General features: G+C 70.2%; 58 protein-coding genes (1 of these 58 running past the window's edge). 28 read left to right on the top strand and 30 right to left on the bottom strand.

Going from position 1 to position 54,677, the window contains the following annotated elements:
• The 4 genes in view from NLX83_RS30250 to NLX83_RS30235 are tightly spaced (at most 54 nt apart) and all read right to left on the bottom strand, a layout consistent with a single transcriptional unit that may run on beyond the window.
• A protein-coding gene (locus NLX83_RS30250; protein ID WP_254238625.1) for a nucleotidyltransferase domain-containing protein crosses the window boundary here: on the bottom strand, positions 1–166 show its start. It extends 542 nt beyond the left edge of the window; the window shows 166 of its 708 coding nt (coding positions 1–166); the start codon lies at positions 164–166; the stop codon falls past the left edge of the window.
• Positions 163–645, bottom strand: a complete 483-nt coding sequence (locus tag NLX83_RS30245) for a GbsR/MarR family transcriptional regulator (RefSeq protein ID WP_254238624.1) — start codon at positions 643–645, stop codon at positions 163–165. The genes NLX83_RS30250 and NLX83_RS30245 overlap by 4 nt, the downstream gene beginning before the upstream one ends.
• A gap of 54 nt (positions 646–699) precedes the next feature.
• Positions 700–1,569, bottom strand: coding sequence for an ATP-grasp domain-containing protein (locus tag NLX83_RS30240; protein WP_254238623.1), 870 nt, complete (start codon positions 1,567–1,569; stop codon positions 700–702).
• Positions 1,566–1,874, bottom strand: a complete 309-nt coding sequence (locus NLX83_RS30235; protein WP_254238622.1) for a hypothetical protein — start codon at positions 1,872–1,874, stop codon at positions 1,566–1,568. Before NLX83_RS30235 ends, NLX83_RS30240 begins: the two co-directional genes overlap by 4 nt.
• Before the next feature lie 127 nt (positions 1,875–2,001).
• Here NLX83_RS30235 and NLX83_RS30230 point away from each other — a divergent pair, with 127 nt between their 5' ends.
• On the top strand, positions 2,002–3,621 hold the full coding sequence (locus NLX83_RS30230) for a DUF885 domain-containing protein (RefSeq protein ID WP_254238621.1): 1,620 nt from the start codon (positions 2,002–2,004) through the stop codon (positions 3,619–3,621).
• 39 nt (positions 3,622–3,660) lie between these two features.
• Here NLX83_RS30230 and NLX83_RS30225 read toward each other — a convergent pair whose 3' ends face one another.
• From NLX83_RS30225 to NLX83_RS30215, 3 genes are all read right to left on the bottom strand, one after another.
• A complete protein-coding gene (locus NLX83_RS30225) occupies positions 3,661–4,611 on the bottom strand; it encodes an amidinotransferase (protein WP_254238620.1) in 951 nt (316 codons plus the stop codon).
• Positions 4,608–5,357: a phosphatidylserine decarboxylase gene (locus NLX83_RS30220; protein WP_256564680.1), complete on the bottom strand. Its 750-nt coding sequence runs from the start codon at positions 5,355–5,357 to the stop codon at positions 4,608–4,610. The genes NLX83_RS30225 and NLX83_RS30220 overlap by 4 nt, the downstream gene beginning before the upstream one ends.
• Before the next feature lie 118 nt (positions 5,358–5,475).
• Positions 5,476–6,054 (bottom strand): TetR/AcrR family transcriptional regulator, encoded by a 579-nt coding sequence (locus NLX83_RS30215; protein ID WP_254238618.1) that lies wholly within the window; start codon positions 6,052–6,054, stop codon positions 5,476–5,478.
• A gap of 103 nt (positions 6,055–6,157) precedes the next feature.
• Here NLX83_RS30215 and NLX83_RS30210 point away from each other — a divergent pair, with 103 nt between their 5' ends.
• Both NLX83_RS30210 and NLX83_RS30205 read left to right on the top strand, forming a co-directional pair.
• Positions 6,158–7,087 (top strand): acyl-CoA desaturase, encoded by a 930-nt coding sequence (locus tag NLX83_RS30210; RefSeq protein ID WP_254238617.1) that lies wholly within the window; start codon positions 6,158–6,160, stop codon positions 7,085–7,087.
• A gap of 63 nt (positions 7,088–7,150) precedes the next feature.
• The gene (locus tag NLX83_RS30205) at positions 7,151–8,122 is read left to right on the top strand and encodes a quinone oxidoreductase family protein (RefSeq protein ID WP_254238616.1); all 972 of its coding nucleotides are present in this window, start codon (positions 7,151–7,153) and stop codon (positions 8,120–8,122) included.
• Here NLX83_RS30205 and NLX83_RS30200 read toward each other — a convergent pair.
• On the bottom strand, positions 8,109–9,089 hold the full coding sequence (locus NLX83_RS30200) for an ArsR/SmtB family transcription factor (protein ID WP_254238615.1): 981 nt from the start codon (positions 9,087–9,089) through the stop codon (positions 8,109–8,111). The two genes, NLX83_RS30205 and NLX83_RS30200, sit on opposite strands and share 14 nt — an antisense overlap.
• A gap of 9 nt (positions 9,090–9,098) precedes the next feature.
• Entirely contained in the window at positions 9,099–9,908 is an 810-nt protein-coding gene (locus NLX83_RS30195) for a manganese catalase family protein (RefSeq protein WP_254238614.1), read from the bottom strand.
• Between the two features lie 122 nt (positions 9,909–10,030).
• On the opposite strand from NLX83_RS30195, the gene NLX83_RS30190 reads away from it, so the two are divergent.
• Positions 10,031–10,654: a response regulator transcription factor gene (locus NLX83_RS30190; RefSeq protein WP_254238613.1), complete on the top strand. Its 624-nt coding sequence runs from the start codon at positions 10,031–10,033 to the stop codon at positions 10,652–10,654.
• Between the two features lie 141 nt (positions 10,655–10,795).
• Here the strand turns inward: NLX83_RS30190 and trxA are convergent, their stop codons facing one another.
• Positions 10,796–11,170 (bottom strand): thioredoxin, encoded by a 375-nt coding sequence (gene trxA, locus NLX83_RS30185; protein ID WP_254238612.1) that lies wholly within the window; start codon positions 11,168–11,170, stop codon positions 10,796–10,798.
• A 111-nt stretch (positions 11,171–11,281) separates the two neighbouring features.
• Here trxA and NLX83_RS30180 point away from each other — a divergent pair, with 111 nt between their 5' ends.
• Positions 11,282–11,722, top strand: coding sequence for a MarR family winged helix-turn-helix transcriptional regulator (locus tag NLX83_RS30180; RefSeq protein WP_254238611.1), 441 nt, complete (start codon positions 11,282–11,284; stop codon positions 11,720–11,722).
• Between the two features lie 115 nt (positions 11,723–11,837).
• A complete protein-coding gene (locus NLX83_RS30175) occupies positions 11,838–12,629 on the top strand; it encodes a polysaccharide lyase (protein WP_254238610.1) in 792 nt (263 codons plus the stop codon).
• A gap of 3 nt (positions 12,630–12,632) precedes the next feature.
• Here NLX83_RS30175 and NLX83_RS30170 read toward each other — a convergent pair whose 3' ends face one another.
• The 5 genes from NLX83_RS30170 to NLX83_RS30150 form a co-directional block, all read right to left on the bottom strand.
• Positions 12,633–13,217: a GNAT family N-acetyltransferase gene (locus NLX83_RS30170; protein WP_254238609.1), complete on the bottom strand. Its 585-nt coding sequence runs from the start codon at positions 13,215–13,217 to the stop codon at positions 12,633–12,635.
• Positions 13,214–13,948 (bottom strand): class I SAM-dependent methyltransferase, encoded by a 735-nt coding sequence (locus tag NLX83_RS30165; RefSeq protein WP_254238608.1) that lies wholly within the window; start codon positions 13,946–13,948, stop codon positions 13,214–13,216. The genes NLX83_RS30170 and NLX83_RS30165 overlap by 4 nt, the downstream gene beginning before the upstream one ends.
• A 63-nt stretch (positions 13,949–14,011) precedes the next feature.
• Positions 14,012–14,557: a TlpA family protein disulfide reductase gene (locus NLX83_RS30160; protein ID WP_254238607.1), complete on the bottom strand. Its 546-nt coding sequence runs from the start codon at positions 14,555–14,557 to the stop codon at positions 14,012–14,014.
• The gene (locus NLX83_RS30155; protein WP_254238606.1) at positions 14,554–14,922 is read right to left on the bottom strand and encodes a hypothetical protein; all 369 of its coding nucleotides are present in this window, start codon (positions 14,920–14,922) and stop codon (positions 14,554–14,556) included. The genes NLX83_RS30160 and NLX83_RS30155 overlap by 4 nt, the downstream gene beginning before the upstream one ends.
• Before the next feature lie 11 nt (positions 14,923–14,933).
• Entirely contained in the window at positions 14,934–16,925 is a 1,992-nt protein-coding gene (locus NLX83_RS30150; RefSeq protein ID WP_254238794.1) for a M6 family metalloprotease domain-containing protein, read from the bottom strand.
• Positions 16,926–17,081: 156 nt separating this feature from the next.
• On the opposite strand from NLX83_RS30150, the gene NLX83_RS30145 reads away from it, so the two are divergent.
• Both NLX83_RS30145 and NLX83_RS30140 read left to right on the top strand, forming a co-directional pair.
• A complete protein-coding gene (locus tag NLX83_RS30145) occupies positions 17,082–17,648 on the top strand; it encodes a TetR/AcrR family transcriptional regulator (protein ID WP_254238605.1) in 567 nt (188 codons plus the stop codon).
• Between the two features lie 444 nt (positions 17,649–18,092).
• Complete coding sequence (locus NLX83_RS30140; protein WP_254238604.1) at positions 18,093–19,286, top strand: HNH endonuclease signature motif containing protein; 1,194 nt, start codon at positions 18,093–18,095, stop codon at positions 19,284–19,286.
• A 190-nt stretch (positions 19,287–19,476) separates the two neighbouring features.
• On the opposite strand, the gene NLX83_RS30135 is transcribed toward NLX83_RS30140, so the two are convergent.
• Genes NLX83_RS30135 through NLX83_RS30120 form a run of 4 tightly spaced genes read right to left on the bottom strand, consistent with a single transcriptional unit; the run spans position 19,477 to position 23,273 of the window.
• Positions 19,477–20,022 carry an FKBP-type peptidyl-prolyl cis-trans isomerase gene (locus NLX83_RS30135; RefSeq protein ID WP_254238603.1) on the bottom strand — a complete coding sequence of 182 codons (546 nt, stop codon included), beginning with the start codon at positions 20,020–20,022 and terminating at the stop codon, positions 19,477–19,479.
• Positions 20,023–20,074: 52 nt separating this feature from the next.
• The gene (locus tag NLX83_RS30130) at positions 20,075–20,653 is read right to left on the bottom strand and encodes an FKBP-type peptidyl-prolyl cis-trans isomerase (protein WP_254238602.1); all 579 of its coding nucleotides are present in this window, start codon (positions 20,651–20,653) and stop codon (positions 20,075–20,077) included.
• Positions 20,654–20,688: 35 nt separating this feature from the next.
• A complete protein-coding gene (locus NLX83_RS30125; protein WP_254238601.1) occupies positions 20,689–22,911 on the bottom strand; it encodes a helix-turn-helix domain-containing protein in 2,223 nt (740 codons plus the stop codon).
• Between the two features lie 14 nt (positions 22,912–22,925).
• Positions 22,926–23,273 carry an RNA polymerase-binding protein RbpA gene (locus tag NLX83_RS30120; protein WP_254238600.1) on the bottom strand — a complete coding sequence of 116 codons (348 nt, stop codon included), beginning with the start codon at positions 23,271–23,273 and terminating at the stop codon, positions 22,926–22,928.
• Positions 23,274–23,466: 193 nt separating this feature from the next.
• On the opposite strand from NLX83_RS30120, the gene NLX83_RS30115 reads away from it, so the two are divergent.
• Positions 23,467–24,327, top strand: coding sequence for a helix-turn-helix domain-containing protein (locus tag NLX83_RS30115; protein WP_254238599.1), 861 nt, complete (start codon positions 23,467–23,469; stop codon positions 24,325–24,327).
• Positions 24,324–24,506, top strand: a complete 183-nt coding sequence (locus tag NLX83_RS30110; RefSeq protein WP_254238598.1) for a DUF397 domain-containing protein — start codon at positions 24,324–24,326, stop codon at positions 24,504–24,506. Before NLX83_RS30115 ends, NLX83_RS30110 begins: the two co-directional genes overlap by 4 nt.
• Here the strand turns inward: NLX83_RS30110 and NLX83_RS30105 are convergent.
• Complete coding sequence (locus NLX83_RS30105; RefSeq protein ID WP_254238597.1) at positions 24,503–25,498, bottom strand: LacI family DNA-binding transcriptional regulator; 996 nt, start codon at positions 25,496–25,498, stop codon at positions 24,503–24,505. The two genes, NLX83_RS30110 and NLX83_RS30105, sit on opposite strands and share 4 nt — an antisense overlap.
• Positions 25,499–25,582: 84 nt before the next feature.
• On the opposite strand from NLX83_RS30105, the gene NLX83_RS30100 reads away from it, so the two are divergent.
• The 3 genes from NLX83_RS30100 to NLX83_RS30090 all read left to right on the top strand — a co-directional run bounded on the left by NLX83_RS30100 (position 25,583) and on the right by NLX83_RS30090 (position 28,757).
• On the top strand, positions 25,583–26,650 hold the full coding sequence (locus NLX83_RS30100) for a methyltransferase domain-containing protein (RefSeq protein WP_254238596.1): 1,068 nt from the start codon (positions 25,583–25,585) through the stop codon (positions 26,648–26,650).
• A gap of 10 nt (positions 26,651–26,660) precedes the next feature.
• On the top strand, positions 26,661–27,524 hold the full coding sequence (locus tag NLX83_RS30095) for an alpha/beta fold hydrolase (RefSeq protein WP_254238595.1): 864 nt from the start codon (positions 26,661–26,663) through the stop codon (positions 27,522–27,524).
• A 279-nt stretch (positions 27,525–27,803) separates the two neighbouring features.
• On the top strand, positions 27,804–28,757 hold the full coding sequence (locus NLX83_RS30090; protein ID WP_254238594.1) for an asparaginase: 954 nt from the start codon (positions 27,804–27,806) through the stop codon (positions 28,755–28,757).
• On the opposite strand, the gene NLX83_RS30085 is transcribed toward NLX83_RS30090, so the two are convergent.
• Positions 28,743–29,705, bottom strand: coding sequence for a helix-turn-helix transcriptional regulator (locus tag NLX83_RS30085; protein ID WP_254238593.1), 963 nt, complete (start codon positions 29,703–29,705; stop codon positions 28,743–28,745). The genes NLX83_RS30090 and NLX83_RS30085 overlap by 15 nt on opposite strands.
• A gap of 117 nt (positions 29,706–29,822) precedes the next feature.
• On the opposite strand from NLX83_RS30085, the gene NLX83_RS30080 reads away from it, so the two are divergent.
• Positions 29,823–30,239 (top strand): hypothetical protein, encoded by a 417-nt coding sequence (locus NLX83_RS30080; RefSeq protein WP_254238592.1) that lies wholly within the window; start codon positions 29,823–29,825, stop codon positions 30,237–30,239.
• On the top strand, positions 30,236–30,424 hold the full coding sequence (locus tag NLX83_RS30075) for a hypothetical protein (RefSeq protein WP_254238591.1): 189 nt from the start codon (positions 30,236–30,238) through the stop codon (positions 30,422–30,424). The genes NLX83_RS30080 and NLX83_RS30075 overlap by 4 nt, the downstream gene beginning before the upstream one ends.
• Here the strand turns inward: NLX83_RS30075 and otsB are convergent, their stop codons facing one another.
• Together otsB and NLX83_RS30065 are read right to left on the bottom strand one after the other, a co-directional pair.
• Complete coding sequence (gene otsB, locus NLX83_RS30070; RefSeq protein ID WP_254238590.1) at positions 30,425–32,986, bottom strand: trehalose-phosphatase; 2,562 nt, start codon at positions 32,984–32,986, stop codon at positions 30,425–30,427.
• A 143-nt stretch (positions 32,987–33,129) separates the two neighbouring features.
• Positions 33,130–33,576 carry a hypothetical protein gene (locus tag NLX83_RS30065; protein ID WP_254238589.1) on the bottom strand — a complete coding sequence of 149 codons (447 nt, stop codon included), beginning with the start codon at positions 33,574–33,576 and terminating at the stop codon, positions 33,130–33,132.
• Positions 33,577–33,878: 302 nt separating this feature from the next.
• Here NLX83_RS30065 and NLX83_RS30060 point away from each other — a divergent pair, with 302 nt between their 5' ends.
• On the top strand, positions 33,879–35,696 hold the full coding sequence (locus NLX83_RS30060; RefSeq protein ID WP_254238588.1) for an AMP-dependent synthetase/ligase: 1,818 nt from the start codon (positions 33,879–33,881) through the stop codon (positions 35,694–35,696).
• A gap of 644 nt (positions 35,697–36,340) precedes the next feature.
• On the opposite strand, the gene NLX83_RS30055 is transcribed toward NLX83_RS30060, so the two are convergent.
• Entirely contained in the window at positions 36,341–36,841 is a 501-nt protein-coding gene (locus tag NLX83_RS30055) for a helix-turn-helix domain-containing protein (RefSeq protein WP_254238587.1), read from the bottom strand.
• A gap of 323 nt (positions 36,842–37,164) precedes the next feature.
• Between NLX83_RS30055 and NLX83_RS30050 the strand changes: the two genes are divergently transcribed.
• Both NLX83_RS30050 and NLX83_RS30045 read left to right on the top strand, forming a co-directional pair.
• On the top strand, positions 37,165–37,437 hold the full coding sequence (locus NLX83_RS30050; protein WP_254238586.1) for a DUF397 domain-containing protein: 273 nt from the start codon (positions 37,165–37,167) through the stop codon (positions 37,435–37,437).
• Complete coding sequence (locus NLX83_RS30045) at positions 37,350–38,171, top strand: DUF5753 domain-containing protein (RefSeq protein ID WP_254238585.1); 822 nt, start codon at positions 37,350–37,352, stop codon at positions 38,169–38,171. The genes NLX83_RS30050 and NLX83_RS30045 overlap by 88 nt, the downstream gene beginning before the upstream one ends.
• Positions 38,172–38,180: 9 nt before the next feature.
• On the opposite strand, the gene NLX83_RS30040 is transcribed toward NLX83_RS30045, so the two are convergent.
• Positions 38,181–38,873 carry an RraA family protein gene (locus tag NLX83_RS30040; protein ID WP_254238584.1) on the bottom strand — a complete coding sequence of 231 codons (693 nt, stop codon included), beginning with the start codon at positions 38,871–38,873 and terminating at the stop codon, positions 38,181–38,183.
• On the opposite strand from NLX83_RS30040, the gene NLX83_RS30035 reads away from it, so the two are divergent.
• From NLX83_RS30035 to NLX83_RS30020, 4 genes are read left to right on the top strand one after another with little or no spacing between them, the layout of a single operon-like run.
• A complete protein-coding gene (locus NLX83_RS30035; protein WP_254238583.1) occupies positions 38,872–39,807 on the top strand; it encodes a hypothetical protein in 936 nt (311 codons plus the stop codon). The genes NLX83_RS30040 and NLX83_RS30035 overlap by 2 nt on opposite strands.
• Positions 39,808–39,849: 42 nt before the next feature.
• A complete protein-coding gene (locus NLX83_RS30030) occupies positions 39,850–40,602 on the top strand; it encodes an alpha/beta fold hydrolase (protein WP_254238582.1) in 753 nt (250 codons plus the stop codon).
• Positions 40,603–40,609: 7 nt separating this feature from the next.
• Positions 40,610–41,836 (top strand): glycosyltransferase 87 family protein, encoded by a 1,227-nt coding sequence (locus NLX83_RS30025; RefSeq protein ID WP_254238581.1) that lies wholly within the window; start codon positions 40,610–40,612, stop codon positions 41,834–41,836.
• Position 41,837: 1 nt separating this feature from the next.
• On the top strand, positions 41,838–42,395 hold the full coding sequence (locus tag NLX83_RS30020; protein ID WP_254238580.1) for a GNAT family N-acetyltransferase: 558 nt from the start codon (positions 41,838–41,840) through the stop codon (positions 42,393–42,395).
• Between the two features lie 263 nt (positions 42,396–42,658).
• Here the strand turns inward: NLX83_RS30020 and NLX83_RS30015 are convergent, their stop codons facing one another.
• Positions 42,659–44,695 (bottom strand): beta-galactosidase, encoded by a 2,037-nt coding sequence (locus tag NLX83_RS30015; protein ID WP_254238579.1) that lies wholly within the window; start codon positions 44,693–44,695, stop codon positions 42,659–42,661.
• A gap of 124 nt (positions 44,696–44,819) precedes the next feature.
• Complete coding sequence (locus NLX83_RS30010; RefSeq protein WP_254238578.1) at positions 44,820–45,089, bottom strand: hypothetical protein; 270 nt, start codon at positions 45,087–45,089, stop codon at positions 44,820–44,822.
• Positions 45,090–45,353: 264 nt separating this feature from the next.
• On the opposite strand from NLX83_RS30010, the gene NLX83_RS30005 reads away from it, so the two are divergent.
• The 3 genes from NLX83_RS30005 (at position 45,354) to NLX83_RS29995 (ending at position 47,283) form a co-directional block, all read left to right on the top strand.
• Positions 45,354–46,085 (top strand): ATP-binding protein, encoded by a 732-nt coding sequence (locus tag NLX83_RS30005; protein WP_254238577.1) that lies wholly within the window; start codon positions 45,354–45,356, stop codon positions 46,083–46,085.
• Positions 46,086–46,194: 109 nt separating this feature from the next.
• Positions 46,195–47,061: a helix-turn-helix domain-containing protein gene (locus tag NLX83_RS30000; RefSeq protein WP_254238576.1), complete on the top strand. Its 867-nt coding sequence runs from the start codon at positions 46,195–46,197 to the stop codon at positions 47,059–47,061.
• A gap of 12 nt (positions 47,062–47,073) precedes the next feature.
• Positions 47,074–47,283 (top strand): DUF397 domain-containing protein, encoded by a 210-nt coding sequence (locus NLX83_RS29995; RefSeq protein WP_254238575.1) that lies wholly within the window; start codon positions 47,074–47,076, stop codon positions 47,281–47,283.
• Positions 47,284–47,333: 50 nt separating this feature from the next.
• Here NLX83_RS29995 and NLX83_RS29990 read toward each other — a convergent pair whose 3' ends face one another.
• Positions 47,334–47,816, bottom strand: coding sequence for a DUF1360 domain-containing protein (locus tag NLX83_RS29990; protein WP_254238574.1), 483 nt, complete (start codon positions 47,814–47,816; stop codon positions 47,334–47,336).
• A gap of 320 nt (positions 47,817–48,136) precedes the next feature.
• Between NLX83_RS29990 and NLX83_RS29985 the strand changes: the two genes are divergently transcribed.
• Entirely contained in the window at positions 48,137–48,667 is a 531-nt protein-coding gene (locus NLX83_RS29985) for a hypothetical protein (protein WP_254238573.1), read from the top strand.
• A gap of 39 nt (positions 48,668–48,706) precedes the next feature.
• Here the strand turns inward: NLX83_RS29985 and NLX83_RS29980 are convergent, their stop codons facing one another.
• Both NLX83_RS29980 and NLX83_RS29975 read right to left on the bottom strand, forming a co-directional pair.
• The gene (locus NLX83_RS29980; protein WP_254238572.1) at positions 48,707–50,089 is read right to left on the bottom strand and encodes an ankyrin repeat domain-containing protein; all 1,383 of its coding nucleotides are present in this window, start codon (positions 50,087–50,089) and stop codon (positions 48,707–48,709) included.
• 148 nt (positions 50,090–50,237) lie between these two features.
• Entirely contained in the window at positions 50,238–51,218 is a 981-nt protein-coding gene (locus NLX83_RS29975; protein WP_254238571.1) for an ABC transporter substrate-binding protein, read from the bottom strand.
• A 569-nt stretch (positions 51,219–51,787) separates the two neighbouring features.
• On the opposite strand from NLX83_RS29975, the gene NLX83_RS42075 reads away from it, so the two are divergent.
• On the top strand, positions 51,788–53,086 hold the full coding sequence (locus NLX83_RS42075) for a beta-ketoacyl-[acyl-carrier-protein] synthase family protein (RefSeq protein ID WP_254238570.1): 1,299 nt from the start codon (positions 51,788–51,790) through the stop codon (positions 53,084–53,086).
• Positions 53,087–53,105: 19 nt separating this feature from the next.
• Positions 53,106–54,512, top strand: a complete 1,407-nt coding sequence (locus tag NLX83_RS29965; RefSeq protein WP_254238569.1) for an FAD-dependent oxidoreductase — start codon at positions 53,106–53,108, stop codon at positions 54,510–54,512.
• The last annotated feature ends 165 nt before the right edge of the window (positions 54,513–54,677 follow it).

Here is a 54,677-nt window from a genome sequence, read left to right as displayed (position 1 = left end):
CGGTCTCGCGGAACGGGGGCGGTGGGTCGGTCAGGAACACCACGATGTCCAGGTCCGAGGTGGCCGTCCGAAGACCCGAGGTCGCGCCGCCGCCCAGGATCGCCGCGACAGCCGTGGGGTGATGGGCCGCGACGAAGGAGCGGGCCGAATCCTGCGGAGTGCTCATCGGCGGCGGGAATGGGCTTCCCAACGGCCCCGCAGCTGGGAGAGCTCCCCGGAGAGCCACGAGTAGAACTCGTCCACTTTGCGCATGCGGTCGGCGCGGTCGCCCTGGCCGCTGAGCATGCGCAGGCCGCCCGTGGTCAGCTCACTGACTTCGGCGACCGATTCCAGGCGGCGCAGCATCACGTTCGCCCACGCGTCCTCGCGGACCTGGTAGACCGCCGCCTCGCGACCGCGGCGCGTGGTCTTGCTGATCAGGCCGCGCGCCAGCAGCAGGCGGACGTTCGTGCTGATCGATCCGCTGCTCGCGGACAGCGCCGCGCCCAGCTCGGCCGCCGTGCGCTCCACGGGATCGCAGATCAGCAGGAACGCCAGGATGCGACCGGCGATCAGCGGCATCCCTTCCTGCGCCTCGAACCGCGCCGCGAACGACTCGATCCAGTCCGACGGCTGCCGCCCGCCGACTCGGCTCGTGTCTGACACCGCTTCCCCCTAGCTTCAGTCTGCACTGAAGCCACGATGGTATCGGAAGCGGGTTCAGCGGCGCGCGAGCTCCGCCCGCACGGCGGAGGCGAAGCGCAACAGCGCGCCCGGATCGGCCTGCCGGAACCCGAGCGAAGGCTCCGCCAGCTCCAGTTCGAGCAGCACCGGGGCACCCTCCGTGCCGGTCAGCACGTCCACTCGCGCGTACAGCAGCTCCGAGCGCTCGATGCCGTGGACGCCGCACGCGGCGTCCAACGCGTCCTCGGCGAGCACGCGCCGGGCAGCGTCCGGGATGACCGGCTTGAGCCGCTCGTCCACGAACAACGTGGACATCTCGACTTCACCGCGCGGCAGCATCGGCCCCTTCACGAACCCGTGCGAGTACCGGCCGCCGAAGAAGACGAGCGCCGTCTCCCCCTCCTGATCCACCGCGGGCTGATAGGGCTGGAGGACCACGGTGCGGCCCTGAGCGTGCAGTGCGGCGACGTGTGCCACCGCGCGTTCACGCTCCTCCGGCAAGAACCGGCCCGCGCCCTGCGAACCCGCGCCCACGGCAGGCTTCAGCGCGATCTCGGTGTCGTATGGCTCCAGCTCCGCACCGGGCGGCAGCAAGCGCGTCGGCACCACGGGAAGGCCCGTCGCGGCGAGGTCCGCCATGTACGCCTTGTCGGTGTTCCACCGCACCAAATCTGCACTGTTGGACAGAGCGGGAATGCTGTCGCACCACGTCAGGAACTCGTCGCGGCGCAGTGGGTAGTCCCAAGTGGAACGGAGTACCACGAGGTTCGCAGGCTCACGGATGGCATCCCACGGCATCCACTCGGCCTTGATGCCGACCTCGGCGAGCACCGCGGGGAGCGGCGTGTCATCGCCGTCGCTTTCCGGGAGTTCCGCACACGAGGCCAGCAGGACGCGAGGGCTCACCGGCGGGCTCTGGAACCGGCCATCTTGCGGCGGTGCTCGGGGCCGATCACGGTGGCTGCGACGGTCTCGCGGTCCCACTCCGAGACCCGGACCCCGTCGACAGCGGCGCAGACCGCCTCGGCGGTGGCCACGTCGGCGACGACCACGTCACCGAGCGCGCCGTCGGAGCCGACGAGGGTCAGCCGGACCCCCGCGTTGCCCATGTACTGGATGACGGCACGGGTGGGGTCACCGTGCTCGGCGACGAAGGCGTTGACCACCGCGACCGTCTTGGAAGGGGCGGCGGTGACAGTCTGCTCGCTCATCTCGAAGAGCCTAAGGCCGTGATCGCCGCAGCAGATGTGTCTTGAAGTACAACAAAACCGGGCTGGCGTTGTGCTCTTCAGCAGAGCGGCCGAGACATAACTCGTTAGAGAAGCTAAATTCCCGGGGGTGACCGAACTCCGAACCCTCCTTGACTCCTTCGTCGAGTGGCACCTGGACGCCTACCCGGTCCGCGCCACGCTGCTGGGCGCCACCGGTCGCGAGGACACCCTCGGCGACCAGTCGGCGGCCGCGTGGAACCGCCGCGACGCCGAGACCCGGGCGTGGCTGGACCGCTTCGCCGCGGTGGACGCCGCCGGACTGTCCCTGGACGACTCCGTTGACCGCGACCTGGTGCTCGCGACGCTGCGCGGCGAGGTGATCCTGTCCGACGAACCCGACTGGCGCCGCGACCCGGCCGTCTACGTCGGGCCGATCCTGTCCGGGCTGTTCACCCTGTTCCTGCACCGGCTGCGGCCCGAGGCGGAGCTGGTCTCCTCCGCCGTGGCGCGGCTGCGCGAGGTCCCGGGCGCGCTGGCCGCGGCCAAGGCGAACCTGGACGCCTCGATCTCCCCCGCGCTGGTGGTGAAGCGGGCGCTCGGGCAGGCGCGCAGCGCGCGGACCTTCCTCACCACGGCGCTGCCGGGCGAGGTCTCCGACGAGTCGCTGCGCGGGAGGCTCGTTGAGGCCGCCGGGCCCGCCGCCGACGCGTTCGACGAGTTCGCGACCTGGCTGGCGGAGTTCGCCGAGCGCGCCGGGGGCGACTGGCGGCTGGGCGAGCGGAAGTACTCGGCGCTGCTGCGGGAGCGGGAGCTGCTGGGCTACGGCGCGACCGAGCTGCACGAGCGCGGCAAGGCCGTCTACGCCGACCTGGACGCCGAGATGCGCCAGCTGGCCACCAAGGTGCCCGGTGGTTCCGAGGACTGGCACGCCGTGATGACCGCGTTGCAGAACGATCACCCGCCGACGCTGGAGGCGATGCGGGAGGAGTACGCGGCCGAGACCGAGCGCGCGCGGCGGTTCCTGATCGACAACGACCTGGTGCCCTTCGCCGAGGGCGAGGACTGCCGCGTGGTGCCCTCCCCCGGTTTCCAGCGGCCGATCCTGTCGGTGGCCTTCTACATCGCCCCGCCGCCGCTGACCACCTCGCGGCTGGGCCACTTCTTCGTGCCCTTCACACCGGAGGACTTCACCGAGGAGCAGGTGCGGCAGCGGCTGGCCACCAACGCGCGGGCGCAGATGCCGACCATCGCCGTGCACGAGGCGTACCCCGGGCACCACTGGCACCTGTCGTGGATGGCGGGCGGCGAGCGCACCGTGCGCAAGCTGTTCCGCACCCCGTACTTCTCCGAGGGCTGGGCCCTCTACGCGGAGCGGCTGCTCAACGAGAACGGGTACTTCGCCGACCCGGCGCACGAGCTGGCGCACCTGGACGCGCGGATCTTCCGGGCCGCGCGGATCGTGGTCGACACCGCGCTGCACTGCGGTGACATGAGCATCGAGGAGGCCGAGCGGCACATGGCCACGAAGGCCTCGCTCACGCCGGGCACCGCGGTCGGCGAGGTCAACCGGTACTGCGCGTGGCCGACGCAGGCCCCGTCCTACCTCACCGGCAGCCTGGAGATCGAGAAGATCCGCGCCGACTACCTCGCCGCGGGGCGGGGCGACGTGCGGTCCTTCAACGCCACGATCGCGGGATCGGGTGCGCTGCCGCTCGGGCTGGCGCGCAGGGTCGCGCTCGGGAGCTAGAGCCGCGTGGGGGCGTCGGCGCCGACGCCCCCACCACGCTCACAGCAGCTGGAACGCGTACGAGAACCGGTTGAGGTGCAGCAGCAGCGCCGAGAGCTGCGCGCCGTGGTCGCGGTACTCGGAGAGGTTCACGTAGTTCACCTCGAAGGCCAGCGTGGCCGCGATGTCCTCGATGCGCCGGTTCTTGGCGACTTCCCGTTGGTACTCCTCGGTTCCCGCCCGCAGGTCGTGCACGTGCGAGGAGTTCAGCCAGACGTTGTGCAGCCGGACCGAGCCGCACGCCCCCGCTCGACAGTCCTCAATGGACACTTGAACGATCTCGGTGTGCCGCTCCAGCGCGGCGAGCTCCGCCCGCTCGAAGAGCTCGGTGCACACCAGCGTCTTCTCCTTGGTCAGCGGGAAGAGCACCTGGTCGAGGCGGGACAGCCCGGGATCGGTGAGCGCGAGCCGGACCACCTCCATCTCGAAGGCGCCTTCCATCCAGTCGTAGGTCTCGGGCTCCGAGAACCGGCCGTGACCACCGGCGTAGACGTTGCCGCGCAGGTGTTTCAGGTCCGCCTCGCCGCCGAAGCGCCCCTCCGGCACGTGCGTGCGGTAACCCATCGCGCGGAAGAAGTCGGCCCCCACGGCCGCCTCCGCGCGCCGGACCTCGTCTGCCTGGTTGGAGATCACCACCGTGTCGCGCTCATTGAGGTGTTCGAGCACCACACCGAGGTTCGCGGTGAAGACCAGGTCGGGCACGCCGGTCAGGCCCGGCGTCGGCAGGACCGTCACCAGCGCCTCGGCCGCGACCAGGTGGTAGAGGTCGAAGAACTGCGCGAACGCCCGCCGCGGCCGGGGCACCCGCTCCGCGGGCTGCGCCCTCGGCACCGGCCAGGAGAACGGCGCGTTCATCAGGAACGCGGGCCGCGTCAGCTGGCTGGGGTTGGCGGGCAGCAGCGCGGGCTCCCACGGGTCCAGGGAGGGCTGCGGTGGGACAACGGCGATCATGCCGCTGTGCCTCCTTCCTGCTCGTGGTCGGGGAAGCGCACGCGGACCAGGGGGTCGACCCCGGCCTGCACGTGCGTCCCGGTCCGCTGCAGCGGCACGAACTCCACGTGCTCCGACAGCGGGATGACCAGCTCCACCTGGGAGCCGTAGCGGATCTGGGAGAACCGCCGCCCCTGGAACACCGGCCGGTGCTGGCGCAGGCCGAACGGGGTGATGGCGTCGACGTCGTGGTCGGCGATCTGCAGGACGTAGTAGGACTGGCGCAGCGCGGGCACGTCGATCCGGTTCACCATGCGCTGGTTGTGATGCAGGTATCCGGCCCGGTCCGGATCGATGCGCAACTCCGTCAACAGGTCCTGCTCCATCGCCAGCATCGGATGGTTGAGCGTGTCGATCGGCTCGACCGCCCGCCAGGACAGCCTTCCAGAATAAGGAATTCTGTTGACGTGGACGTCGAAAAACGTCATGAAGATCCCGATGACGAGGCTGAGCCGGTCGAAATCCGGCTCACGTAACGCCACGCGGGGCGTGTACGGCACGCCCTTGATCTCCATGACCGGCTCGTCCGGCTTGACGACGCCCTGGTAGAGCAGGATGCCATCGGCCGGGGAGAAGAACACGCCGGGGTCGCTGGACACCGGCCTTGTCGGATCCCGAAAGAAATGATATTGAGACAAATACGACAGCGATTTGTCCTCGAAGGGCCGGACGTCGGATTCGATCCACGACTCCAGGGATTGGGCCATCACACGCAGCTTCCGGTTTTCACAGGGATGATCAACGTGGTGCAGGGGGTCACTGAAGGAATCGTCAAATACGGGCGTGGGAAACGCAAGAATCCGGGTTTCCACTAACCCGTTCGAGTTAATTGCCGGGGCTCCCGGGCCCCAGAGCGGCACCCGAGAGAATCGTTCGTTCGGCCGCGGCCACCAACCCGCTCGCCTCCGGTAGCGCCGAAGCGATCACCACGAGGCCGTCCGCCACCGTCAGGAACGCCAATGCCAGCGCTTCGGGGTCGGCCGGAGGGTTCGGCGTCACCCGGAACCGCTGGGCCAGCGCGCCGACCACGTCCCGGTACTTCGCGGTGGCCAGCGGCGCCAGCTCCGGGCTGCGCATCACCGCGATCGTGAGCTGGAGCTGCCCGAGCAGCACCCCGGAGCGCCGCACGGCGCGCGCCAGCAGGTCGCGCACGCAGTCCTCGAGGCTGCTGCCCTCGGCGGAGGTGGTGCGCACCGCCTCCACCAGCGCGCCGGTCGACCGGGCGAGCACCTCGGCGAACAGCTCGTCCTTGGTGGCGAAGTGGTAGTGGATCAGCCCGACGGTGACCCCGGCCTCCGCCGCGATGCGCCTGGTGGTCGCGGCCGGCACGCCCTGCTCGACGAGCACCTGGTGCGCCGCGGCCACGATCTGCTCGCGTCGTCGCGAAGCCTCCAACCGCGTCACGCCGCGACTCTATCGCCCGTGGGCCAAAGGGGTGCGTTCCCGAGGCCTGGTCCGGGGGCGTGCACCAATGCGGTCGCGGCCCGGCCCCGGCAGGGTCGTCGGTATGACGATGACCTCGACCGAGAACGGTCCGAAGCCGCTGCTGGAGGGCACCCCGGCCGCCCACCTCGCGGTGCGGCTGTTCGTGCTGATCCCGCCGACGCTGGCCTTCCTGGTCGCCGCGCCGCTGGCCTGGGGCTGGGGCCTCGGCTGGGTGGACGTCGCGCTGTTCGTGCTGTTCTGGGTGGTCGCCGGGCTCGGCATCACCATCGGCTACCACCGCCACTTCACCCACGGCTCGTTCAAGGCCAAGCGCGGCCTCAAGATCGCACTGGCGCTGTGCGGCCACCTCGCGGTGCAGGGCGAGGTCACCGCGTGGGTCGCCGACCACCGCAGGCACCACGCGTTCTCCGACAAGGAGGGCGACCCGCACTCGCCGTGGGCTTACGGCACCACTCCGGCCGCGCTGGCGAAGGGCTTCTGGCACGCGCACATGGGCTGGATGTTCAACAACGAGGTCACCAACGCGGAGCGGTTCGCCCCGGACCTGGTGGCGGACAAGGACATTCAGCGCATCGACCGGCTGCTGCCGTTCCTGACCGCCGCGAGTTTCCTGCTGCCCGCGCTGCTCGGCGGCCTGCTGACGTGGTCGTGGTGGGGCGCGCTCACCGCGTTCTTCTGGGCGGGCCTGGTCCGGGTCGCGTTCCTGCACCACGTGACGTGGTCGGTGAACTCGATCTGCCACCTGATCGGCGAGCGGCCGTTCAAGTCCAAGGACAAGGCCGCCAACGTGTGGCCGCTGGCGATCTTCTCCTTCGGCGAGTCCTGGCACAACCTGCACCACTCCGACCCGACCTGCGCCCGGCACGGCGTGCTGCGCGGGCAGATCGACATCTCCGCGCGGACGATCTGGATCTTCGAGAAGCTGGGCTGGGTGTGGGACGCGCGCTGGCCGACCGAGCGCAGGCTGGCCAAGCTGCGGACCGCTCCCTGAGCCGGGAACACCGCGCGGGGCGGGAGTGTTGGCCCTGGTGACGTGTCCTATCGAGGAGGCAGCATGCGGGCGGTAGTCGTTCGATCGCACGGTGGACCGGAGGTTCTCGTCGCCGAGGAGCTGGACCGGCCGGAGCCGGGACCGGGCGCGGTGCTGGTGGACGTGGCCGCGGCCGGGGTGAACTACATCGACACCTACCACCGCACCGGCGCGTACCCGATCCCGACGCCGTTCACCCTCGGCCTTGAGGGCGCGGGCACCGTGGCCGCGCTCGGCGAGGGCGTCACCGAGTTCGCCGTGGGCGACAGGGTCGCGTGGGCCTCGGCGATCGGCAGCTACGCCCAGCAGGTCGTCGCCCCAGCGGCGCAGCTCGTCCCCGTTCCGTCCACTGTGGACCTGGAGACGGCGGCGGGCGCGATGCTCCAGGGCATGACGGCCCACTACCTGACCGCCTCAACGCACCCGGTCGCCGAGGGCGACGTCGCGCTGGTGCACGCGGCCGCGGGCGGCATGGGCCTGCTGCTCACCCAGATGATCAAGGCCCGCGGCGGACGGGTGATCGGCACGGTCTCCACCGAGGACAAGGAGAAGCTGGCCCGCGAGGCCGGGGCGGACGAGATCATCCGCTACACCGAGCAGGACGTCGCGGAGCGGGTGCGCGAGCTGACCGACGGCGTCGGCGTGCACGTGGTCTACGACGGCGTCGGCAAGGACACCTTCGACGCGAGCCTGGCCAGCCTCCGCCCGCGCGGCCTGCTGGCCCTCTACGGCGCGGCCAGCGGCGCGGTCCCGGCCTTCGACGCGCAGCGCCTCAACTCCGGCGGTTCGCTGTTCCTGACCCGTCCTTCGCTCGGGCACCACACCGCGACGCGCGAAGAGCTGCTGTGGCGGGCCGGTGAGGTCTTCGACGCGATCCAGGCGGGCAAGCTGGACATCGCCATCGGCGGGCGCTACGCCCTCGACGACGCACGGCGGGCCCACGAGGACCTCCAGGGCCGCAAGACCACCGGCAAGCTGCTGCTCACGACGAGCTGAGCCCGGGGACCCCGGCCCCGAGCAGGACATCGGCGGCCGGGGTCCGCTGGTAGAGCACGAAACGCCCGGTCCGGTGCGAGGTGACCAGCCCGGCCTCGCGCAACAGGGTCAGCTGCTGCGACACCCCGCCCGCGGTGATCCCCGTGCGGCGGGCCAGCTCCGAGGTCGAGGCGGGCGCGTCCAGCTCGGCGAGCAGCTGGGCGCGAGAAGGCCCGAGCACCGCCGCGAGCGCGTCCGGAACGGGATCGCGGCCCCGCTCCCAGAGCGTGGCGATCCCGCGCGGCGGATAGCGCAGCACCGGCTGCCAGGAGTCGGTGATCTTGGAGAACACCTTGGGCCAGACGAAAACCGAGGGGACGAGCACCAGACCGCGCCCCTCCAGTCGCAGTCGCTCGGACGTTTTTCGTTGCACCACAAGGGTGTCACCGGCCCAGCTGACCGCGGGGTCCAGATCCGCGAACAGCCGTTGCGCCCCGCCCTCCGCGAGCCGCCGGGAGCGGTGCAGCACTTCTCCCTCCAGCAGCGCGCGAATCCGCGGCCAGTGCGGGAGCAACGCGGTTTCCCAATACACCGCAACGGTTTCAGCCAGCTTCGCCAATCCCGTTGGCGGATCGTCGTAGAGCTCGTCGAGCACGGGCGGGCGGTTGAGCAGCTCGACGCCCGCCCTGACCTCGTCGGCGGCCACGGCGCGCAAGGCGTCGAGCTCGTCGGCGATGTCCGGGACGGGCGTCGTCGGCGTGGGCGCGAGGAAGGCGGGCAACCGCCGCGCGGGCACCGGGATCAGCGCGTCGAGCAGGCTCAGGTCGAGCGCCCGGACCCGCTCCGCGGCGGTGGAGATCCACGGCAGGTGCAGCGCGTGCGCGGCGGGTTCCTTCAGCACCCGGACGCTCGCCACGACCTCCCACAGCGGGGAGAACGCGAAGCGCGTCCGCGCCAGGTCCTGCGCCGTGAAGCCGAGTTCGAGCACACGAGGAGACTACGACTTCTCCGGCGGCGGGGTGCCGTACAGCCTCGGGTCACCGAGCGGCAGCACCGGCGCCTGCCCGTGCGCGGTGGGCTTGTCGACGTCGAGCGCGGACGTCCAGCCGCCGTCGCCGAGCGCCGTCCCGTCGGTGAAGTTGATGATCTGCTTGTTGAAGGCGCCGTTCTCCTCCTCGACCGGGAAGGCCTCGGGCACCGGCATCCCGTCGAGCCCGTCCGCCTTCAGCTCCTCCACCGCGGCCAGCCACTGCTTCTGGTGCACGTGGTCGCGGGCGAGCAGGAACTTGATCATCTTCCGCACTCCGGTGTCGTCGGTCATCTCGTAGAGCCGGGCGACCTGGACGCGGCCCTGCATCTCGGCGGTGGCGTTGAGGTGGAAGTCGGCCATCAGGTTGCCGCTGGCCGTGATGTACGCGCCGGTCCACGGAACGCCCTGGCTGTCGTGCGGATAGGCGCCGCCGCCGTTGACGATCGCGTGCTGCGGGTTGGCCGCGCCGTACACGGCCGCCAGCATCGGGTTCTCCGTCTGCGCCGCCTCCCGGACGCTGAGCGGGGCACCCTCCTGCAACCGCGCGATCATCGTGCAGATCATCTCGACGTGGGCCAGCTCCTCGGTGCCGGTGGCCAGCAGCAGGTCCTTGTACTTGCCCGGCAGGCGGCAGTTCCACCCCTGGTAGAGGTACTGCATCGCCACCGTCATCTCGCCCCACTTGCCACCGAGCACCTCCTGCAACCGCGCGGCGAACGCGGCGTCCGGTGCGTCGGGACGGGCTTCGAACTGGAGGTCCTGGGCGTGGTAGAACACGAGCGCTCCCGAGGTCGGGGGTTCAGGGCCCCTCCGGGATACCCGTGCCGGTGACCCCGGTGTGCCAAGGAAGACCTCGCGGGGCCACGCGTATCCGTTGCCGGGACGGGCATTCCTGGGCCATGACGAGGGCGCGGGTACGACTGGCAGTGATCGACACCGAGCCGACTTTCGCCAAGGGGCTGGAGATGCTGTCCTCCGCTCCGGACGCGCCGATCGACCTCGTCGCGAGCACGGACGCGGCGTCGGCGGCGGTGTGGCTGGTGCGCGAGGCCCGCCCGGACGTCGTGGTCGTGGATCTCGGGCTGGCGCCGCCCGGGGCGCTGTCGGCGATCACCGCGATCCGGCGCAGGGCGCCGTCGCTGGCGGTCGCCGCCACCACCGCGCGCAACGACCGCGGCCTTGTGACGCAGGCTTTGCGGGCGGGCGCCAGCGGCGTGCTCCCCCGCAGCTGCGCGCCGGACGTCCTGGTTCAGGGACTGCTCGCGCTCGCGCACGGATGGCTTTTGCTACCAAGGGAAATCGCCCCGTTGCCCGCGCCGGGGACTCCCCGGCTGAACACCTCGGAGCTGCGACTGTGGCGGTACCTCGCGGAGGACCGCAGCACCACGGAGATCGCCGTCGCGCTCAGCGTCTCCCCGCGCACGGTGAAGCGCATGACCGCGGCGCTGTTGCGGCGACTCGGTGTGCGCAGCAGGACCCAGGCCGCCGCGCTCGCGGGGCGCGACGGCCTGCTCGACGGCTAAACTCGCCCCCATGCCGCACTCCGCCCCCGCCCTCCACATCGGCCGGGCTGGCTAGAGAACTCCCGTTTCGTACTCTTAACGGGAAAGAGAGCGCTCCCAAAGACGGCCAAGAGTACGAAACGGGCGAAATGTGGGGCTGGGTCAGGACTCCTGCTTGGCCTGGTGGTCGGCGACCTTGCGGTGCACGTCGGCCATGTCGACGGCGCGCGCCTGGGAGATCAGCTCCTCCAGGCTCGCCTCCGGCAGCGCGCCGGGCTGCGCGTAGAGCACGACGCCCTCGCGGAAGACCATGAGCGTGGGGATCGAGGAGATGTTGAACGCGGAGGCGATCTGCACCTGCTCCTCGGTGTTCACCGAGCCGAACACGATGTCATCGTGCCGTTCCGACGCGGCCTCGTAGACCGGCGCGAACATCCGGCACGGCCCGCACCACGACGCCCAGAAATCGACGAGCACCGTGCCGTCCCCGCTGACTACCTGCTCGAAGTTCTCGGTGGTCAGTTCGACAGTTGCCATGTGTCCGGCTCCTCGCTCGTCGGTCCCCCTGGGGTAACCCGCGACCGGGGGTCGCTATTCCTCACGTTTAGCTCGCCCGCGATCTGATCGCCGTCGCACTAAACTCGGGTCATGACCGAGCCCTCACTGCGCCTCGACGACCAGGTCTGCTTCGCGCTCTACGCGGCGTCCAGGGCGGTCACCGGCTTCTACCGGCCGGTGCTGGACAAGCTCGGGCTGACCTACCCGCAGTACCTGGTGCTGCTGGCGCTGTGGGAGAACGGCGCGTGCCCGGTGAAGGACCTCGGCGCGGCGCTCCAGCTGGACTACGGCACCCTCTCCCCGCTGCTCAAGCGGCTGGAGAAGGCCGGGCTGGTGCGCAGGGAGCGCAGGCGGGACGACGAGCGCTCGGTGCTGGTGACGGTCACCGAGGAGGGCGCCGCCCTGCGCGAGCGGGCGCTGGAGCTGCCGCCCGCGATCGGCGCGGCAATGGGGCTGGAGGACGCCGAGTTCGACCAGCTGCGGTCGTTGTTGCGGAAGCTGACCACCTCGGTCGCCGAGCATTCCGGATAACGCCGATATTCACATTCATGAATTCCGAAGACATTCTTGAACAATTCGCGCAGGACCCCTACCGTTCATTTCGGACCGCCGCGGCAGTGACGCTCGTCGACCGAAGGGAACGACCATGTCTCTGGGTTCTCGGCTGCGCGGAGGTCTTCTCGCTTTCGCGGTGCTCGCCGGAATGACGACGGGAACACCCGCCACCGCGGCACCCGCACCGTGGAGCGGCGGGTTCTCCGGCTTCCCCTCGACCTCGTGGTCGGCGGGCTGGGGCATCGACCACCGCGGCAAATGGGGCTTCAACGACATGAAAGCCTCCGGGAGCACCCTCGACGTCACCTACGGCAAGGGGTCCTCGGCGCCCTCGTGCAAGAACTGCCCGACCACCGGCGGCGGGCAGTTCTACCAGGACCTCAACCGCGTCGGGCGGGCCGACCTGCAACGCGCGAACACGCTGTACCTGCGTTACCAGGTGCGCTTCCCGACCGGCTACGACTTCGGCAAGGGCGGCAAGCTGCCCGGCTTCTACGGCGGTGACCCGGGCAGCCAGAGCGGCGGCAACCACGGCGGCTGGTCGACCAGGTTCATGTGGCGCGGCGGCGGCAAGGGCGAGGTCTACGTGTACACGCCCAAGGGCAACGGCTACGGCAAGGACGTCGGGCTGGGCAGCTGGAGCTTCGCCGCGGACGGCCGGACGCACACCATCGAGCAGGCGATCACGCGCTCGACCGGCAACGTGACCGTCTGGTACGACGGCCGCCAGGTGCTCTCCGCCAACGAGGTGGACGGAATCGGCTCGATTCCCTTCCGCGGCGTTTTCTTCTCCACCTTCTTCGGCGGCCACGACACCAGTTGGGGACCGAAGTCGACGGTGCACGCCCATTTCTCGAACTTCACCGTCTCGGCCTCGCGATAAGGCTCAGCCGAGCCCGTCGCGGCGCGCGAGCCATTCCTCGCGCAACACCCCGAAAACGAGTCCGTCGTAGGCCACCCCGTCCAGCACGCGGCCGTTGCGGAACCGCGCCTCCTCCGTGAACCCGAGCTTGCGCCCGACCGCGGCCATGCCCGGGTTCCCGGAGTAGGTGGCGAAGTCCAGCCGCAGCGCGTCGGTGGTCTCGAAGAGGTAGCCGGTCCACAGCCGCAGCGCGTCGGTGCCGTAGCCGCCGCCCCAGTAGACCTCGTCGAAGATCACCACACCCATCCGGCGCCAGCTGGCGGGCTCGGCCTCCCAGTACCAGCTGACCTCGCCGATCAGCCGGTTGGAGCCGGTGTCCAGCACGGCGAGCGAGGTCCGGGGCTCGGGCAGGTCCTCGGGCAGCGAGCGGGCCCGCTCGGCGATCCGCCGGACCTTGGCGGCCAGCTGCTCCTCGGTCGGCCTGCCCAGGTACGGGCCGTTGGTGTCGTGCCACGGCCGGTGCGGGGCGAGCAGGTCCGGCAGCACGGCCTCGTCCTCGGGCGCCCAGTCGCGCAGCGTGGCGCGGTCCCCGGTGATGCGCAGGCTCATGCCGGACGCACCGCCCTCGTCCAGAGGTGGTAAGGGATCAGGTCGTCCCGCCTGCCCTTCATCTCGAAGACCGGCTCCCGCATCGCCTCGATCACCAGCCCCGCCGTCTCCAGCGCCCGCGTGTAGGCGCTGAGCGGATTGGTCCAGCCGTGGAAGGTCATCAGCATCCCGTCCCGCTCGATGGTGTCCTCGACGCGCTTGCGGGCGAAGTAGGACTCCTCGATCACGAAGCGCCGCCGCCCGTCCGGACCGGTCTCGAAGCGCCCGGCGTCGTTGAGCGGATGCGTGGTGGCGACGCACATCCGGCCGCCTGGCGCGAGCACGCGGGCCGCCTCGGCCATCGATCCGGCGAGGTCGTCCACGTCCATCAGCGTGTTGTAGGCGATCACGATGTCGAAGGCGCCGTCGGCGAAGGGCAGCTCTCGCGCGTCGCAGACCCGGTAGTCGCCGTCAGGGTCGGCCTCGGCCGCGAAATCGATCATCGTCTGCGAGACGTCGACCCCGGTCACCCGGTGCCCGCGCGCCCGCAGGTCCCGGCTGACCCGGCCCTCGCCGCAGCCGAGGTCGAGGGTGGCCGCGCCGGGCTCGCCGACCAGGTCGAAGAAGCCGTCGCGGTAGTACCAGTAGGAGTCGAAGTCCGGCTTGCGCACCCAGGCCACCCAGTTGCGGGCCTGCTCCTCCCACCCGGCGGCCGCCGTGGTCCCGCTGCTGACTGTCGCGTCACTGCCCACGGGCGCGACAGTAGCCAGGTGGGCGGGGCGCGGCACTCGATTTCACCGATCGGGCAATCCACTTCACCGCCGCTGGACCAGATTGGACAGCTCCGACGAGAGCGCGTCCGCGTTCGTCCCGCCCGGCCAGCCCCTGACCAGGGCACCGCCCTTGGCCACCAGGGCGACCAGCGGCGGTTCCCGCAACGCGAACGCGCGCCCGGCGCTCTGCCCCTCGTCGTCGCGGGCCACCGGGTAGTTCACCCGGTGCTCGTCGAGGTAGCGGCGCAGGTCCGCCTCGGAGTCCCGACCGGCGACGCCGAGGAAGGTGACCGCATCCCGGTGTTTCTCGGCGAGCGCGGTGAACTCCGCCTGCGTCTGTCCGCACTGGCCGCACCAGGAGCTGAAGAACACCAGCACCAGCGGGCGGTCCCGCCACAGGTCCTCTGTGGACACTCGGGTTCCGTCCACAAGGGACAGCGTGAGCTTCGGCGCGGCCGCTCCGGTCGCGTCGCGGTAGCTCACCCCGGCGGGCACCGGGCCGGGCAACGCCTGCTTCCCGCCGCGCGGCGGCTCCGACGAGCAGGCCACCAGGACGAGCGCGAGGAGCGCCACCGCGGCGCGCTTCACGGCACCATCCCCACGAGCTGGTTGTCCTTGCGCTGCAAGCGAATCGGCTCTCCCTCAACGACGAGGTCATAGGTGTCGGCCACAGGCAGTGAAACCGCGAAGGTCAGCTCGCAGAACGTCGGCACGCGCGGCACCTTGAGATCCTCCTCAAGCGCCGCAACGGCTTTACCCGCGGGCAGCACGCCCTCGGCGACCTGTTTGCCCTCCGCACCGCGCACCGTGAACTTCGCCGATCGGTGCAGCGCGGCGTAGGCGCCGGTTCCGGAGCACTCCGAGCCCACAGCCCGCACCGTGCCGTCCCGCACGAGCAACTTCACCTCCGCGCTGGCGTTGCCGCACCCCGCCGCCAGGACCAGCGCGAGCACGCCTGCGAGCTTTACCGAGCGGGGATGAGGCATTTGGCGGTCGCGGTCTTGGTGGGGTCGCTCTCCGACGTGGCCGTGAGCGTGGCCTCGGCGAGCACGCCCGCCGGGTTGCCGGTGCGGACAACGTTGAGCGGGATGTCGACCTTCTTGCCCACCTTGACCGCGGCGAGCTCGTTGGGCAGCTGCACCTCGTACCCGGCGGGAGCGGTCGCGCGCAGCCGGTACACGTCACCGTCCACATAGGACGACACGTCCTGCGGCTGGCCGGTCACCGGCAGCGTTCGCCCGGTGTTGGAGAGCGGGAACGTGCACTGCGCGACGCCCGCGCGATCCGGGCGCGAGGCCCCCGAGGGACCGAGTACCAGTCCGCGGGTGTGTGGCCCGGCTCCGTCGAGCGAGCGCACCGCGACGGTGTAGGACAACACGCCCTGCTGGTCGCGGTGGATGTCGGTGACGTAGAGGTGCAGCCGGTTCGCGGTGTCCACGTACTCGTACTTGCTGCCGGAACCGGTGCCCGCGCGGAACGGCGCGTCGGCGAGCTGGCGCGGGTCGCCGATGGTGACCTTCACCGGGGTGCCGTCCGGGCGGTAGAAGTCCACCAGGTCGATGTCGGCCGGGTTCGCGTCGATGATCCACTCGAACGGCGCGGCGTCGGTGTTCTTGGTCTTGGTGAACAGCACGCCGCTGTCCGGGGTGAACGAGTCCGCGCCCATCCGGTCGACGACCTCGACGGTGTAGTTGTTGTACCCGCCGCCGTCGCAGAACGGATCGGTGCTCTGGCTGCACCTCGGCGACTTGTCCCCGGTCTTCAACGCGACGTTGAGGCCCATCAGCCCGTTCTTGCCCGGCTGCACCTCGCGGGCGGTGACCCGGGCGGTGATGATCCCGGACTTGGCCAGCGCGTCGCGCTCCAGCTGCAGGACGTGCGCCGGGTCGATCATGCCGAGCTTCGCCTTGGTGCGCAGCATGTGGTGCGAGCCCATCGCGCCGCCCGCGTCCGGCGGGATCTTCCAGCGGGTGTGCGTGCCACCGGGACCGTTGAACGTGCCGCGGCTCATCATCTCCCACGGACCGGTGTAGGCCCGCACGGGCGGTTTGCCGAAGGGGTTGTTGTAGTTGTCACCGATGCCCAGGATGTGGCTCAGCTCGTGCGCGAACGTGCCGTGCCCCGAGCTCTCCGCCTGCGTCGAGGACCCGCCGCCCGCGTTCGGCCAGATCGCCGACGCCGCCTTCCAGGAGGTCCACTCGACGTAGCGCGTCTTCGCCCAGTTCGGCAGCTTCGGGTCCGGCGGGCCGAACGAGTCCGGCACGTCCTCCTTGCGCTGGAACAACATCTCGCCGAACTCCTGCCAGGTCGACGACTCGTCCTGGCCCGCGCTGAGGAAGAACACGAAGTCGAACTGCTTGGGCACCTCGTTGCCGACCTCGGCCCGCCACGCGTTGCCCGCGTCCGTGCGCAGGTTGCGGTTGCAGGTCGAGCCCTCCGGGCACGCCCCGGCGCCCTGGAACTCCATGCCGTACTCGTAGGACTTGCCCGGCAGCCGGTAGGCGCCGAACGCGGTCAGCTCGACCCCGATCCGGCCACCGGAGGCTTCCATCCAGTACTCGTGCAGCGTGTGCCCGCGGTTCACCGCGTTCGGCTTGTTCAGGAAGTCCTGGTAGAACTTCCCGACCTGCGCGCGCGGGATGTTGTTGGCCAGCTGCGACGGGTTGCCGAAGACGTCCGAGCGCGGCGGCTTGGTGACCACGAAGTCCTGGTCGGGGTAGTCCGCGAGCACCAGCGCGCCCTTGAACGTCCGCTTCGTCGGTTTCCCTGCGGGGTCGGACCAGTTGGTACCGGGTACCTTCCGGTAGTCCGACCACGTCATGTCCTGGGGGTTCTCCCAGTTCTTCGGGTCGATCGGCGCCAGCCGGTTCCCAGGGGCCGCGGCCGCGGGCGGGACCGTGAAGGCCACCACCGTGGCAGCGGCGAGGACCAGCAGCCTCGACAACGACGAGCGCACTCGCACCACCCACTCCCACCGGGGACCTTCCCCAGCGGAATCTATTGAGCGGCAAGGCATTTCGACCATCCGCCGAAAGCCGGACAAGTTTCACAAACAGCGGGGCGCGCTAGGCCGTTCGGCCCCGGCCCGTTGCTCGCGGAATACCATGTGCGGGTGACCTCAACCGGGCGAACCGCACGCGGACGGATCGACAAGCGCAAGGCGATCCTCGACGCCGCGTTCACCGTCTTCGCGCGCCGCGGCTACGACCAGGCGTGCGTGCAGGAGATCGCCGACGAGGCCGGTGTGGCCAAGCCGACCGTGTACAACCACCTCACCGACAAGGAGAACCTGTTCCGCCACGCGACCGAGGCCGTCGCCGACGCGGTGCGGGCGGACAGCCTCGCGATCGTCGAGCGGCTGCGCGATCCCGGCGACCTCCGCGCGGCACTGGAGGAGGTCGCTCTCGGACTGCTCCGGATCTACTCCGACCCGCGTTCCACCGCGCTGCGACGGCTGACCGGGTCGGCCTGCTGGGTCGGCGAGGCGCTCGCGGATCGGTTCGCGCGGCTGTGCCTGGCCGGGGCGTTGCGGCAGTGCGATCCGGCCGTGGCCGCGGAGCAGTTCCTCGCGCTGCTCACCGGCCCTTGGGAGGCACGGGCGCTGCGTGAGTCCACTGTGGATCTTCGGGCCGTTGTCGAGGCCGGGGTGGACACTTTCGTTCGGGCTTATGGGGTTTAGCTGAGTCTCGCGTGACTGGGCTTCCTGCTTGCGCGGCTGGGCTTCCTGCTTGCGCGGGCTGGACTTCCAGCGGAGTCGGCTGGACTTCCAGCGTGGCCCGCAGGGCTTCCTGCGTGGGGTCGGCTTGACCTGGGGCCCCTTGCGCGTGCCCTTGGGCCTCTCAGGGGCACGGGATGAAACCCCGGCCCTCGCGGGGGAGCGTATGGCACGCGCACCCCAGGTAAAGCCTCGATCCCGTTGCGCCCCTTATGTTTCGCTGGGACTTGCGATTGGTGTCGCCCACTTGCGGGACCCTCCCCGAATGCCGAATTCGGTGACACGCTGGAACCGTTGACGTGCAGGGATTCACCCACTGGTACTTGGATGTCGATCTTGCGTCTTGAGATAATGGAGGTATCCACGGAGAGGGGGTGAATCATGTTGGATACCAAAGCAATCACAGACATGCTGACGACCGAGATCGAAGTCAACGACTCCTACCGACTCTCCGAGAAGGACCATGTCGCGCTGTTGAAGGAGCTGGAGCGGATCAGTAATCTGCTCACCGCCGTGAAGACCGATGTCGCCACCCAGGCTGAGGAACGCGGACTACATGCCTCGCGTGGGTGTAAGGATCTCGCGATCCTGCTGCGCAGCGAACTCAACATCACCCCTGCCGAAGCCAACCGCCGCAAGCGATTGGTCCACGAACTACCGAAGCTGCCCCGCACTCGGCAAGCCGTCTACACCGGTGTGATCAGTGGTGAGCACGCGCTGGTGATCTCCGATGCGATCAAGCGCATCCCGGAGGAATATGCGGGCAAGGCCGATGCGGCGTTGGCGAAGGCGGCGCCGAATCTGAACCCGCGTGATCTGATGGTGGTCGGTAAACGCGTGCGGCAGCACGTCGACCCTGATGGTGTCTACCGGGATGAGCAGGAGGCGATCGCGCGGCGATCGGTGCGGATGGGTCGGGATCAGGACGGGTGTCTGCATCTGAAGGCGATGATTGATCCGATCAACGGTGAGAAGGTGTGGAACTTCCTCTCGGCGTTGGCCAAGCCGAAGTCCGTCAACGGGGAGAAGGACCCCCGTACCTCGGAGCAGCGGTTGGCTGATGCCTTCATCGAGGCGATGACCATGGCGATGTCGGTCCAGGACATGCCCGGACTGCCGCGTACCCTGTTGATCGTCACCATGGGGTTGGACGACCTGGAGCGCAGGACCGGTTGCGGGGAAACCCAGACCGGGCAGCCGATGAGCGCGGAGCTGCTGCGGCAGACCGCCTGCGACACCGGAGTCATCCCGATGGTGCTCGGCGAGGAAGGTGAACCCCTCGCCTACGGACGGGAGCGGCGCCTGGCTTCCCTCGCTCAGAAACGGGCGCTCGCGGTGCGGGACAAGGGATGCGCCTTCCCCGGATGTGATCGGCCACCCTCCTGGACAGAAGCTCATCATGTGGTGCATTGGATCGACGGCGGGCCGACCGACCTCGACAACCTCGTCCTGCTGTGCGTGCATCACCATCATGTGATCCATGATCAGGACTGGGAGATCGTTTTCGACCACGGGATACCGGCGTTCATCCCACCAAAGTGGATCGACCCTGACCAGGAACCTCTACGGAACATCAGGGTGGATCACCCACTGAAGCTATAGACCCCGGGACGTCCAGAGTAGACGGACGTTCCAGCGCAGGCTGGAAGGTAAGGGGCGCAACGCAACCGAGGCTTTACCTGGGGTGCGCGTGCCATACGCTCGCGCGCGAGGGCCGGGTTCCTCCCGTGCCCGCCCGGCAGGCCCTCGGCACGCGCGAGGGACCCCAGGTCAAGCCGACCCCGCGCCGGAACTAGCCGACCTGCACGACGGAGAGGACGAAAACCAGCGTCTCGTTGGCCTTGATCTCCTGCTGCCCGCGAGCGCCATACCCCTTGGCGGGCGGCACGACGACCAGCCGCATCTCGCCGGTGCTCATCCCGATCACGCCCTCGTGCCAGCCGGGGATGCCGGTGTTGTCGCCGACGACGAAAGACACGGGCTCACCGCCGAAGGAACTCTCCAGCTCCCGCCGGTCGGACCAGGTGGCGAGCGCGTAGTGCATCCGCACAGCGGTGCCGCGGCCGACGAACGACGAGCGCGAGCCGGGAGACAGGTTCTTCGTGGCGAGGTTGGCGGGCGGGGCGCAACCGGACGGGACGGTGATGCTGGGGCGATCAGAACCGTTGAGCCGCACGGAGATCTCGGCAGTGGAGCACACCGGGCCCGCGGGGGTGATGGGCGGAGCGGACTGCCGGGGCCGCGTCGGGCTGGGGCGGGTGGTGCCGAGGCTCGCGCCGCCGTCAGGGAGGTCCGAAGGAGCTTCAGCGGGCGGGGAACAGCCCGCCAGCAGGGACACGGCCAGCAGAAACCCCGGCGCCGTCGAGCGGACGGCGCCGGGGTGCCGGGTGTTACGCGCCGACCTTGACCGCATCGACGACGAAGACCAGGGTCTCGTTGCCCTTGATCGAACCGTCCGAAGTGCCCTTCTCCTTGTAGCCCTTGGCGGGCGGCACGACGAGCAGGCGGCGGCCGCCCTGCTTCATGCCGACGAGGCCCTCGACCCAGCCGTCGATGAGCTGGCCCTTCGCCAGGGTCGCCGAGAACGGGGCGTCACCGAAGGAGGCCTGGTTCTCCTTCTTGGTCGACCAGGTGTAGAGCGCGTAGTGCATCTGCAGCTGGTCGCCCGTCTTGATGGCGGCGCCGGTGCCCGGGATGAGGTCCTTGGTCAGCAGCTCCGCGGGCGGCGAACAGGTGGCCGGGATGGTGACTGTGGGCTTCTGGCCCGCGGCGCCGGTCGCGGTGACCTGGTCGATCGTGCACGGCGGACCGGCGGGCGTGGTCGAGGTCGGGGCGGCGGCCGAGGAAGCGGCCTGGCTCGAACCCGCCCCGCCTTCGGGCAGGTCGGAGGGGCGCTCGCTGGGCGTGCAGCCCGTCACCGCGAGGACGGTGCTGATCAGGAGAGCGGTCATCGCCGCGGTCTTCCGCATGGCGGAAAGCCTAATCGGAGCGGCCGGAGCGGGCGTCACCGGCAACCCTGCGCGGCGAGCAGCGCCTCGGCGCGCCGCAGATCCTCGGCGGCCAGCTCGTCCTCGCCGAGCGCCTTCCTGCCGTTGCCGACCTCGCGCAACGCCTTCGCCTGGCTCCACGTGTCGCCGTAGTGCTCGAAGACCTTGGCGGCGCGGTCGTACTGCTCGACGGCCTCGGCGTGGCGGTCGAGGGCGGCGAGGGCGAGGCCGAGCCGGATGCGGGTCCGCGCCGCACCGCGGTCGTCGCCGTGCCGCTCGAACAGCAACAGGGCGTGCTGCTCGAGTTCCAGGCCCCGCGCGGGCTCGCCCAGCCGCGTCAGCGCTTTGCCGAGCCGGCTGGAGCAGGTGGCGTGCTGCCACCAGTCACCGCGCAGGGACACGGCCCGCGCGAGCGCCTGCCGGGCCGCGTCCGGGCGGTCCAGCACGAGCAGGGCGCGGCCGAGGCAGTCGAGCGCGGCGATCTCCGCGACGGCCATCCCGTCACCGTGGGCGAGGCCCGCGGCGGTCTCGGCCAGCTCGCGCCCGGTGTCCGGCTGCCCCGACTTGACCGCCGCCAAGGACAGCGCGGCGAGCGCGTAGGCCTTGTGCTCGGTGTCCTGTTGCAGCTGGGCCTGTTCGAGGACGAGCTGGGCCAGCGCCCGCAGATCCGGCCACGCGCACCGCAGTTCGTAGTACCAGACCATCCGCAGCAGGGGGGCCAGTCCGCGGCCGGGGTCCAGGCGGGAACTCCGTTCCACGGCGGCGAGGATGGCGGGCCGCTCGGTGTCGAGCCAGCACACCGCGGCCCGGAGCCCGGGGAAGGCCGACTCGCGCCCGCTCACCGCCGTGGGGTCGAGCCAGCTCGCCGCGTCGGCCGCGGTGTCCAGCAGGGTCCGCACCAGGCGCAGCTCCACCTCGTCCCGAGCGGGCTCGTCCTGGTCGGCGCAGAACCGCGCGAAGCTGCGGACGATGCCGTGCATCCGAGCGCGTCCCTCGCTCGCGGTGGGCAGGAGGAATCCGGCCGCGCACAGCCGATCCAGCTCGCGGCGGGCCGAGCGCGGCGGGACGCCGAGCGCGCTGGCCGCGGTCTCCACGGTGAAGCACTTGCCCGGCGCCAGGGCCAGGCGCCGCAGCAGCCTGCGCGCCGGATCGTCGAGCTGCCGGTAGGACACCTCCAGCACGCTGCGGACGGCGCGGTTGTCCGCGGGCAGCCAGGCCAGCCGGGCCTGCTCCCGCTCCAGGTCGTCGGCGGCGTCGGCGAGCAGCCCGCCGGGCCAGTCGACGAGGCGGGCCGCCGCGATGCGCAGCGCCAGCGGCCAGCGGTCGCACAGCCCCGCCATCCGGCGCGCCGCGGCGGGTTCGGCGTCCACCCGGGCCCGCCCGAGCACGGCGGCGATCAGCTCGACGGCGTCGTCCTCGGGCAGCGCCCCGATCCGGCAGCGCCGCACCGCGCGCCGGGCGTCCAGGCCGTGCAGCGGGCTGCGGCTGGTGACCAGCAGGGCGCAGCCGGGCGCCGGGGCCAGCAGCGGCAGCACCTGGTCCTCGTGCGCGATGTGGTCGAGCACCACCAGCATCCGCCGCTCGGCGAGCACCGCGCGGTAGCGCGCGCCGAGTTCGTCCACATCGGACGGAAGGGCGCGGTCGGCGACCCCGCAGGCGCGCAGGGCCTTGCGCATCGCCTCGACCGGGTTGGGATCGCACAGGCCGAGCAGGATCGCGCCGTCGGGGAACTCGTCGGCCACCTCGACGGCGACCCGCGCGGCCAGGGTGGACCGGCCCGATCCCGGTGGCCCGCTGAGCACCACGAGCGCACCGCCGGTGAGCAGGCCGCACAGCCCGTCCAGCTCCGCGTCCCTGCCGACGAAGTCCTCGGGGGGCGGCGGCACCGCGGCCGGGGGCGGGGACACCGGCGACGGTTCGGTCGGGGCGGGTTCGCGTTCGGCCACCGCCTGGCGCTCCTCGGCCAGCTCGGCGAGCTCGGCCGCGGCCCGCGCCCGCAGCGCGCCGAGGGCGGCGGCGATCGCGCCGTCGGCGTCACCGACCGCCTCGGCGAAGCGCGGGACCAGCCCCTCCGGGATGATCCGCCTGCCGCGTTCGTAGTCGGCGAGCGCGCTGTGCGCGCTGAGGCCGATGGTCCTGGCCAGCCGCCGCAGCGACAGGCCGGAGGCCGTGCGCCAGTGCCGCAGCGCCGTGCCGAGCTCCACCAGTGACGTCTCGTCCTGGAGGGGGCCGCTGATCATGTCACTCCACGCGTTCAGCCGACGGACACGCGGCCGGCGCGCAGCACGCTGAGCCGCTCCGCCAGCAGTTGCTCCAGTTCGGGTTCGGAGCGGCGGGAGCACAGCTGCTCCCAGTGCGTCTTGCCGGTGCGCGGCACCGCGTTCTGCTCGCCGCCGCCGCTGGTGTCGGAGTACCAGACCCGGCTCTCCGTCCCGTGTTTCGGGCACTCCCACACCTCGGGGGTCTCGGCATCGGCCGCGAAGGTCAGCTCTACGTTGTGGCCCTGCGGGCAGACGAACACCACGGTTCGCCGCGCAGCGGGGGCCTCGGTGGCGGGCTGCGGGTACTGCGGGCCGCCACCGGCCCGGATCGCGCGGATCACGACGCCTCCTCGACGTGTTGGGGGCTTGCGAGTCGTGCGAGGGTGGCGCTGCGACTCGCCTGCGGGGTCGAGCGTCAGCAGCGATCCGCGGGTGCGAAGCGTATGGGCAGCCGTTCCCGTTGCCCATACACCACCGGAGTGAATATTCACCCTGTCTTAGGCTGAGCGCAAACGTGCACAAGGAGGCACCTGAATGCCCGGCACCAGGACCCGCCGCAAGCGCAAACTCGGTGCCTTCCTCAAGGAGCTGCGGGAACGCGCCGGGATCGGGGCCGAGGAGGTCGCGGCCCGGCTGCGCAAGTCCCAACCAACGATTTCGAAGATAGAGAACGGTCACGTGCTCTGCGGCTTCGCCGAGCTGGGCGCCATGCTGGCCCTCTACGCCGCCTGCGAGGAGCAACGCCGGGAGGCCGAGGCCCTGTGGGACGACGCCAAACAGGACGCGACCCGTATCGAACACTCTTCTGCGGTTCCACCCAAGTTCCGTACGTTTCTGCGCGCCGAGGCGGACGCCACGTCCGTACAAACGTTGGAGTCCACCGGCATTCCGGGATTGTTGCAAACCGCAGATTACGCGGCGGCGGTGCGCAGGGCCGCGCGCGGGTTCAGCGATCCGGCCGTGGGCCTGGAGCGGGCCGTCGCCGCGCGGCTGAGCAGGCAGAAACGGCTGCACGGGCCGGGCGCGCTGACCCTGCACGCGCTGATCGACGAGGCGGTGGTCCGGCGGCTGGTCGGCGGGCCGAGGGTGCAGCGGGAGCAACTGGTGCACCTGCTGGTCGCCGCGGAACAGGACAACATCACCGTTCAGATAATTCCATTCGATTTTGGGGCGTACGGCACGATGTCCGGCTCGGCGACGATCCTGGGCTTCGCCGACGACGGCTATCCGGACGCGGTCTATTTGGAGTACCCAGGCGGCGGGGAATGGGTAGAGAATGACGACGACGTTCGGAAGTTCCGGGCGACCTTCGCCGACATCTCGACCGAAACCCTGACGCCCGAGGAGTCGGCGGCGGTGATCCGCGCACACGTCGACGCACTTGAGGGACGATGACCCCATCGCGAACCTGGAGAAAGAGCAGCTATACCGGAAATGACAACAACTGTGTGGAACTGTCCTTGACAGAGTTCGAGTCTGCTATCCGTGACAGCAAGCAGCCGAATGGACCAGTCCTCACATTCACCCCCTTGGCTTTCACTCGCTTCATAGTTTTTTTGCGTACAATGCGCTAACGCGATGATGCCCGGACGACGAGTTCGGGCGCCAGCAACCGGGACCGGGCGCGGCCGCCGTCGATACGGGCGAGCAACTCCTCGACGGCGGCCGCGCCCATTTCCCGTATCGGGCTGCGAACGGTGGTCAGCGGCACGGTGAGCGAGGACGCCAGCGGGATGTCGTTGAACCCGACCAGCGCGATCCGCTCCCCCACCCCGATGCCGTTGGCCCGCAGCACCCCGGCGGCGCCCATCGCCGCCACGTCGTTCACCGCGAACACCGCGTCCAGCTCGCGGCCCAGGCCCAGCACCTCGCTCATCGCCTGTTCCCCGCCCCGCGAGTCGTAGCCGCTGTGCACCACCAGCTCCTCCGGCACCGGGTGCCCCGCGGCGGCGCAGGCGCGCAGGAAGCCCTCGGTCCGGTCGGCGCACGTGCTCGCGTAGGGCTGTCCCGCGAGGACCGCGATCCTGGTGCGCCCCATGCCCAGCAGGTGCTCCGCCGCGAGCTCGCCGCCGCGCTCGTCGTGGCAGGTGACGGCCGGGTGCCCCCCGGACCGCCTGCTGACCAGGACGAACGGGATGTCGTTGGCCACCAACGAATCCAGGCCGTTCCCGTCCAGCCGCGCGTCGCCGATGATCAGCCCGTCCACGCCCCAGGACAGCAGCGCGTCGAGCCCGGCGATGTGCTGCTCGGCGCTGTCGTGGGTGTTGGTGACGAAGGTCCGGTAGCCGCGGTCCAGGGCGGCCTCCTGGATGCCCTCGTACACGGCGGCGAGCACGTAGTCGGTCAGCGTGGGGACCAGCACGCCGAGGATGCGCGTGCGTTGTGTGCGCAGGCTGGCCGCGTACTCGTTTCGGATGTAGCCGAGTCTGCGCGCCGCGGCCCGCACCCGTTCCTCGGTCTCCTTGGTGACCTGGGCGGTTCCGTTGAGCACCCTGGCCACTGTGGACACGTGGAGGTTGGTCGCCTCCGCGACCGCGCGCAGGGTCACCCTCGGCCTGGAGGTCACGGCAACTCCCGTCGCTGGTGCGGCTGCGGATCGTCCATCGTGCCGCACGTCTGGCACAGCGCACTTTGGGGCACCCTGGAGCGCATGCGGCTGCGTGAGGACCTGGTGCGGGCACTGACCGACAGCGGCGACCTCACCGAGCAGTGGCGGGAGGCGTTCCTCGCGGTGCCGAGGCACGCGTTCCTCCCCGACACCGTCTGGCACTCCGAGTCGCTGAACCGCTTGTCGCGCAACGAGGACCCCGCGAAGTGGCTGGCGGTTGCCTATGCCGACGACTGCGTGGTGACGCAGCTCGACGACGGTGCGCCGGACGGCCCCCGGCTGGCGACCAGCTCCGCGAGCATGCCCGCGGTGGTGGCCACGATGCTCGACCTGCTGGACGTGGAACCCGGCATGACTGTTTGCGAGATCGGCACCGGCACCGGCTACAACGCGGCCCTGCTCGCCCACCGCCTCGGCGCGGACAACGTGACGACGGTCGAGGTGGACCCGGTTCTGGCCCGTCGCGCCCGCATGGCCCTCGATGCCGCTGGCTACGGAGGAGTGACCGTGGTGCAGGGCGACGGGCTTCAAGGCTGCCCGGACCGGGCTCCGTTCGACCGGGTCATCGCGACCGCCAACGCGCAACGCATCCCCTACGCGTGGGTGGAGCAGACCAAGACCGGCGGCCGGATCGTCAGCCCGTGGGGCACGGCGTTCTTCTCCGGAGCACTGGTGTCACTGGCGGTCGGTGCTGACGGAGTGGCGCACGGCGGCATCGCCGGGCGAGCGTCCTTCATGGACCTGCGGGCGCAGCGGGTGAGCGCGATCGACCTGGACTCCGACATCTATGACGAAGACCGCGCGGTCGTCACGCGCACCTCGCTGCGCACTGCGGACGTGATCGGCACCTACGACGCGAACATCGCGCTCGCGGTGCTCGTGCCGGACTGTCACGCGCTGCCAACCGCGGACGGGTTGTGGCTGGTCGACCCCGGCTCGCGGTCGTGGGCGTGCCAGTTCGACGGCGAGGTGCGACAGCTCGGCGGGCGGCGGCTGTGGGACGAGGTCGAAGCGGCCTACCGCTCGTGGGCCGACGCGGGGAGCACACGCGCGACGGGCTGGCGATTCACGGTGGGACCGGCTGGTCAGCGCATCACCCAGCGGCGGTAAGTTGACCGGCATGACCAAGACCGCCGTGCTCAGCCGCTTCGTGGACGAGGAGTCCCGCGAGGAGTTCCTCGCCCGCTACGGCGAGGCGATGGGCGCGTGGCCGCAGGACCGCGTCGAGTCCGATGTGGACACTCGGTTCGGCAGCACCCACGTGCACCGCCACGGCGACGGCGACGGCACGCCAGTGGTGCTGCTGCACGGCGGCAACACCACCCCGGCGACCTGGCACCCGAACGTGGCCGCGCTGGCGGAGGGTCGGGCGGTCTACGCGGTGGACGTGCTCGGCGAGCCCGGCAGGAGCACCCAGACCGCGCCGATGATCAAGTCCGCGGACACCGCGGAGTGGCTGACCGCGGTCCTGGACGGCCTCGGGCTGGAGCGGGTGCACCTGATCGGCATGTCCTACGGCGGTTGGATCGCCGCGAACCAGGCGCTGCACACGCCGGACCGGCTCGCCTCGATCACGCTGATCGAGCCGTCCCGGGTGCTCGCGGAGGTGCGGCCGATCTTCGCCGTGCGCACGGTGTGGAACCGCCTGCTCGGCGCGGAGAGCCTGTGGCGCGAGTACCTGGAGTGGTCCTCGCGGACCGCGCCCGCCGTGCGCGACCTCCAGGTGATGGGCAGCATGCGCTTCCGCAAGCGCCTCATGCCCCCGCGCAAGCTCAGCAAGAAGCAGCTGGTCGGCATCACCGTGCCCACGCTCGTCCTGCTGGGCGCCAAGAGCCCCGTCCAGCGCGTGCAGAAGGCGGCGGGGCGGGCCGCGCTCATCCCGAACGCGGAGGTCACGGTGATCCCCGGCACGGGCCACGCCCTCCCCACCGAGAACCCGGAAGCCGTCAACACCCGCATCACCGACTTCCTGGCCCGCCACTGACCCTCCGCCGCCAGGTTCGGGCGTCTTCAAGTACCACCAACCCCCTCTCCAGCCGTCTTTAACCGCCCCCAACCTCCCGACCGGGCTACGTACCCAATGTGGCATCGGTTACGTCAGACGTAACGAATGCCGCATTGGGTTCACAAGCGCGGCTGGGGATTGACGTGGCGGGGGCGCATGACGGACAGTTGAGCGAACGTTCGCGCGATCGTTCGTTCTGACGGGGGGGGGGCGGGCGCGTGCCTGGTGCGTGAGGGGGTTGGTGTGGAGCGGGTTGTCATGATCGCCACGGGGGGCACGATCGCCAGTCAGCCGACGATGAGCGGGCTGGCCGCCAGCCTCCAGGGGCGCTCGGTGATCAGCGCGCTCCCGCCCACCGCGGGGCTGCGGGTGGACGTGATCGACCTGTGCACCGTCGACAGCTCGTGCCTGACGATCGGGCACCAGCTCGACCTGGTGGAGCAGGTGCGCGTCGCGCTGGCCGACCCCGAGGTCACCGGCGTCGTGGTCACGCACGGCACGGACACCTTGGAGGAGTCCGCTTTCCTGCTCGACCTGCACCACGACGACCCGCGCCCGGTCGTCCTCACCGGCTCACAGCTGCCGTTGGGGCACGAGGGCTCTGACGCGCCGCGCAACCTCTCCGACGCGTTCCTCGTCGCACAGCAGGCGCGCGACCTCGGCGTCCTGATCGTCTTCAACGGCCACGTGCACGCCGCGCGCGGCACGGTGAAGCGGCACACCCTGGACGCGCACGCCTTCGGTGACCCCTCGCACGAGCCACTGGGCCGCATCCTCGGCGGCGAACTGCTGTTGCGGCCGGATGTGCAGCGCCGGAGCACTCCGCTTCCGATGCCGCGCGGCGCCACACCCCGCGTGGACATCGTGACGCACCACAGCGACGGGGACTCCGTGTTGCTGCGCGCGTCGATCGCGGCGGGCGCGCGCGGGATCGTCCTGGTCGGCGCGGGCACGGGCAACGCCACGCCGGAGATCGCGGAGGCTGTCCGCGAAGCGACCCTCGCGGGAGTCGTCGTCGCGGTGACCTCGCGGTGTGCGGCGGGTCCGGTCGCTCCTGTCTACGCATCGGGTGGTGACCTGCTCGCGGCGGGCGCGATCCTCACGGGGCACTTGCGGGCGAGCCAGACGCGCATCGCGCTGCTGAGCGCCTTGATGCACACCGACAGCCCGGAGCAGTGCCGTGCGTTGCTGCCCGCGCTACTCGGTACCTGACGCGCGCATGTAGCGGCGACCGAGTTCGCGGATGTGCTCGACCAGCTCGGGCGGCTCCTGCACCTCGAAGTCCACGCCCGTCATTCCCAGGTACACAGCCAAGGACTCCAGCGAATCGGCTCCGGTCACGAACACACAGTTGTTGTCGTCGATCGGTTCCAGGGCGCCGTAGGACTTGAGCCCATCCGACAGGGCTTCGGCGGACGCGTGCATCAGGATGCGCGCGCGGAACCGCCACGTCGCCGAATTAACACGTGCGGACACGTAGGTGGCGACGTCCGCGCCATCAGGGAGTTCGCGCGGGGTGAAGCGCGGACCTGTGGGCGTGCGCGGTTCGATGCGGTCTACGCGGAACGTGCGCCAGTCCGCGCGATCCACGTCCCACGCGACGAGGTACCACCTACGACCCCAGTTGGCCATGCTGTGCGGTTCCACCACACGCAAGCTCGCGGTGCCGTTGTGGTCGCGATAGTCGAAGCGGAGACGCTCGTTGTCACGGCACGCGCTCGCGATCGTGGTGAGCACGGCGGCGTCCACGGTCGGCCCCGGCCGCAGCGGGATCGGGACGGTGTAGGACTGCAATGCGTTGACACGACGGCGCAGTCGCGACGGCAGGACCTGTTCGAGCTTGGTCAGCGCGCGCAGCGACGTGTCCTCGATCCCGGAGATCGGGCCGTTGGTCGCGGTGCGGAGACTGACCGCGACAGCGACGGCCTCGTCGTCATCAAGCAGCAGCGGCGGCAACGCGGCCCCCGCGCCCAGCCGGTAGCCGCCCGCGGTCCCGGTCGTGGCGTTGACCGGGTAACCCAGGTTGCGCAGCTTGTCGATGTCGCGGCGCACAGTCCGCACATCGACCTCCAGTCGCTCCGCGAGGTCCGAGCCGGACCACTCACGGCGGATCTGCAACAGCGAAAGCAGGCGGAGCAGGCGCGCGGAGGTTTGCAGCATGCGAGGAGTCTGGCACCCGATCCGGACAGCTCCTGTCCTCAAGCCGGTTCAACTCTGAATCACTGCGTCGAGTGGCTTTCCTTGCCAAGGTGGGCAGCGATCGCCAGCCTCGACCGCATGGTGATCAAGACGCGCCCCGCGGTCACTGCCGCCGGGTGTGTGCTCGGGCTCATCCTCGGCGCGAGCACGGCTACCGCCCAGCCCCAGCAGTACACCGCTGACCAGGTACGGAGTTTCCTTGTCGGGTTCTACGGCAAGCACGGCCCGAGCCAGCACGACCGCGAGCACCGCGTCACGCCCGAGCTGAAGAAGAAGGCCGCGGAGACTCCGGACTACGACTTGTTGCTGTGTGCGCAAAACGAACCGCGCCGAATCGGCATCGGCCGGGTCACCACGGCGCAGTCCGCGGGCGTCGGCTGGGCGACGGTGACCACGCGGTGGAGCGGCCCGTCACAACGGTTCACCGCGTACGTGGGCCTGGACGCGAGCCAGCCGATGAAGCTCTACGACATCGAGTGCAAGGCCGAGCGGTGACCGAACCCGAGAGCGTCGCGATCGGTGAGAGCACCACGGTGTGCCACGACTGCGCGGGCGCACAACACGCGGCCCGCGAGTGCCTACGGCTCAACGGAGAGACCGGGGCGACCGTCGCCGTGCCGCGCGCGTGCCGCACGTGCTCCGGTATCGGGGCGCTGCCCGGTCTCCTCCCACCCGTCTAGCTAGCTCGAGAGGAGCTGTGCGCAGCGGATGAGTCCGATGTGGGAGTACGCCTGGGGGTGGTTGCCCAGGGAGCGTTCGGCGATGGGGTCGTATTCCTCGGGGAGCAGGCCGGTGGGTCCGGCGCAGTCGACCATTTGTTGGAAGAGTTCTTCTGCTTCGGTGCGGCGTCCGGTGAGCAGGTAGGACTCGATCATCCAGGCGGCGCAGATGTGCCAGCCGCCTTCGGTTCCGGGGAGTCCGTCGTCGCGGTGGTAGCGGTAGACGGTGACGCCGGAGCGGAGTTCGGCTTCGGTGGCGGTGACGGTGGCTTGGAAGCGCTCGTCCTGGGGGTCGATCAGCCCGGACAGTCCGATGTGGAGAGTCGCCGCGTCCAGGTCCACGCCGTCGTAAGCGGTGGTGAACGACTGCGCCTCGACGTTCCAGCCGTTCTTCAGCACGTCCTGGGCGATGGTGTCGCGCAGGACCGCCCAACCGGGGTCGATGCCGCGGCCGTAGGTCTCGGCGAGCTTGATCGCGCGGTCCAGCGTCACCCAGCCCATGACCCGCGAGTACACCCGGTGCCGCGGCGCGTGCCGCTCCTCCCAGATGCCGTGGTCGGCCTCGTCCCACCGCCGCGTGACGGCCTCGGCCATCGCCTCGACCATCCGCCAGTCGTCGTCGGTGAGCGCGCCGCGCACTTCGGCCAGCTGCGCGACGAGGTCGACGACCGGGCCGAACACGTCGAGCTGGACCTGCTGGTTGGCCAGGTTGCCCACGCGCACCGGGCGCGAGCCCGCGTAGCCGGGAAGCGTGTCGATGACCGCTTCCGGCCCCAAGTGCGTGCCGTGCAACGTGTACAGCGGGTGCAGCCGCTCCGGCCCCGGCAGCGTCGCGAGCACGCCGTGCAGCCACTTCAAGTAGTTCTCGGCCTCGGCCGTGGAACCGAGGGAGACCAACGCCTGCGCGGACAGGGCCGCGTCACGAATCCAGCAGTAGCGGTAGTCCCAGTTGCGGACCCCGCCGATCTCCTCCGGCAGCGACGTCGTCGCCGCGGCGAGGAACGCCCCGGTCTCGTCGTGCTGAAGGCCCTTCAAGGTAAGGGCGGAGCGAGCCACGAGGTCACGTTGGACCTCGGGCAGCCTCAACGTCGCCAGCCAGTCGGACCAGTAGGTCCCGGCGGCGACGCGGCGCTCAGGCTCGCTCCGCGGACTGGCTGAAAGATCGTCGCTGCCACAACGAAGTTCCAGCACAAAGGGTCTTTCGGGGGTCACCTCGACCACGGCCCGCGCGGACTCGTGCTGGCCGTCGGAGGTGATCGTCCACTCCACGCCCGGCGCGCGCAGCACCATCGGGTCGGACATGCCGACCACGCGCAAGCCCTCCGGCTCGGCGACCAGGCTGACCGGGACCTGGCCGAACTCGGGACGCGGCGCGAAGTCGATCACGGCGCGGGTGTTGCCCGAAATGACCCGGACGATCTCCGTGCGGTGCGGCGGCGCGTAGTGGTCGAGGTAGTCGGTGACCAGCAGCTTCGACCAGCGGGTCTCCACCGTCATGGTGCCCGGCAGGTAGCGCTGGCCCAGCGGCAGGCCGTTGCGCTCCGGCTTGATGCCGAAGACGCCTGCGGTCGGGCCGCCGAGCAGGTCGGCGAACACCGCGCCGGAGTCCGGCTCGGGGTGGCACAGCCAGGTGACCTTGGCGTCCGGTGTCAGCAGCGCGACCGAGCGCTCGTTGGCCAGCATGGAGATGCGCTCGATCGGCACCGCCTGCTCGCCGTGCAGCCAGGTCCGGCGCACCTCGACCAGGAACGCCAGCACCGCGGCGACATCGGCGGTCTCGGTGACGCGGAACGGCGCCACGGTCTCGCCTTCGCCGACCTTGATGCCCAGGTCCGGGCCGGCCAGCGTGGCGAACGCCTTCTCGTCGGTCACGTCGTCGCCGAGGAAGATCGCGGCGGTCGCGCCGACCTGGCGGCGCAGCACGTTCAGGGCGTCGCCCTTGTCGGTGCGCACGACGGCCAGCTCGACCACGGCCTTGCCCTCGGTGACCTGGACACCGTCCCAGGTGCACGGGCCGCTGCGCACCGCGGCCAGCAACCGCTCGCCCACCTCGGGCGCGGCGCGGCGCACGTGCACGGCGACGCTGGCGGGCTTGTGCTCCAGGTAGACGCCTTCGAGCCCGGCGGCGAGCTGCTCCAGTTCGGCGCGCATCCGCTGGAGCAACTGGCGGGTCGGGCCTTCGAGCGCGTGCACGAAGCCGACGTCGAACTCCGAGCCGTGGCTGCCGACCAGGTGCACCTCGGAAGGCAGCCGGGACAGCGTGGCGAGGTCGCGCAGGGCACGCCCGGAGATCACAGCGACCGTCGTGGAGGACAGCGCGGCCAGCGACCGCAGCGCGTTCACCGACTCCGGCAGCGGACGGGCCTGCTCCGGGTCGGCGACGATCGGCGACAGCGTCCCGTCGTAGTCGCAGGCCACGAGCAGCCTGGGGGTTCTGGCGAGCTGCACCAGGGCCCGGCGCAGCTCGGCGGGCAGCGCCGCGGCCCCGGCCGGGGCCGGCGCGGGCGTTGCTGCGAGCACCATGGGGAACCTTTCGATTACCGTGCGCCACCGTGCGAATCACGGCTGTGCCTGTCCGCGGAACATAATCCGTTACCCGCGGGGAACCAAACACGTACCGGAATTCGTAGCCTGGGCTTGATGCCCGCTTAGGATTTGACGTTTTCTTAGGAATTCGCCCAGTTGCGGCACATCGAGGAAGTCGAACGGGCGGCGGAGACCACGGCCTGCCACGGCGGGAGGTCGTGGCCGGGGCGCGGGCGCACCACCCAGCGCGAGCCGGGCTCGCCGGAGGTGCGCGGCGGCAGGGCCAGCCGGGTGCCGGGCGCGAGCAGCTGGACGTCTATCCGGACCAGGTCCAGCACCGTGTCCACGCGCACGGGGGTGACCGGGCCGGTGAGGAAAACCCAGCGCTCGGGGTGTCCGGGGATGCCGAGGACCGGGCCGGTGAGCAGGTGGAGGGAGAGCATCGCGTTCGTCTCGGCGCCGAGCCCGGCGCGCATCGAGATCGCGCCGACGGCGTCCCCGACGACGAGCTCGGCCGGGCCGGGGGCGAACCCCGGGGCCAGAGCGGGCAGCTGGACTGAGGCGGGAGGCTCCGAGATGAGCGTCATGGCTTCTATCCCCTCGTGTGGCGAGGTACGTGATGTACCTCACTTCCACCAAGGAAAGCATCTGGTTCCACCATTCGACCGTCAACCGGTTATTAACGCTCTCAAAGCGATGAAATTTGCACAAAAGTACCGACCTGCGTGCATTAGCCCGATGCATTTGACGGAGGTGCTCGACGGTGACGGACCGGCCACGATCCGTGTCCAATCGAGGCCGTCCTCCTCGACGCGGGGCCGCGCGACCGGTACTCCCTACCTAAGTCCGAGCCACGTAGTCCGAGTCCGGACCGCGCGAGGAGGTTGTGATGGCAGGGATCATCAGTGAACCCGGGATCCGTTCGATCCCCGGCCTCCTGCACGCCAGGATCCGCAGCACCCCGGACGCCGAGGCGTTGCGCTTCCGCGGCGCGTCCGGCTGGGAGTCCCTGACCTGGGCCGAGACCGGCGTCCGGGTCCGCGAGCTGGCGCTCGGGCTGCTCGCGCTCGGCGTCGGCGAGGGCCGCACGGCGGCGATCCTGTCCGGCACCAGGGTGGAGTGGCTGCTCGCCGACCTCGGCGTGCTCGCCACCGGGGCCGCCACCACCACGATCTACCCGTCCAACACCGCGGACGAGTGCGCCTACGTGCTCGCCGACTCCGGCAGCGCGGTGGTCTTCGCCGAGGACGAGGGCCAGGTCGCGAAACTCCGCTCGGTGCGGGAGCGGATTCCCGGCGTCGCCAAGGTGATCGTCATCGACGGGACGGCGGGCGCGGACGACGACTGGGTGCTCACCCTCGACGACGTCGTCGAGCTCGGCCGCGAGTCGCACCCCGCCGGCTACGACCGGGCCGTCGAGGCGATCACGCCCGACCGGCTGGCCACGCTGATCTACACCTCGGGCACCACGGGCAGGCCCAAGGGCGTCGAGCTGACCCACGACAACTGGCTCTACATCGCCGAGGCCGTCGACCCGCTCGACCTGATGCGCCCCGACGACCTGCACCTGCTGTGGCTGCCGATGTCGCACGTGTTCGGCAAGGCCATCGAGATCGCCATGATCAACGGGGGCACGCCGACCGCCGTCGACGGGGCGGTCGACCGGATCGCGGCGAACATGGCCGAGCTGCGGCCGACCGTGCTCGGCGCGGCCCCGCGCATCTTCGAGAAGATCTACAACACCGTGCTGGCCACCGTGCGCGCCGAGGGCGGGGTGAAGCTGCGGCTGTTCCGCTGGGCGCGCGGGATCGGCCTGCGCCACGCCGCTGACCGCCGCGCGGGCCGCCGGTCCCCGCTGTGGCTGCGCGCCCGGTTCGCGGTCGCCGACAAGCTCGTCTTCGCCAAGCTGCGGGCGCGCTTCGGCGGGCGGGTGCGCTACTTCGTCTCCGGCTCCGCCCCGCTGTCCCCGGAGATCGGCGAGTTCTTCGACGCGGCGGGCCTGCAGATCCGCGAGGGCTACGGCCTGACCGAGACCTCGGCCGCCTCGTTCCTGGCCCGGCCGGACGAGCTGAGCTTCGGCGCCATCGGCAGGCCGCTGCCCGGCACGGAGGTCCGCATCGCCGACGACGGCGAGGTGCTGATCAAAGGAAGGGGCGTCATGCGGGGCTACCGAGGGCTGCCGGAGGCCACCGCCGCCGCGCTGGAGGACGGCTGGCTGCACACCGGCGACATCGGCGAGCTGGACGAGCGCGGCAGGCTGCGGATCACCGACCGGAAGAAGGAGCTGATCAAGACCTCCGGCGGCAAGTACGTCGCGCCGCAGGCGGTGGAGGGCAAGATCAAGGCGGCCTGCCCGTACGTGGCCAACGCGCTGGTGCACGGCGACCGGCGGAACTTCTGCGTCGCGCTGGTGACCCTGGACCCCGACCTGGTGGCGAAGTGGGCGGGCGCGCGCGGGCTGTCCTGCGACATGGCCGAGCTGACCCCCAACCCCGAGCTGCGCGCCGCGGTCCAGGAGGGCATCGACGCGGTCAACGCGACGCTGGCCAAGCACGAGACCGTGAAGGCCTTCGCGATCCTCAGGGACGACTTCACCGTGGAGCGCGGCGAGCTGACGCCGAGCATGAAGCTGCGGCGGCGGGTGGTCGAGGAGCACTACCGGGACCTGCTGGACGGCTTCTACGACGGGATGATCGAGAAGGTCTAGCAGCGACCGTCACCGCCCCACCCCCGCAATCTTCACTCTTCCGTGTCGCCATGCGACCCGATCGTGTTCAGCGCGACCTTTCGGCACGCCGAACGATGCGCTCGGTGACGCGCCCCCGGGGCAATTCCTTCGTTAGAGTGGCCGCCTGGCCGAATGCCTAACAGCGGCCCCCGTGCCGAAGATATACCGGCAACGGTAATTAATGATCATGTCACGCCGTTTACGGAACACGAAAGACCTGCTGAGAAGCCTTCCGCCGGTAAGAATTAGGTGGCGCATCAAGCATGCGGTATAACGCCAAAACTTGCCACGGCGTCCACGAGTGCCCGCGTCTCAACCCGCCCCCGCGCACACGGTCGGGTTGTACGATGGCCACACACAAATCAGGGCCTCCCGTTCCCGCGGGAGGCCCTGATTCCCCCGATGCGAACATCGAAGGTTGTAAACGCAAAATGAGTATACCGCAGAACCGGGGAACCATTTCACCAGGTCACCCCATCCGAGCTACCCGTTCACCACTACGGAGCAATAGCGCCGCGCCGCACGGCGGTCCGGCGCTGGAGCAGGTCACGATCGGCCGGGACCTGCTCGGCAGGCCGAGGCTGTCCCGCACCACCGTCGAGACCTTCCCCGCCGGGACGCGGTCACGGCTGCGCGCCGCCCCGCTTGCGCAGTGGCACCCCGGCATCGAGCAGGATGGTCCGGATGACGTGGTAGGACAGCCCCGAGCTGGCGGAGAGGGCGCGCAGCGTCTCCCCGGCCAGGTAGGCGTCGGCCAGCGGGGCCACGTCGACGGAGTAGGTGGCGGCGGGCGCGAGGACCGGTTCGACCCCGGCCTGGGCGAGCAGCAGCCGCAGCGTGCGCCGGTCGATCCCGGTCTCGTGGGCCAGCTCGCGCATCGAGCGACCCCGGCCGTACGCGCTCGCGACGGCCTCGGCCGTCTCGTCCACCGTCTCACGCAGGCAGGTCGCGTCACTCGTGCGCACCCCCGCCTCCAGTAGCAGCTGACGCACCTGGGCGGGGCGGCGGTTGACCTCGCTGGCCAGTTCCTGGATCGGGCTCCGGCTGCGCAGGAAACGGGCGGCGAGTTCCAGGGCGATCTCGCGCCGCTGCTGCCCGTAAAGCCGGGGCGGGTGCTCAGCCATGGGACCCGTCCCGGCGCACCAGGGACACACTGCCACCTGGCCGAAGAAAGGACCCAGCGGAAAAAGACTCGTATTTCGCAGCGAAACAAGAATAGGATTCCACCCGAGCTGCCGTCACACCCGCAGCGCCTCCAGTCCCCCGACAGTCCCCCGACCCGGTGACAGCGCAGGTGGCGAACTCCAGCTATCTCGCTAGAGAACCCCACCGATACCGTCACAAGCACATTGCGCCCTCGGCAAGGCTATCCAAGGATTAACACGGGTGTCCAGACGGTCATCCACTGTCCACTCGGACAGCCGCGGATGGATTCGGGGGTCCAGCGATGTACAGAACCGGAAAACCCGTTGTTACCGAGGCCGCGTTCCCGGAATCGGAATGGCGCACCTCGGCCGACTGCTCCGGCAAGGGCGACGACTGCGTCGCCGTGAACCTGGGCCGGACCGGCTGGGTGGGGGTGCGCGACACCAAGCGGCCCGACGGCCCGGTCCTGAGCTTCACCGACGACGAGTGGAGCGCAAGATCCTTCAGGACCTGCGCAAGGCGCGCGGCCTGGTCCAGAAGGCCGTCGGCGAGCAGGCGTTCGCGAAGAAGATGAGCCAGAAGTTCGTCTGCGACCTGGAGTCCGGCAAGATCGACAACGCCGCCCTGCCCCGCTACGTCGCGGACCTCAAGGTCTTCTTCGGCGTTGATCCCGGCACCGCCGCCATGATGGACCGGCTGTGCCAGACGCCCACGACGATGCGCGAGTGGCGCGGCGAGCACGAGAGCGTCCCGACCTACTTCCGCTACTTCATGGCGCAGGAGATCTGGGCCGTGGCCATCCTGCAGTGGCAGGACAACCGCATCCCCGGGCTGATCCAGGCACCGGGCTACATGCGCGCCCTGTTCGCCGAGGACCACGATCCGGAGAAGGCCGAGGCGCTCGCCGCCGCCCGGCTCGGCAGGCAGCGGCTGTTCGAACAGGAGGACCCGCCGCGGTACGAGGTCGTCCTGCACGAGAACGCCGTGCGCCGCCTGCACCGGGCGTTCGAGGCGGCGATCGCCACGGAACAGCTCCTGCACATCGTCGCGCTGATGGAGAAGTTTCCCTCCGTCACGGTGCGAATCCTTACCCGCGACGGTGAGTTCCCCGATCTGCCGCAGGGCTTCGCGGTGATGCGTTTCCCCGACGCCCACGGGGATTGCGTCTACGTGGAGCCCAGCGGCCGCGGCGACTACGAGGACGACGAGTCCTATGTGGACGACAACGCGAGGGACTTCGACCGGTTGCGGGACGCGGCGTTGAGCCGGGACGAGAGCGTCGAGCTCATGCTGCGGCTCGCGGGCTGAGCCCCGCACTCATTCCTCGATGGCGCCGCCAATCTCGCGCAGGTGCCTGCGGAAGGTGTGCGCCGGGTCCGCCGCGCGCCGGGCCAGGTAGTCGTCGAAACGGGTCTGCTGCCGCAGGGTCCGGCCCGCCCGGATGAGATCGGCCTGGTCGCGCTCGGTCCGCCGGATCCGAGCGGCGACGGCCAGCACCTCGTCGACGCGCTCGGCCGGAACGAACACCACGCCGTCGGGATCACCGAAGACGACGTCCGCCGCGGAGATCAGGTGCGGGCCGAACCGCGCGGTGCTCAGCGCGTCGGGCTCCTGCTCGTCCAGCCGCACGGGGCCGGGCGGGTAGCTGCCGTAGCTGAACACCGGCAGGCCGATCTCGACCAGCTCCGGCGTGTCCCGGTGCAGGCCCCAGACGGCGAGGCCGGACACGCCCGCCGCCGCGGCTTCGAGGACGGCGAGGTCGCCGACGCACGCCTCGTCCTCACGCCCGCCGTTGTCGATCACGAGGACGTCGCCCGGCGCGGCGTTGCCGAAGGCCTCCAGGAAGACGTCGACGCTGCCGTAGTGCCGCACCGGGAGCGCGCGGCCCGCGAGGCGGTGTCCCGGGACCACGGCGCGAATGCCCGAAGGGGCGGATCTGAGCGGCACGTTAGCCCGAAGGCATGCGTCTGCCACCAATGGCGTTGACAGGTCTGCGAAAGCGTCCAACATGACGTTGATGATGACCCTCCGCTACGAGGACGCCGCGCACCGGGCAGTCGCCTGGCTGTTGGAGCGGCGGCGGCCGGACGACCTCGCGTGCTACTACAAGTCCCCCGCGGTACTCGGTCTCGCCGGGCATCCGCGTGAAGCCCGGGACGTGCTCGACGAGGCGGTCGCGAAGTTCGGCACCGCGGACGGTGACTTCGCGACGGCGGCGGGCGTGAAGAGCCACAACGCGATCTTCACCGAGTTCTGGTCCTATCCGAACGGCTGGATCGCGTTGGCCGCTCAGCGATTGGGACGTTTCGGCGTCGCCCAAGCCACCTACCGGCACCTGCTCGGCTACCGCGGTGCCGATGGCGGGTTCCGGTCGAATCCCGCCGCCGAGCCGGATGTGCTGACCACGGCGCACATCGGGCTGGTCGCACTCCAGCTCGGCGACCTCGACACGGCTCGCGCGGCGGGCCGATGGCTGTCGCGGTTCCTCGCGTCGGGGCCCGAGCGGGGGCAGGAGTTCCTGCTGCGCGCCAACGGGACCGGGGCCCTCCAGGTACTGAGTACCGGAAAGCCCGACCAGCCGTACTTCATGATCGGGTATCCGATGGCGTTCCTCGCCAAGCTGCACGACGCCACCGGCTCGGCGGACGCCCTCGCCACGGCCGAGGCGTTCGCCGACTACGCGCTGCGGTGCGGCGAGAACCTGCGGAGCTGCCTGTTCAGCCACAAGGTGGCGTGGGGCGCCGCGCTGCTCGCGAGGGCGACCGGCTCGGAGAACTACGCGGAGCTGGCCACGGACATCGCCGAGCACCTGCTCAGCCTCCAGTCACCGGACGGCTCCTGGTCGCCGGACGCGCCCGACCACGCGACCTTCGACGACACGGCGGAGATCGCGCACTGGCTGCTGGAGATCAATGCCGAGCTGCCGGGTTTGCAAAAGCAATGAGTTATGTGCGTATGGGGTCCCCGGCCTCCTACCGTCGTCGGCATGCCGGAACTCCTCGTCGAAGCCGAAGCCGATGTCCTTCTGTGGAGCCAAGATCTCGGTGATCCCGCCGCTCCCCCGCTGTTGTTGATCACGCCGGACGTGTCGTCGTCGGAGCACTGGCCCGACGATCTGCTCGCCGGGTTCGCCGCGGCCGGGTTCCGGGTGCTGCGCTACGACCAGCGCGACACCGGGCGGTCCACCCGGCGGGACTTCGAACAGCACCCGTACACGATCGACACGCTCGTCAAGGACGCGATTCGAATCCTCGACGACTGGGGGATAAACCGCGCTCACGTTTTCGGTTTCGGGATGGGTGGGGCGATCGGACAACTCCTCGCGATCGAGCACGCCGATCGGCTTCTTTCGGTGACGCTGGCGGGGAGTTTCGCGCTCGGCGTGGACTTCTTCGGGAACTGGGAACGGGCGCTGAACGGGGAACCGTCCGCCGACGGTCTTCCGCCGCCCCGCATGGAGTTCCTGGACGCCGTCGCGGGCGGCGATCACGAGGACCACCCGCACGCGCACCTGCCCGACACGCTCCTCGAACGCGGCCCTGACCTGGCCCGGATCACCACCAGGACGCTGGTCGTGCAGGGCGCGCTCGACCCGATCTGCCCGCCGCCGCACGGCCGCCACCTCGCGGACCGGATCAGCGGGGCCGATTTCGTGGAGATCGCCGATCTGGGCCTGGAGTTCACCGAATCCAATCGCGGGCCACTGGTGCGCGCGGTCGCCGGGCACTGCCTGCGATAATTCGCCGGTGAGCACCGGCACCGACATTCGGCAGGAACGCGCGTGGATCACGCCCCGGATCGCGTGGAGCGTTTTCGGCGCCGCGATCCTGCTGCACGCGCTGACATTTCTGATCTGGCCGAAGGCGGCTCCGGTCGGCGTGGACCTGAACGTGTACCGGGCGGCCGGGGAGACGGTGCTCGCCGGCCGCCCGCTCTACGAGGGGCCGATCACCTTCCAGATGGAGTGGACCTACACGCCGTTCGCCGCCCTCGTGTTCGTGCCGTTCGGCGTGGTCCCGGTGATCCCGCTGGCCGCGGTGGTCACCCCGGCGCACTTCCTGCTGGTGATCCCCGCGGTGATGCTGTCGTGGCGCACGCTGGGCTACAAGCGGGACCGCGCGCTCGTCGCGACGTCGGTGCTCATGGCGGGCGCGGCGCTGTGGCTGGACTCGGTGTGGCTGACCACCGCGCTCGGCCAGGTCAACCTGGTGCTGATGATGCTGGTGCTGCTGGACGTCAGCCGGTTCCGCGACTCCCGCTGGCAGGGCGTGTGCGTCGGGATCGCCGCCGGGATCAAGCTCACCCCGCTGATCTTCGTCGGCTACCTCGTGGTCACCGGGCGGTTCCGCGCGGCGGCCACCGCGCTGGCCACGTTCGCCGCCACCATCGGGCTCGGGTTCCTGCTGCTGCCCCGCGACGCCGCCCGGTACTGGGGCGGGGTTTTCCTGTCCTCCAACCGGATCGGCGACACCGCCTCGTACAGCAACCAGTCGATCAGCGGGATGCTGGCGCGGCTGACCGGGAACAACAACGCGACGTCGGCGACGTGGCTGGTGCTCGCCCTGATCGTCGGCGGGCTCGGGATGGGCCTCGCGGTGTGGGCGCACCGGCGCGGCGAGGAGCTGCTCGCGGTGACGGTGGTCGGCATGACCGGGACGGCGGTGTCGCCGTTCTCCTGGGAGCACCACTGGGTGTGGTTCGTCCCGCTGCTGGTGTACCTGGTGCACCTCGCGCGCACGGCCGGACGGCCCGGGTGGTGGGTGGTCGGCGGGGTGTACGCGCTGACCTTCGCGTGGATCGTCAGCTTCCCGCCCGCCGGGGGCAGGACGCAGCCGGAGATCGGGTTGTTCGCGCTGCGTTCGTGGCCGTGGCTCGAAGCGGTCACCAGCAACGTCTACCTGCTCGTGTTCGCGCTCTCCTCGGTGTGGATCGTGTTGCGGCTACGGAAAACCACTGTCGCGCGACCGTCCTGACGTGGTTCGGTCGGCCATGACCTCGCTGTGGAGCGGAGAGCTCGTCCGGTTGCGCGCCGTCGAGCCCGAGGACTGGGCCGCCTTCGCCGCCTTCGACCGCGACACCGCCGACCAGCGCGCCACCGACCGCGTCTTCCCGCCGCGCTCGGAGGCCGGTTACCGCGCGTGGGCGCAGGAGCAGTCCACCGACTCCGACGCCTTCCGCCTGGTGATCGAGGCGATCGCCGGGAGCACGTTCGTCGGCTCGATCAACACCTTCGACGCCCGCCCGCTCGACGGCTGCTTCAGCTACGGCCTCGGCGTGCTGCGCCGGTACCGCCGCAAGGGCTACGCGCGCGAGGCGATCACGCTGCTGCTCGGCTACATGTTCGGCGAGCGCAGGTACCAGAAGTGCGACGTGGGCGTCTACGCCTTCAACGAGGATTCCCTTGCGCTGCACCACAAACTCGGGTTCGCGGAGGAGGGCCGCCTGCGCCGCCAGGTGTTCACCGGCGGCACGCACCACGACCTCGTGCGCTTCGGCATGACCACCGAGGAGTTCACCGCGCTCATGCCCTGAACGGGTCGTTCCGGGCGTTGAGTTCCCCGAACGGGTCGTTCAGGGCATAACGACGTCGGGTGGGCGAGGGTGGCTTTCGCACGCTCCGAGGGACCCCCCGCTTTCAAGCATTGCCTGGGCTGTGATGAAGGGGCAAGCGCAGCGGCGGGGTGGGTGGAGTTCCACTCAGGGCGGCCCATCGTCCACTGTGGACGATGGGGTAACCAATGTGGCATTCGTTACGTCCAGCGAAACAAATGTCACATTGGGTACAACCGGAGGGGTCAGGGTAGGCGGGCGATGAGGACGCCGCGGCGGTCGAGGGTGACCTGGTCGCCGAGGTCCTGGCCGGTGAACGCGTCGGTGGCGTCCGGCGGGACGGGCACCGGGACGGCGAACACGTTGTGGTTGAGCAGGAAGAGGAACCGGGTGCCGTCCTCGGTCCTGCGCACCGTCACCTCCACACCCGCCGGGGCGCCCGGGAGGACGGGGGCCGCACCGGCCGCCGCGGCGGCCTTGCGCAGCAGGGTGCCCATGGTGGTCGCGTCGGGCTTCGTGCCGAGGTAGTAGGCCACGCCCGCGCCGTAGGAGCGGCGGGTGATCGCCGGGCGGCCGGAGAGCTCACCGCCCGCGAAGGTGGCGAGGGCCTCGGCGCCCTCCAGGTTGATCCACTCCGACCACAGGGTGCCCGTGCCGTGGTGGCCGTCGGTGAGGGCGAGGCCGACCGCGCCGTGCGGGGGCAGCGGCCAGAACTCCTCCACGTGCACGCCGAGCAGTTCGCGGAACGGCGCCGGGTAGCCGCCGAGGTGCACGCGGTCGTTGCCGTCGACGATGCCGGAGAAGAACGACATCACCAGGTGGCCGCCGGTGCGCACGTACTCGATCAGGTTGGCCGCCACGTCCGCGTCGACGAGGTACAGGTTGGGCACCACGACGAACCGGTAGCGGCTGAGGTCGGCGGCGGGGTGCACGATGTCGGTGGTGATCCGCGACTCCCACAGCGGGTGGTAGTGCGCGAGGTTGGCGTCGACCTGGCTGAGGTCGGTCGCCGGGTGCGACTCCGCCTCCAGCGCCCACCAGCTGGACCAGTCCATCAGCAGCGCGGCGTTCGCCTCCACCCGCGAGCCGAGGATCTCCGGCAGCTTGGACAGCTCGGCGCCCAGGTCGGCGACCTCGCGGAAGATCCGGGTCTCCGGCCCGGCGTGCGGCACGATCGCGGAGTGGAACCGCTCGGCGCCACCGCGGGACTGCCGGAACTGGAAGTAGAGCACCGCGTCCGAACCGCGGGCCACCGCCTGGTAGCTCCACAGCCGCATCTGCCCCGGAGCCTTGGGGGCGTTGCGTTCCCGCCAGTTCACCGCGCTCGGCGCCTGCTCCATCAGCAGCCACGGGCGGCCGTCGCCGAGCGAGCGCATCAGGTCGTAGTTGAACGCGACCTCGACGTGGGTGTCCGCGCGGTGCGGGTCCGGGTAGGAGTCGTGGGAGATCACGTCCTGGTGCCGCGCCCACTCGAAGAAGTCGACGGACTTGGCCAGCCCGAGCAGGTTGGTGGTGACCGGAACGCCCGGGGTGTGGGCGCGCAGCACGTCCTTCTCCAGCAGGAAGCACTCCAGCATCGCGTCGGAGGAGAACCGCTGGAAGTCCAGGTTCTGCGCGGGGTTGGGGATCGCCGGGACGGTGCGCGGCGGCAGCACCTCGTCGAAGCTGGAGTAGCGCTGCGACCAGAACGCCGTCGACCACGCCTCGTTGAGCCCGTCGACGTCGCCGTAGCGGCGGGCCAGCCAGCCGCGGAAGGCCTCGGCGGAGACGTCGCAGTAGCAGGTGGACACGTGGCAGCCGTACTCGTTGCCGATGTGCCACAGCCGCAGCGCGGGGTGCCGGGCGTAGCGCTGCGCGATCCGCTCGACGAGCGCGACGGCGTGCTCGCGGTAGACCGGGCTGGACGGGCAGTAGTGCTGGCGCCCACCGGGCCACAGCCGGGTGCCGTCCGCGGTGACCGGCAGCGTCTCCGGGTGCAGCCGGGCCAGCCACGGCGGCGGGGACGCGGTCATCGTGGCCAGGCAGACCCCGACGCCGTTGTCCGCGAGCTTGTCCAGCGCCCGGTCGCACCACCCGAAGTCGAAGGTGTCCGGGCCGGTCTGCACCTGGGCCCAGCCGAACACGCCGACCGTGGCCATGGTGACCCCGGCGCGGCGCATCAGCTCCATGTCGGAGTCCCACACCGCCTCGGGCCACTGCTCCGGGTTGTAGTCACCCCCGAAGGCGAAGGCGTCCAGGCGCATCGCCGTTCGGCATGTCCCAGTCCGGTCGTCGCCGCTCATCGACTCCACTCGACGATGTTGCCAACGCCGCGGCACAGCGTCGAGCACCCAAGCAGGTTGACCTGTTCGGCTCAGGGCCTGCGTGTGGGGCCCGTTCGATGAACACGGGCCTCGCACACAGGCCCTACAGGTCTGCCGGGAGGACCAGCCACTCCAGCAGCTCGGCGTCGGCCAGCCGGGCCAGCGCCGCCCGGACCTCGTCGCGGTCGGCCGCCCAGCCGCGCTCGGCGAAGTAGTCGGCGACGGCACCCACGTCGAGGGTGTCGTCGAACTCGTGGCTCAGTTCCACGTGCACCAGGACCGCGAGGTCCAGCGGGCTGTCCACCTCGTCGAACTCCGCCTGCTCGATCTCGGCGACTCTGCTGTGCTTCTCGGCGGCCTGCTTCTCGGGCATGGCGCAGACCTTAGCCCGCACCGCGAACCCGTGGGCCGGACCGGGTAACCCGTCGAGACCGCGGTCAAACCCGGTTCGCGGCGAACGCCCGATTGGACGACTCCCGTACCGGGTACCTCGCGGGTACGCGGAAGACGCGACCCCACCCGGTGGATGGCGCGCGGCGCCGGGGAGGAGACTGGCCGGGCCGTGCGTGCCGATCGACAGGATGACCAGGATGACCGATGCCGGCGGAGCGGAACCACCCGCGCGGGAAGGCCCGCGATGATCGGCGAGGACGGGCTGCGCTGCCGCATCGAGGACGACCCGCCGCACGCGATCGTGGAACTGCACGGAGTGCTGGACACGCGCACCGCGCCGCTGCTGTGGGCGGCGGCGGCCAAGGCGCTGGCCACCCATCCGACCTGTCTGATCATCGACGCCACGGCACTGCGGCTGGCCGACGACCGCGCCGTGACCGTGCTGCCGACGATCGCGGTCAACGCGGCCGTGTGGCCGGGCAGCGCGGTGGTGCTGTGCACGACCTCATCCGAGCTGCTGTCCCTGTTGCCCCACCAGGGCGCGCACCAGCGCATCGCGGTGTGCCACACCCTGGAGCAGGCCAAGGACATCGCAGGCGGTCAGCCGGTGCTGCCCCGGTTCCGCCAACGCCTTCCGCGGAGCACGAGCGCCCCGCGGCGCGCCCGCGACCTGGTCGACCGGGCTTGTAGGTCGTGGGGACTCACCGAGACCGTCAACGCGGCGCGCACCGTCGCCAGTGAGCTGGTCGCGAACGCCGTGCTGCACGCGCACAGCGAGTCCGTGCTGACGCTGACGCTGCGCGACAGCCACCTGCACCTCGCGGTCAGCGACTGCAGCAGGCACCGGCCTCAGCCACGCACTCCCGAGGTGACCGGGGGCCGGGGTCTGGTCCTGGTCGAGGGGCTCAGCATCGCGTGGGGCGCCGAGGTCACCACCGCCGGGAAACGCGTGTGGGCCATGCTCGACGCCGTGTAGCGGCTTCCCGCTGAGCCGGAAGCGCCGCTCCGCCTGGTCAGGTGATCGGAGATGACAACGGTTCCCCCGTAGGCTTCTCGCGCGGACGATCAGGGATGGGGTGCTTGGCGTGGCTGAGGCTTTCCGGGCGAGCGTGCGCCTGCGGCGGATCGCGCGGCAGTTGCGGCAGTGGCGCGACGCCGCGGGCAAGAAGGGGCAGGACATCGCCCCGCAGCTGCGCTGGTCCCCCGCGAAGCTCAGCAAGATCGAGAACGCCGCGCAGCCCATCTCCCCGGTGGACGTGATCGCCCTCGCGCTGATCTACGGGGTGTCCGATCCCGAGCGGGACCAGCTGTTCCAGGACGCGGTGGCCGCGCAGGAGCGGCAGTGGTGGGAGGACTACAACACCGAGGCCCTGGTGCAGGTGGCCTACGACTTCGTCGAGCAGGAGGCCGAGGCCGCGCGGCTGTCGACGTTCAAGACCGACCTGATCCCCGGGCTGTTGCAGACCCACGGCTACGCCGAGGCGCTCGCGCTGGCCGATCTGCCGAAGGTCAGCGAGGAGATCGCCAAGCAGCGCGCCGAGGTGCGCACCGCCCGGCAGGCCCGGATCCGCGGTGAGAACCCGCTGCGCTTCGCGGCGGTGATCGGTGAGGCCGCGCTGCGCCAGGTGGTCGGCGGCCCGAAGGTGATGCTCGGTCAGCTGGAGAGGTTGTTGGAGCTGACCGAGCTGGAGACCGTGCTGATCCAGGTGCTCCCGTTCTCCGCGGGTGCCGTCCCGGCCATCGGATCGCCGTTCACGGTGCTGTCCTTCGACCAGGATCACTACCAGGACACGGTGTACGTCGAGAACCTGGTTTACGGCTTCTACCTGGAGGAACAGGCTTCGGTGGAGCGGTATAAGCTCAGTTTCGCCGGCCTACAGGAGGCCGCGCTCGACTCCGACCGGTCGATCGACAAGATCACCGAGATCGCGGGCGGACTTCGATCCTCATGAGGGAGCCCCCAGATGCGCGTCCCGGATTCTTCGGGAGTGTTATGGCGCAAGAGCAGCCGTAGCAACGGCAGCGGCAACGAGTGCGTGGAGATCGGCTTCGCGCGCGCCAGGATCCTGATCCGGGATTCGAAGCACCCGGACGGCCCGGCCCTGGCGTTCGGCCCGGCCGCGTGGAGCAGGTTCCTCTGCGCGGTCAAGGCGGGCTGTCACGACGCGGGGTGACCATCGGGGGTTCCCGTCGGGGCTGGTCCACTCGGACCGGCCCCGTTCTGCTACTCGCGGGCTTTCTCGTCGGTGATCGTCCACACCAGCTGCAGCCAGTCCGAGGCCGTCAGCACCGTGAGCACCGATGCCGCCACCCGCGTCGGCCTCGGCGCCAGCACGAGCGCGGCCACGAACCCTCCGGCCGCCCACGCCCCGACGCAGAACGGGCACGTCAGCAACTCCCCCACCGTCCGCCGCAGTCCGCTCCCGCGCGGCTCCTCCCGCACCTCCGCCGAGCCGGCGGGCCCCTGGTACCGGGTGAAGGGCGCCCGCAGGAAACTCGTCACGCGTTCTTTCGACAGCATCCGGGATGCCTTGTGCGTGGCCACCCCGAGCAACGCCAGGTCGCCCCAGTGAATCCGCTCCGGCAACCGCCGCCCGCCGCGCCGCGCCGCAGTCACCACCGCCCCCGCCAGCACGGCGTACGCGGCAGCGCTGGACGCGTAGCCACGCAGATTGATGTCTTCGCCGTCGCAGTAGTCGTCTGTCATGGCGCAGGGCTACCCGCCTGGATTGCCGTTGAACGTCTCTAGAAGGGCGCGGGTTCGGCGATCGGTTCGGCTTCCGTCTCGGCGGTCTTCCCGTTCGGTGTCCTCCACACGTGGCGACCGGCTTCGCCTCCCTGCGCGCCAACGCCACCGACGCCGAGGGCAGCACCGTCCGGCTGAGCGTGGTGAAGGCGTACCGGATCGGCGGTTGGCCCCGGAGTGCCCGAACTGACGTGGCTCTTTACTCCGCCTTAGGCGATCCGGCCTAACTTCGCGAAACCGGCACGCGTTCCCCCTGCAACGCGTGCCAGGAAGGATCAGCCATGAGGAAAATCCCTGCCCTCGGACTGACGACCCTCATCGCGGCCGCCGGGCTGCTGCTGGGTTCCGGTGCCGCCACCGCGTCGCCGTCCGGACAGGATCCCGTCTTCACGCCCGAGCGCGGCGACGTGGTCTCGATGGTCAACAAGCTCTCCCACTCGACCGCGACCAGCAGGCTGCGCGCCGCCGGGATCACCTGGTCCTCCAGTGGCGGGTGCAGCGACCGCTACAAGTACAACTGCACGTCCTTGGAACAGGTCAACTCCGCCACCATCCAGGGCGCGATCACGTTGAAGAACGCCTCCCGGTGCGCGCTCAACGTGACCGGCGGGACCGAGGTCGGCCACGCTTCGGGCACCTACAGCCACTGGAACGGCTACAAGCTCGACTTCGCCTTGAGCACCTGCCTCGGCAACTACATCACGGGGAACTTCGCCTCCATCGGTGGCAACAAGTGGAAGGCGCCGTCGGGCAACATCTACTACCGCGAGAGCGACCACTGGGACGTGGTTTTCTACAGCTGCGGCTGTTAGTCAGGGAAGGTGGGGGCGCTCGACAGCGCCCCCACTCTCCTACCTGTCGAGCAGGTCGATCACGTCGGCGCGCCCGAAGTGCTCGGCCCAACTCCTTGCGTCACCGCCGAATCGGTGGTCGCGAACGCCCGGATCGGCGCCGTTGTCCAACAGCAGCCGGACCAGGTCGATGTCACCGATTTCGATCGCGGAGTGCAGCGCGGTCTGCCAGGGCTCTTCGATCGGCAGATCACTGCGAGCGCGGGCGTTGACATCGAAACCCTTGCGCAGCAACAGTTCCACCGAGTTCGGGCGACCCTGTGCCGCCGCCCAGACCAGCAGCCCGGGTCGGGCGTTGCGCGCGGCCTCGACGATATGCGCGGGCATGGCCTCGACGACGGCTTCGTCCCCGGCGAGTGCGGCGGAGATGAACGCGTCGACGGGAGCCAGCTCGATCTCGTGCGCACCGAAGCCGCGCAACAGTTCCGCCATCTCACGGCGTCCGTTGCGCAGCGCGGTCTCGATCGGCGTGAACCCGGTGCCGAGCGGGCTGATCACGTCGATCCCGTTGTCGGCCAACAACTTCACCCGATCGCGCTGATCGTGCATGACCGCCCACGCCAACAGCTTGCGCACCGAATCCTGTGGTGAGTCAACGAGATCCGGCAGCAGCCGCCGCCACGGCCCGCCGTCGCCCCGCCCGAGGCCGAACGCCAGCAGGAGCTCGAACGCGTCATCCGCCTCGGAGAACATGCGGTTGTAGAGCGCCTGCCCGTCATTGGGATCAGCGCCCGCGGTGAGCAGCAGCCGCGCCAGCGGGATGGCGTGCGGATGCGGCGGCTGGTCGTCCTCGCCACCGCCGAGCGCTCCGGTCAGCACCGTGAAAGGTGTTGGCAGGCCGAGGAAGAACCGTCCTTCGTTGGGATCGGCCCCGGCGGCGAGCAGCATTCGCGCCGCGGCGAGGGTGTCGTCGAGCCCGACGTCCACGCGGGCGTAGCTGAGGTACATCAGCGGCGGCCAGTCGTACGGACCGGTCGGCTTCGTCGCCGAGGCACCGGAGGCCAGCTGCCGTCCGAGGTGATCGACGTCCGCGCACGCGGCGGCCACCGCGATGCCCTCAGCGGGCAGGTCGGGGTGTTCTTCGAGCAACCGCGCGGCTTCGGCCCGGCGCGGCGGGGCGTCCTCGGCGAAGTTCAGGCACGCCAGCCGCAGGAAGCGGTCCGCGAGCGGCTCGTCACCGCTCGGTTCGGCGTAGACCCAGGAGCGGGCGGTGATCGCCTCGACGTGCCGCACCAGCCGCGTCCAGCTCGCGAACCCGTAGCGGCGGGCGACCGCGCGCTGCGCGTCGGCGAGAGTGCCGCCCGGGAGGGTCCGGCGCAGCTCCTTGGCCTGCTTGCGGAGCTGGCCCAGATCGGGGCGTTCGGGCAGGGGAATGGTCGACATCGCGACCTCCTTCCATGGCCCCGTGGTCCGCGTTACGGGGTGAAAGGAGGTGGTGACCAGGGCACTACCCGTTTCCGCTGGGCAGGCTCAGCCTTTTCCGCGGACCCGGAGGCGACCCAACTCGCCTCCGGGCAGTGTACCCGCCGGGTCAGTTGGTGTCCGGCAGGTTCTCCATCACCATGCCGTCGACCTTGAGCGGCTTCGGCAGCAGGCCGTGCACCGTCATCAGGTCGGCCACCCGCTGGATGCGCACGGTGTCCAGCCGCGTCGGGAACGCGCCGAGGTGCACCAGGCTCGCGGTGACCTGGTCGATGCCCTTGGCGTAGCTCGGCAGGATCTGCTCCACCTTGCCGCGGTCGGACGCCTCCTTCTGGGCGCGCTGCAGCGCCTTGCGGAAGGCGTTCACCGTCTTCGGGTTGTCCTTGGCGAAGGCCGCCGTGGTCGCGTAGCCGGAGATCGGGAAGTCGCCGGTGGCGCCCTGGGCCACGTCCAGCACCGGCAGCGCGCCGAAGTTGCGCTCGGCCTGGGTGATGAACGGCTCGACCATCACGGCCGCGTCGACCTGCTTGTTCTTCAGCGCGGCGGGCATGGCCGGGAACGGGATCTCCACCCAGCTCACCCCGCCGTGGTTCACGCTGTGCGCGTCCATCGAGGCCTTGGCCAGCAGTTCGGCGATGGCGCCGCGGATGGTCACCGCGATCTTCTTGCCCGCCAGGTCCTGCGGGCTGGTGATGGAGGAGCCCTGCGGCACGACGATGACGAAGTTGTGCGGGCGGGCCTGGTAGCCGTCGGCGACCAGCTTGAGGTCGGCCACCCCCTTGGACTGGGCCTCGAAGAAGGACATCCAGTTGCCGACCGAGACGTCGAACTGGTTGCCCACCAAGCCGGTCACGCTGGTGGCGCCGCCGGGGATGGTCACCGTCTCGATCTCCAGGCCCTCCTCGCGGAAGTAGCCCTTCTGGATCGCCATGTGCAGCGGCGCGAAGTCGATGATCGGCATCGCGCCGATCTTGATCCGGGGTTTCTCCAGCTTGGACGTGCCGTCTCCGTCGGCTCCGGTGTCCCCGCCGAGCAGGCCGCAGCCCGTCGTGACGAGGAGCAGTGAGAGAGCGGCGAGGAGCGCCCGCACTTTTCGTCCACAGGTACTACGCGACATTTTTACATTATCTTTCGACGGGGGGCCTCAATGATCGCGAGAGTTATACCAGGCGAAACTGGGAGCATTGCCGGATGACAAGCCGGACGGGGATGTAACACCCTCGGTCTCAACTATTCACACTCCTCCGCCATACGAGTGACCGGGACCGGGGCGATTCCACGTCGCGAATACGCCCCCTCGGCCGGGGTACCAGGCCACATAGACAAGTCTCCACCTGTCGTTTCCGCTCAGCCCGAATAGCCCCGCCTCCCCCTGGACACACCTCTCACCAGTGCGTATTTCACCCGGCCTGACCGGTGATGACTCTTCTACGAACGTTTCGACCAGCACCGAATGTGGTCCGATCGGACGATCTTGTGGAACGTGCACACCGCAACGGCGCCCGTGATCACCCCGACGAGTGCTTCCCGGCCGCTCCCCCACCGGGATGAGCAGCCCTTATGCGCGTGACTAATCGATCAAGCTAGGCCGCCGGGAAATGTGTCGCTAGGGTCTGCCCGCCAAATGCAGACCAGTACAAGTGGCTTGTGAGGAGCAACGTGATCGCTCTCGGCGGCAGGCGCGTCGTGGTGACCGGAATCGGTGTTGTCAGCGCACTCGGCAACACGGTTGAAGAGTTCTTCAACAATCTGTGCGATGGTCAGAGCGGGGTCGGCGAGCTGACCCGTTTCGACACCTCGCGTTGTCCGATCAAGCGGGCCGCCGAGTTGCCGGACTTCAATCCGGCCGAGCACGGCCTCTCCGAGCGGGACATCCGGGTGACGGCCCGGTTCCAGTGGCTGGCCATCGCGGCGTCCCAGGCCGCGGCCGCCGACGCCGGGATCGACCTGCCGCGCAACGAGATCCACTCGGACGCCACAAGATCGCCGAAGAAGCTGGACCGCTTCGGGGTGGCCGTCGGCGTGGCCTACTCCAACGCGGAGATCCTGCAGCGCCAGTACAAACTGCTGGAGCAGGGCGGCAGCCGGGCGCTCTCGGCGCGGCTGTGCAACCTGACCCTGCCGAACTCGCCGACCTCGGCGGTGTCCATCCGGCACGGCCTGACCGGCCCGCTGGTCACGGTCAGCGGCGCGTCGGCCTCCGGGGCCGAGTCGCTGATCGCCGCCTTCGACAAGATCAAGTACGGCCGGGCGGAGCTGATGCTCACCGGCGGCGCGGAGTCCGCGGTCAACGAGATCACCATCGGCGCGTTCGCGCAGAACCGCACCGGCTCCCGGATCGGCATCTGCCGCCCGTTCGACAACAAGCGCGACGGCACGATCCTCGGCGAGGGCGCGGGCATCGTGGTGCTGGAGGAGCTGGAGCACGCCAGGGCGCGCGGCGCCCGGATCTACGGCGAGATGCTGGGCTACGGCCTGCGCGGCGACGCCTACGACATGTCCGACATCCGGCCCGACGAGGCTCCGGGGATGCGCGCCTGCCTTGAGGAGTCGCTGCTCGACACCGGCGTCAGCACCAGCGAGGTCGGCTACATCAACGTGCACGGCACCGGCACCAAGATGAACGACCCGGCCGAGGCTTTCGCCATCCGCAAGGTCTTCGGCTCCGACCCCGCGTCCAGCCCGCTGGTCAGCGGCACCAAGGGCGCCACCGGGCACATGCTCGGCGGCACCGGCGGCGTCGAGTTCATCACCGCGCTGCTGGCCAGCCACCACAACCGGGTGCCGCCGACCTACGGCCTCGAGGACCCCGACCCGCGCTGCGCCGACCTGAACCACGTCGTCGGCAAGGGCATCCCGGCCTCCGTGCCGACCGCGATCACCACCAGCGTGGGCATGGGCGGGAACAACTCCGCCATCATGGTCCGCGGATGGTCCGGCGGCGAAGAGCCGGTGTAGCTGCTTGAGCGGGAGTGTCATGCGTGACGTGGTGATTGTCGGGGCGGGTCCGGTCGGTCTGTGGCTGGCCGCGGAACTGCGCCGGACCGGGGTCGAGGTGACCGTCCTGGAACGGCTGACCGAGCCCGTGCCGCACGCCAAGTCGTTGACTATGCACCCCCGCACACTCGAACTGCTGGCGATGCGCGGGCTGGCCGACCGCTGGCTCGACGAGGGCAAGCGCATCCCCAGCACGCACTTCGCCTTGCTGGACAACAGGTTGAGCTACGCCGGCCTGGACACGAAGTACAAGTTCGTGCTGTTCCTCCCGCAGTCGAGGACCGAGGCGCTGCTCGCCGAGCACGCCTCGGCCCTCGGCGTGGAGATCCTGCGCGGCCGCGCCGTGACCGGGGTCCGTCCTGGTGGTGACTCGGTCACCGTGGAAACCGACACCGGTGAGACCTTCCGCGCTCGGTGGGTGGTCGGCTGCGACGGCCCGTCCAGCACCGTGCGCAAGGCCGCGGGCATCGACTTCGTCGGGACCCCGTCAACGCTGAGCGTGCCGCTCGGCGACGTCCGCCTCGCCGAGCCGCCCGAGGCGGTGTCGTTGACGGTCAACGGGGACAACGGCGCGCTGTTCCTGGTTTCGTTGGGAGACGGCAGGTATCGCGTTTCGCCGACTGACCACTCGATGCTGCACGTCCCGAAGGACGAGCCGTTGACGCTGGAGGAGCTGAAGGAGAGCACCCGGCGCGTCGTCGGCACCGACTTCGGCATGTACGACCCGTCGTACCTGGCGCGCTTCGGCAACGCCACGCTCCAGGCCGCGCGGTACCGCAACGGCCGCGTCCTCCTCGCCGGCGACGCCGCGCACATCCACATGCCGTTGGGCGGTCAAGGACTCAACCTCGGCATGCAGGACGCGACGAACCTGGCGTGGAAGCTCGCCGCGGTGATCCAGGGTTGGGCGCCCTCGACGTTGCTGGACACCTATGAGGCGGAGCGGCACCCCGTGGGCGCACGCGTCATCGAGGACACCCGCGCGCAGACCGCGCTGGTCGTATCGACGTCACCGGAGAACAAAGCCCTGCGCGCCCGGTTCAACGAGCTGCTGGCGGGGCATCCGTCGCTGAATCACGAGCTGGCGGTGCAGGTTTCCGGGCTCGGCGTTTCTTACGGCTCTTCTGGGTGGCGAATGCCGGACCTGGACGTGGGTGGGACTAGCGTTTTTTCTTTGTTGCGGGATGGGCGGTTTGTGTTTTTGACTACGGGGGATGCGCCTTCGCTGGGGTCGCGGGTTGATGTGACGCGGGTGGAGGGGTTGCCTTGGGGTGGGGTTCTTGTGCGGCCTGATGGGCATGTGGCTTGGGTTTCTGAGCCTGGGGCTGGGTCGGTGTCGGACGCTTTTTCTGGGTTGCTTGGGTGGGGTTCCAGCGGGGTCGGCTGAACTTCCAGCGGGGCTTCCAGCGGGGTCGGCTGGACTTCCAGCCTGGGCTTCCAGCTCGAGTGGCTGGGCTTCCAGCGTGGGGCGCTGGGCTTCCAGCGGGGGGCGCTGGGCTTCCAGCGTGGGGGTCGGCTTGACCTGGGGGCCCCTTGCGCGTGCCCTTGGGCC

Origin of the sequence: Allokutzneria sp. A3M-2-11 16 (assembly GCF_024213555.1) — a bacterium.
In the GTDB taxonomy this organism is placed as follows: domain Bacteria; phylum Actinomycetota; class Actinomycetes; order Mycobacteriales; family Pseudonocardiaceae; genus Allokutzneria.
This window is presented reverse-complemented; position numbering and strand designations above follow the sequence as displayed.

What these genes read in the sequence shown, in the direction of transcription:
- trxA (WP_254238612.1), bottom strand. Translation starts at nt 11,170, where the DNA reads ATGGCAACTGTCGAACTGACCACCGAGAACTTCGAGCAGGTAGTCAGC.
- NLX83_RS30210 (WP_254238617.1), top strand. Translation starts at nt 6,158, where the DNA reads ATGACGATGACCTCGACCGAGAACGGTCCGAAGCCGCTGCTGGAGGGC.
- NLX83_RS30035 (WP_254238583.1), top strand. Translation starts at nt 38,872, where the DNA reads ATGACGTTGATGATGACCCTCCGCTACGAGGACGCCGCGCACCGGGCA.
- NLX83_RS30050 (WP_254238586.1), top strand. Translation starts at nt 37,165, where the DNA reads ATGTACAGAACCGGAAAACCCGTTGTTACCGAGGCCGCGTTCCCGGAA.
- otsB (WP_254238590.1), bottom strand. Translation starts at nt 32,986, where the DNA reads ATGGTGCTCGCAGCAACGCCCGCGCCGGCCCCGGCCGGGGCCGCGGCG.
- NLX83_RS30205 (WP_254238616.1), top strand. Translation starts at nt 7,151, where the DNA reads ATGCGGGCGGTAGTCGTTCGATCGCACGGTGGACCGGAGGTTCTCGTC.
- NLX83_RS30180 (WP_254238611.1), top strand. Translation starts at nt 11,282, where the DNA reads ATGACCGAGCCCTCACTGCGCCTCGACGACCAGGTCTGCTTCGCGCTC.
- NLX83_RS30015 (WP_254238579.1), bottom strand. Translation starts at nt 44,695, where the DNA reads ATGAGCGGCGACGACCGGACTGGGACATGCCGAACGGCGATGCGCCTG.
- NLX83_RS30130 (WP_254238602.1), bottom strand. Translation starts at nt 20,653, where the DNA reads ATGCGGAAGACCGCGGCGATGACCGCTCTCCTGATCAGCACCGTCCTC.
- NLX83_RS30010 (WP_254238578.1), bottom strand. Translation starts at nt 45,089, where the DNA reads ATGCCCGAGAAGCAGGCCGCCGAGAAGCACAGCAGAGTCGCCGAGATC.
- NLX83_RS30170 (WP_254238609.1), bottom strand. Translation starts at nt 13,217, where the DNA reads ATGAGCCTGCGCATCACCGGGGACCGCGCCACGCTGCGCGACTGGGCG.
- NLX83_RS30235 (WP_254238622.1), bottom strand. Translation starts at nt 1,874, where the DNA reads ATGAGCGAGCAGACTGTCACCGCCGCCCCTTCCAAGACGGTCGCGGTG.
- NLX83_RS30100 (WP_254238596.1), top strand. Translation starts at nt 25,583, where the DNA reads ATGCGGCTGCGTGAGGACCTGGTGCGGGCACTGACCGACAGCGGCGAC.
- NLX83_RS29965 (WP_254238569.1), top strand. Translation starts at nt 53,106, where the DNA reads ATGCGTGACGTGGTGATTGTCGGGGCGGGTCCGGTCGGTCTGTGGCTG.
- NLX83_RS29980 (WP_254238572.1), bottom strand. Translation starts at nt 50,089, where the DNA reads ATGTCGACCATTCCCCTGCCCGAACGCCCCGATCTGGGCCAGCTCCGC.
- NLX83_RS30190 (WP_254238613.1), top strand. Translation starts at nt 10,031, where the DNA reads ATGACGAGGGCGCGGGTACGACTGGCAGTGATCGACACCGAGCCGACT.
- NLX83_RS30065 (WP_254238589.1), bottom strand. Translation starts at nt 33,576, where the DNA reads ATGACGCTCATCTCGGAGCCTCCCGCCTCAGTCCAGCTGCCCGCTCTG.
- NLX83_RS30005 (WP_254238577.1), top strand. Translation starts at nt 45,354, where the DNA reads ATGATCGGCGAGGACGGGCTGCGCTGCCGCATCGAGGACGACCCGCCG.
- NLX83_RS30125 (WP_254238601.1), bottom strand. Translation starts at nt 22,911, where the DNA reads ATGATCAGCGGCCCCCTCCAGGACGAGACGTCACTGGTGGAGCTCGGC.
- NLX83_RS30095 (WP_254238595.1), top strand. Translation starts at nt 26,661, where the DNA reads ATGACCAAGACCGCCGTGCTCAGCCGCTTCGTGGACGAGGAGTCCCGC.
- NLX83_RS30110 (WP_254238598.1), top strand. Translation starts at nt 24,324, where the DNA reads ATGACCCCATCGCGAACCTGGAGAAAGAGCAGCTATACCGGAAATGAC.
- NLX83_RS30175 (WP_254238610.1), top strand. Translation starts at nt 11,838, where the DNA reads ATGTCTCTGGGTTCTCGGCTGCGCGGAGGTCTTCTCGCTTTCGCGGTG.
- NLX83_RS30040 (WP_254238584.1), bottom strand. Translation starts at nt 38,873, where the DNA reads ATGTTGGACGCTTTCGCAGACCTGTCAACGCCATTGGTGGCAGACGCA.
- NLX83_RS29990 (WP_254238574.1), bottom strand. Translation starts at nt 47,816, where the DNA reads ATGACAGACGACTACTGCGACGGCGAAGACATCAATCTGCGTGGCTAC.
- NLX83_RS30220 (WP_256564680.1), bottom strand. Translation starts at nt 5,357, where the DNA reads ATGGCCCAATCCCTGGAGTCGTGGATCGAATCCGACGTCCGGCCCTTC.
- NLX83_RS30030 (WP_254238582.1), top strand. Translation starts at nt 39,850, where the DNA reads ATGCCGGAACTCCTCGTCGAAGCCGAAGCCGATGTCCTTCTGTGGAGC.
- NLX83_RS30055 (WP_254238587.1), bottom strand. Translation starts at nt 36,841, where the DNA reads ATGGCTGAGCACCCGCCCCGGCTTTACGGGCAGCAGCGGCGCGAGATC.
- NLX83_RS30225 (WP_254238620.1), bottom strand. Translation starts at nt 4,611, where the DNA reads ATGATCGCCGTTGTCCCACCGCAGCCCTCCCTGGACCCGTGGGAGCCC.
- NLX83_RS30060 (WP_254238588.1), top strand. Translation starts at nt 33,879, where the DNA reads ATGGCAGGGATCATCAGTGAACCCGGGATCCGTTCGATCCCCGGCCTC.
- NLX83_RS30080 (WP_254238592.1), top strand. Translation starts at nt 29,823, where the DNA reads ATGGTGATCAAGACGCGCCCCGCGGTCACTGCCGCCGGGTGTGTGCTC.
- NLX83_RS29985 (WP_254238573.1), top strand. Translation starts at nt 48,137, where the DNA reads ATGAGGAAAATCCCTGCCCTCGGACTGACGACCCTCATCGCGGCCGCC.
- NLX83_RS30085 (WP_254238593.1), bottom strand. Translation starts at nt 29,705, where the DNA reads ATGCTGCAAACCTCCGCGCGCCTGCTCCGCCTGCTTTCGCTGTTGCAG.
- NLX83_RS30140 (WP_254238604.1), top strand. Translation starts at nt 18,093, where the DNA reads ATGCTGACGACCGAGATCGAAGTCAACGACTCCTACCGACTCTCCGAG.
- NLX83_RS29995 (WP_254238575.1), top strand. Translation starts at nt 47,074, where the DNA reads ATGCGCGTCCCGGATTCTTCGGGAGTGTTATGGCGCAAGAGCAGCCGT.
- NLX83_RS30090 (WP_254238594.1), top strand. Translation starts at nt 27,804, where the DNA reads ATGATCGCCACGGGGGGCACGATCGCCAGTCAGCCGACGATGAGCGGG.
- NLX83_RS30115 (WP_254238599.1), top strand. Translation starts at nt 23,467, where the DNA reads ATGCCCGGCACCAGGACCCGCCGCAAGCGCAAACTCGGTGCCTTCCTC.